This window comes from Mycoplana dimorpha, assembly GCF_003046475.1.
Taxonomy (GTDB): domain Bacteria; phylum Pseudomonadota; class Alphaproteobacteria; order Rhizobiales; family Rhizobiaceae; genus Mycoplana; species Mycoplana dimorpha.
Genome location: NZ_PZZZ01000005.1, coordinates 224,344 through 282,014 on the forward strand (window position 1 = coordinate 224,344; position 57,671 = coordinate 282,014).

Here is a 57,671-nt window from a genome sequence, read left to right on the forward strand (position 1 = left end):
TTGAAGAGCTCGGGATTGCACTGCATCAACCAGCGGCGCGGGGTGATCCCGTTGGTCTTGTTGTTGATGCGCTGCGGGTAGAGGCGGTGAAGATCGGCAAACACCGTCTCCTTCATCAGTTCGGTGTGCAGGGCCGAGACGCCGTTGACCGAATGCGAACCGACAAAGGCGAGATTGCCCATGCGCACCCGACGCTCGCCGCTTTCCTCGATCAGCGAGATGTTGCGGATCTTCTGGTCGTCATAGCCGTGGTCGTTGCGGGCCTCGAGCAGGATCTTGGCGTTGATGGCGTAGACGATTTGCATGTGGCGCGGCAGGAGCCGCTCGAACAGCGGCACCGCCCAGCTTTCCAGCGCCTCCGGCAGGAGCGTGTGGTTGGTGTAGGCGAAGGTCTTGCGGGCGAGGTCCCAGGCGGCGTCGAAGTCGATGCCGTGCACGTCGGTCAGAAGGCGCACCAGCTCGGCGACGGAAACGGCTGGGTGGGTATCGTTCAGCTGTATGGCGACGGCGTCCGGCAGCGAGGTGAAATCCGGATACTGCTGCAGATGGCGGCGCAGGATATCCTGCAGCGAGGCGGAGGAGAAGAAGAACTCCTGACGCAGCCGCAGCTCCTGGCCGGCGGCCGTCGCATCGGCCGGATAGAGGACGCGGGTGAGGCTTTCGGCCTTGTTGCTCTCGCGCAGCGCGCCGATATGGTCGCCGGCATTGAAGGCGGCGAGCAGGATCGGATCGATCGGATAGGCCGACCAGAGACGCAGGGTGTTGACCCGCCTGGCCCGCCAGCCGACCACCGGCGTGTCGAAGGCGGTGGCGATGACGCGTTCGGCCGGCTTCCAGATGAAGCGCTGCCGCCCGCCGCCGAGGTCGACCGTCTCGACCGCGCCGCCGAAGCCGATCTCATAGGAGCTCTCGCGCCGTTCGAACTCCCAGGGATTGCCGTGGGCGAGCCAGGTTTCCGGCAGTTCGACCTGCCAGCCATCGGCCAGTTCCTGGCGGAACAGGCCATGGACGTAGCGGATGCCGTAGCCGTAGGCCGGCACGTCGGTGGTCGCCATCGATTCGATGAAGCAGGCGGCCAGCCGGCCGAGACCGCCATTGCCGAGTGCGGCATCCGGCTCGAGCTCGGCAATCACGTCGATATCGACGCCCAGCGAGGCGAGCGCCTCGCGCATCTCGTCCATCAGGCCGATATTCGTCATGGCGTCGCGCATCAGCCGCCCGATCAGGAATTCCAGCGACAGGTAATAGACGCGCTTGGCGCCGATCGCATAGGTGCGCCGCGTCGAATCCATCCACTTGTCGGTGATGCGGTCGCGCGCCACGAGAATGGCCGCGGTCAGCCAGTCGTGCGGCTTGGCCACCTTCGGGTCCTTGCCGATGCGGTATTTCAGGCGTTCCACAAGTTCGGTTGCAAGCTGCGTCGGCTCCGTGGAGCGCAGCGCGGGGGTGGGGATCTCGCTGGCGGTGACCCTGTTCATCATGGGCGGTAACGACCCCCTTCACTTCAGTCGGCAACCATCGCAATCCAGCCCTTGCCACAATTTTGCATCTATCCGGAACGCATGCAATACGGCGCCGCCAGAAAGCCGGCCGGCCCAAAAACGCGAGGACCCGCCGGCCTGAGGCGCGGCGGGTCCTGTCCGGTCGTCGGCCGCGAACGTTGCGCGGCGCAAGCTTATCGGTCGGGGTATGCTGTGGCCGTCCCGAAACCGCCGGCCTCCGGGACGACTTGCATCAGTGCGTGAGGCGGGCGATCACCGCCGTGGCCCGCTCGCCGATCGCCTTGAACGCGGAAACCAGCTGCCCCATGTCGTCGGCCTCGAAATAGTTGGCTTCCGTCGTAGCGCAATATTTCAGCAGGCTCTGGCCACGCGCTGGCGCCATGAAGGCCACCGTGTAGACTTCAACCTTGGCGGCCCGCGCCTTGTCGCAATATTGTCTGGTCTCGGTGTCGGACTTCTTGCCGTTCGAGCTCGACGAGCTGCCGTTGTAGGCGGTGTTGTCGCCATCGGTCATGAACACGATGTATTTCGTCGGCACCTGGCCGTTTTTCTGCCGGTGAGCCGGAATCTCCGTCTCCTTGTTGCTGTCGGACGGGACGAGCTTGTCGAAGGCCTTGGCGAACGCAGCGTGCGAATCCGTGCCGCCGGTCGGGATCGAGGGCAGGGCATTGACATAGGCCAGCGCACCGTCGGAACCCCAGGCGAACTGGGTTTCGGTCTGCATATTGTCATTGTAGGAGACGGCGGCGGTGCGAACGAGTTCCTTCTTGGGGTCGGCCGTGTTCAACTGCGTGGCCAGGCTGGCGACGGCGAGTTTCAGCGCGCCGATCTTCTTCGTGTAGCACGGTTTTGTGCTCTTGAGGTTCGGATACTGGCCCCAATTGTCTTCGGTGTAGTTCTGGCAGGCCTCGGTCTTGCTGGCGATCTCGTCGGTTCTGAACGACATCGAACCCGAGCGGTCGACCACCAGGAACATCGAAAGGGCGTTCTTCGATTCCGTCGCGCTCTCCGCCGAGGTGCTGGCCGTCAGCGTCGCCTTGTCGTTGACGAGAAGACGCGTCAGCGGGTTCAGGTCCATGCTGTAGCGTGCCGTCATGTTGATGACGAACGTCTTGCCGGTGCCGACGGTGGCGACCTCCCGGATGTCGATGCTGGTGCCGGAGGTAATCTCCTCATCCTTGGCCTTTGCCACCTCGTCGCCGAGATCGCTGCCTTCGCGCATCTGGGCCGCCAGGAACTGGATCGCCAGCAGCTTGGCCTTCTCGACCGTATAGCCCTTGTTGGCGAGGGCGGAGGCTGCGGCGAGTGCTGCCGAATCGGCGGCGTCCTGCAGCCGCGTCTTCGTCATGATCATCTTGGTGACATCGATCGAGATGCCGCCGGCGCCGAGAAGCACCGGCAGCAAGATTGCCGTCATCGCGGCGAAGTTGCCGCGCCGGTCCCGCGCCAGACGGGAAAGCTGTTCCGTCGTCGTTTTCATCTTTGGAATGCCCCATCGTCATAATGTTGGCCCGACGATAGCGCGCAGAAATTATTCTACGGTTTCAGCAACCGCTAAAATTCGATCGAAAACCGTGCCGATATTGGAAACCCGGGCGTTTGGGGCAATTCTCCCTGTGCCTAATCGGGACGGCCCCGAAAACGGCGGCGTCGCTGCGGTTCGATGAAACGGCAGATCGGCCGGGGATGGCGTTGCGCCATCGGCCATCTCCCGCGACGATGTACTGCAATCGCTGCGGGAGATGTCCGGGCACAGAAGCAGGCAGTGCACGGGTTTGTCAGCGCTTCGGCGCGACCAGCGCGAAATGGGCGCCCTGCGGATCAACGCCATTGATGATCCACGCGCCGCCGGGCACCTCCATCGGTCCCATGACGACCTTGCCGCCGCCGGCGTTGACGCGCTCGACGGCCGCGTCGATGCCCTCGACGTTGAAGTAATAGGCCCAGTATGGCGGTGCGGGCATGTCCTTCGGCTTGGTCATCATTCCGCCGCACGTCTGGCCGTCGATCTTGAAGAGCTGGTAGATGCCCATTTCGCCCATGTCGAGGGCCTGATCCTTTTCCCAGCCGAAGAGGGAGGAATAGAAGCTCCAGGCGCTGTCGAGATCGCCCGCCATCAGCTCGTGCCAGCCGATCCGGCCGGGCGCCATCTGGTCGCCATCCGGCTGGCCCTCGCCGCTGGAGTTGAACAGGCAGAAGGCCGCACCATGCGGGTCCGCCACCACGGCAAAACGGCCGATGCCGGGGATGTCGTCGGGCTGGCGATAGACCCTGCCGCCCTTCGTCGCGACGTCCCTGGCGGTCGCGTCGACGTCGTCGGCATAGATGTAGCCGATCCAGGCCGGCGGCATGCCCGACGCCTCCTCCGGCGTGGTCATCAGGCCTGCGACCATCTTCTCGCCCATCGAGAAGATCGTGTATGTCATGTCCGGCATGCCGGCATCCTTGGCGGTCCAGCCGACGACGGACTTGTAGAACCGCTCGGCAGCGGCAATGTCGCTGGTCATCAGCTCGTACCAGACGAATTTTCCTTGGTTCTGGGACATGGTTCCTCCGATCCTGTTTTTCTCAGATGCGAGCAATAGGGGCGCCGCGCGCTCAACCCTGCGGGCGGCAACGCTCGACGTCCGCGGTCGTCAGGCCGCGCCGGTCCAAGCCTCAGGGCTTCGGCGCGTCCTCATATTCATCGTGCCGTTTGACGAAGCTCAGCGTTCCGGTCTCGTTGCGGCCCTTCGGCGCGCGGTCGAGCACCATCAGCGTGCCGAGGATCTCCTCGCCGCCGCGGGCATATCCGGAATAGGTATGATAGACGGTTCCCGCCTCATCCTTGAAGAAGGCGCTCATGCCCGGCAGTTCGTCGTGGGCCTGTTCCGACGGCGTCTCGCGATAGTTGTAGTCGACCGTGCCGCGCGCCAGCTCCTCCCTGGTGAAGGAGACGTGATAGTCGAAGTTGAAATCGCTGCCATATGAGGACACCCAGGGGAAGTGCCACCCCATGCGCTTCTTGTAGGCCTCGATTCTGTCGAGGGGCGCGCGCGACACGCAGACGAAAGTGACGTCGTGATGGTTGAGGTGCGGCAGCATGCCATCGATGTGGTCGGCGACGAACGAGCAGCCGGGGCAGCCGGCCTGCCAGTCCGGGCCGAACATGAAATGATAGACCATCAGCTGGCTGCGGCCCTCGAAGAGGTCGGCCAGCGTCTTCTTCCCGTCCGGCGTGTCGAACGTGTATGCCTTGTCGACCTTGACCCAGGGCAGGGCGAGGCGTTCGGCCCGCACCTTGTCGCGCAGGCGGGTCTCCTCCTTCTCAAGCGCCAGGAGCGCCGTGCGCGCCTTCAGCCAGGCTTCACGGGAGACGATTTCGTGGTCCGGTCTCATGTTCGCCATCCTCCTCAACGGGACATTCGACGCAAAGGCGTGGGCGGCTGCGCTTCATCCAGCGCCGGCCTCACCGCCCCGAGCCTGACTATAGACGCAGCATGCGGCGGCTTTCCGACAACGGCCTCGTAAAAATACCAGTCGCCTGCGCAAATGTGGATGAGGAAAGAGCTCGCGGATCCGATACTCATCTGGAAGCCGCGGCGCAAATGCAAAAAAGGGCCGCTCAGGCGGCCCTCTCGATCAGCTCTGAATTCGCAACAGCCCTTATTCGGGCAGGATGCGCACCGCGCCGAGATCGGCGGAGCTGGCAAAGGCAGCATAGGCCTTCAGCGCCGTCGTGACGTTGCGCTTGCGCGGCTGCGCCGGCTTCCAGCCGAGCTTGTCCTGCTCTGCGCGGCGGGTGGCGAGTTCGGCCTCCGGGACCGCCAGGTTGATGGTGCGGTTCGGAATGTCGATCTCGATGATGTCGCCCTGGCGCACCAGGCCGATCGCGCCGCCCTGTGCGGCTTCCGGCGAGGCGTGGCCGATCGAAAGGCCCGAGGTGCCGCCGGAGAAGCGGCCGTCGGTGACCAGCGCGCAGGCCTTGCCGAGGCCCTTCGACTTCAGGTAGCTCGTCGGATAGAGCATCTCCTGCATGCCGGGGCCGCCCTTCGGGCCCTCGTAGCGGATGACGACGACATCGCCGGCCTTGACCTCGCCGCCGAGGATGCCCTTGACCGCCGCGTCCTGGCTTTCGAAGACGACCGCCGGGCCGGTGAACTTCAGGATCGATTCATCGACGCCGGCCGTCTTCACGATGCAGCCGTCGAGCGCGATGTTGCCCTTCAGCACCGCCAGCCCGCCGTCTTTGGAGAACGGGTGCTCGACCGAGCGGATGACGCCGTTTTCGCCGTCGGTATCGAGTTCGTCCCAGCGGGCTTCCTGGCTGAACGCCACCTGGGTCGGGATGCCGCCCGGGGCCGCCCGGAAGAAGGTGCGAACCGTCTCGCTGTTCGTGCGGGAAATGTCCCAGCGGTCGATGGCGTCGCCGAGCGTGGCGGCATGCACGGTCGGGGTATCGCGGTGGATCAGGCCGCCGCGGTCGAGTTCGCCCAGGATGCGCATGATGCCGCCGGCGCGGTGGACGTCTTCCATGTGCACGTCGGCCTTGGCCGGGGCGACCTTCGACAGGCACGGCACCTTGCGCGACAGCCGGTCGATGTCGTCGAGCGTGAATTCGATGCCGCCCTCGTAAGCCGCCGCCAGAATGTGCAGCACGGTGTTGGTCGAGCCGCCCATGGCGATGTCGAGCGACATGGCGTTCTCGAAGGCCTTTTTGTTGGCGACGTTGCGCGGCAGCACGGTCTCGTCGTCCTGTTCGTAATAGCGGCGGGCGAGATCGACGATCAGGTGGCCGGCCTCGACGAACAGGCGCTTGCGGTCGCCGTGGGTGGCGAGCGTCGAGCCGTTGCCGGGCAGCGACAGGCCGAGCGCCTCGGTCAGACAGTTCATCGAGTTGGCGGTGAACATGCCCGAGCACGAGCCGCAGGTCGGGCAGGCGGAGCGCTCGATGGTCTTGACGTCCTCGTCGGAGATGCTGTCGTCGGCGGCGGCAACCATGGCGTCGACGAGGTCGAGCGCCTGGGTCTTGCCGTGCAGCACGACCTTGCCGGCCTCCATCGGCCCGCCGGAAACGAACACGGCCGGGATGTTCAGCCGCATCGCCGCGTTCAGCATGCCCGGGGTGATCTTGTCGCAGTTGGAGATGCAGACCATGGCGTCGGCGCAATGGGCGTTGACCATGTACTCGACGCTGTCGGCGATGATTTCGCGCGACGGCAGCGAATAGAGCATGCCGTCATGGCCCATGGCGATGCCGTCGTCGACGGCGATCGTGTTGAATTCCTTGGCGACGCCGCCGGCCGCCTCGATCTCGCGGGCAACCAGCTGGCCGAGGTCCTTCAGGTGCACGTGGCCAGGCACGAACTGGGTGAACGAATTCACCACCGCGATGATCGGCTTGCCGAAATCCCCGTCCTTCATGCCGGTGGCGCGCCACAGGCCGCGGGCGCCGGCCATGTTGCGGCCGTGGGTGGTGGTTCGGGAACGATAAGCTGGCATCTGCAAAGTCCTCACATCCGGTCAATCATGGCATATGGGGACGGACAAGCCGCTGCACCAGCCATTGTCTGGGGGTTCCCTAGCGCATATCCCCGCCCGCGTCACGAAAGGAATGTCAACTTTTGACGCACCGGCGTGGAATTTCCTGTCGCAGCCGGCCTGCGGATGACCGCCTTGGTGCAGCAACTCGTGGGGCTCCTCGATCGGCAGCGCGGCACGGTCACAGGCGGCCGGGGTACTCGGTGCGCATTCATCATACATATTGTTGTCAAGGTATGATGAATGGGTTAGTACGACACGGCAGCGAAGAGCGGAGGTCTGCAGCATGACGGAGGTCGCAATCGCGGCGGCGGAGGTGGCGCAGCCGAGGCGCCCGCGCGTGCAGAAGTCGGTGATCGCGGCGATCGGCCTAGACATCTGCTCGGAGCGCTATCCGGCGGGCACCGCCCTGCCCAGGGAAAATGATCTTTGCGGGCTTTATGGCGTCAGCCGCACGGTGATCCGCGAAACGCTGAAGGTGCTCGCCGCCAAGGGGCTCGTCAGCAGCCGGCCGCGCGTGGGCACGGTGGTCTGCGCTGAGGCGGACTGGAACATTCTCGACCCGCAGGTCCTCGAATGGATGGGGCCGCGCATCGAGGACCTCGACCTTCTCGGCTGCATCCTCGAGACCCGCCGCACCGTCGAGCCGGTTGCCGCCGAATTCGCCGCCGAGCGCGCCACGGTACAGGAAATCGCCGATCTGGAAGGCGCCTGGATGCGGATGCGTGACGCCGATGCCGATGGCGACACCGAGGCCTTCACCCGCGCCGACGTGCAGTTCCACGAAATCCTGCTGAAGGCCAGCCACAACCTGGTGTTCCGTCAGCTCTCCGCCATCATCCATGCGGCGCTGATCTACTCGCTGCATCGCTCCAACGAGGTCGTCGATCGCCGGGACGAGGCGCTCGAAGTGCATCGCCAGCTGGTCGAGGCGCTGCGCCTGCGCGACAGGGCGGCCGCCCGCGCCTGCTCGCACCGCATGCTCGACCTTGCCGCCCGCGACCTCGCCACACGCGACGCGGCGCCGGCGATACGGCTGCGCGCCGAGCTGGCCGAAACTGGTTGAAAAAACGGCCAGGGCCCCGACCACTCAAATCCTCGTTCGAACGGACATCACCACCATGAAGATCACCAAGCTCACCACCTATATCGTCCCGCCGCGCTGGCTGTTTCTGAAGATCGAGACCGACGCGGGCGTCACCGGCTGGGGCGAGCCGGTCGTGGAGGGGCGGGCGCTGACGGTCGAGGCGGCCGTGCACGAGCTTGCCGACTATCTGGTCGGCAAGGACCCGATGCTGATCGAGGATCACTGGCAGGTGATGTATCGCGGCGGCTTCTATCGCGGCGGCGCCGTGCACATGTCGGCACTTGCCGGCATCGACCAGGCGCTGTGGGACATCAAGGGCAAGGCCTATGGCCAGCCGGTCCACGCGCTGCTCGGCGGCCAGTGCCGCGACCGCATCAAGGTCTATTCCTGGATCGGCGGCGACCGCCCCTCCGACGTCGCCAACAACGCGCGCGAGGTGGTCGCCCGCGGCTTCAAGGCGATCAAGCTCAACGGCTGTGAGGAGATGCAGATCGTCGACACCTGGGACAAGGTGGAGAAGGCGGTCGAGACGATCGCCACCATCCGCGAGGCGATCGGGCCGCATATCGGCATCGGCGTCGATTTCCACGGCCGCGTCCACAAGCCGATGGCCAAGGTGCTGGCGAAGGAACTCGAGCCCTACAAGCTGATGTTCATCGAGGAGCCGGTGCTCTCCGAAAATAGGGAGACGCTGAAGGAGATCGCCAACCACTGCTCGACGCCGATCGCGCTCGGCGAGCGCCTCTATTCGCGCTGGGACTTCAAGTCGGTGCTTTCGGACGGCTATGTCGACATCATCCAGCCGGACCTTTCCCATGCCGGCGGGATCACCGAGTGCCGCAAGATCGCCGCGATGGCCGAGGCCTACGACGTGGCTCTGGCGCCGCATTGCCCGCTCGGGCCGATCGCGCTCGCCGCCTGCCTGCAGGTCGACGCCGTCTCCTACAACGCGTTCATCCAGGAACAGAGCCTCGGCATCCACTACAACCAGGGCAACGACATCCTGGACTACATCTCCAACAAAGAGGTGTTCCACTATGCCGACGGCTTCGTCTCGATCCCGCAGGGGCCCGGCCTCGGCATCGAGGTGGACGAGGCCTATGTGATCGAGCGCGCCAAGGAAGGCCATCATTGGCGCAACCCGGTCTGGCGGCATGCGGACGGCAGCGTCGCCGAGTGGTGAGGGAGACACGGAGGCATCCGAAGGGATGAAGGGCTTTGGCCGGCGTTACGCCTGAGGCTGAAGGCGCAGGCGGTGTTCAGGCTATCCTGCACTGCCGTTGCCCCCCTTATCTGATTGCCTGCAAAAGCAACGCCGGTTAAATCTGTGCAGAAGGAGCGGGGGCATCCGCCGGCGGCGTGGCTGGCGGGGGAGGTTGCCATCGTGCGGCATCGTCAGGGGGAGTGCCGGAATGGGTTGTGCGTGGCGTGTGGCAGTCGTCCTGCTCGTTTCGGTGGCCCTTGCCGCCTGCGGCGGCCATAAGGGGTTCATGGCGCCGATCGCGGAGACCACCGCCGTACCGGGTACCTCGACCGTCGACATGCTGGTTGCCACCACGCGGCTGCCGTCCGGCGATCCGAACACGCTCTTTTCCGGCGAACGCAGCGCCCAGCCCTTCCTGACCGCCATCGCCGTCTCGATCCCGCCTGCCAGCAAGCGCAAGGTCGGTCAGGTGCAGTGGCCGAAGAAAATACCGCCCAATCCGGAAACGGATTTCGCCGTCCTCAAGGTGGCGCCGCTGCCCTCGGTCGAAAGCGGCCAGGGATGGTTGCGCACGCACAACAAGAATGGCCACGTGATGGTCTTCGTGCATGGGTTCAACAACCGCTACGAGGATGCCGTCTTCCGCTTTGCCCAGATCGTGCACGATTCGAATGCAAACGTGGCGCCGGTCCTGTTCACCTGGCCCTCCCGCGCCAGGGTGCTCGATTACAATTATGACAAGGAGAGCACCAACTACTCGCGCACCGGCCTGGAGCGGCTGCTGCAAGCGCTGCAGGCCGACAAGGACGTCAAGGACATCACCATCCTCGCCCATTCGATGGGCACGTGGCTTGCGATGGAATCGCTGCGGCAGATGTCGATCCGCGACGGCAAGGTCGCGCCGAAGATCGAGAACGTCATCCTCGCCTCGCCCGACATCGACATCGATGTCTTTGCACGGCAATGGTCGGAACTCGGCGGCAAGAAACCGAAATTCACCATTTTCGTCTCGCAGGACGACAGGGCGCTGGCCCTGTCCCGCTTCATCTCGGGCGACATACAGCGGCTCGGCCAGATCAATCCGGCCGACGAGCCGTATCGCGCCCGCTTCGAAAATGCCGGCATCACCGTCGTCGACCTGACCAAGGTGAGATCGGGCGATCGTCTCGCCCACGGAAAGTTCGCCGAGAGCCCGGAGATCGTCCAGTTGATCGGCGACCGGCTCGTCAACGGCCAGACGCTGACGGATTCGAACATCTCGCTCGGCGAGGGCATCACCGCCGTGGTCGCCGGCACCACGGGCGGGATCGGCCGGGTCGCGGCGACGACCGTGGCAACGCCCATCGACCTGCTGACGCTGACGCCGCAGCAGCAACGCATCGGAGTCGGTCCCGATCCGGGCCTCGTCTTCGACAAGGCGGAACAGCCGGCCGCACCGCCGCGGTAAGGCGGCATCGTTGCAGGCACCCACCGTGCCGCCCCGTCCCGCCCCTACGTTGCCGCAATCCTGCTTCTATGCTGCGCCAAGCTTGGTATCGGCCTGGGGCCTGGCAAGTTCCCACATTCCTGTGGAATTGTGTGAGAACTCGTGTATATGATAAATAAAAGATGCATGCCGCCTTGTAAGTGACGCGCAAAGGGGATCTCCATGGCCCGAACGCCGGAGGAATGGGGAGCGCTGCTTGGCAGTACTCTGGCAAAGATGCAGGCTTCCGACCCGACTTTCCTGTCGCCGGCCATGTCGCCGGACTGCTGCCGCATCATCACCGACACGATCGCCGTCATCGTCGACGAGGCCCGTGCGCAGGGGCGCGACGATGCGCTCTGCGGTCCGTCCCGCTCGCTTGCCGCAAACGACCGTCCAGACGATCGCCTCTGCGCCTGACCTGCGGTCGCCAGGCGCGTGGCCATGTCACTGGAGGGTTGGGCTCCCGTCCAGGTTTCACGAGATCGGCCCAAGGCGCCCGACGTGTGGGAATGAGTCCCGCGTTACCCCGTCGGCGCCTTGGCGCCGAGCCCAGGTGGCCGGGCCATCCTTGAAGGAGCGCCGTTCCTTACTTCTTTTGTGGTCCGCTCGGTTGCGCGTCGAGCCGGCCGCGCGAGCGGGAGCGCCCGGCAGTCGCCAGCCGCTCCCGGGCCTGCCTCAGTTCTTCGGCCGAAAACAGCGCCTGGAAATCCGGCTGCAGCATCGTCGCCTCCATCGAAAGCTCCGGCTTGCCGAGAACGACCAATCGTTCGAGCCCCGTCGTGCCCGGCTGGAAGACCAGTTCCCTGGCGGCGGCAACGCCGCCGTTCAGGACCACGTAGCGCCGGAACAGCGCGGGCCGGAAGCCGAGGGCGGCGCAGGCGTCATAGAGCGCCAGCATTGCCTGGTGGAAGCGCTGTTCGGGTCGGTTGCCGGCCGGGCCCGGCCTGACGGGTCTCATGGTAGGCGCCTCGGATTCGTGAATAAAAACAAAGGGCTCAGCGGTCGCCCGCTAAGCCCGTGGAATTCGAATGGTGGGCGTGACAAGGATCGAACTTGTGACCCCTACGATGTCAACGTAGTGCTCTCCCGCTGAGCTACACGCCCATCCGATGTGGGCGCATAGACCAAAAAAGCGGCGCGGCGTCAATAGGCTTCATGCAGCTTTTTTTGCCTTCTTCCCGGCCTGCCGCGCAAGGCTCGGTTTTGCGCCGGTTCGAAGCGCATACGCCCGCGTGGATAAAATGGGGATCGCACTCGCTGCGAGAAAATGGCACCCTGTCGGAATTCTGGCGCTTGTGGAGGAGCGCCATCGGGCAGGACGGCACTGGGGCGCGCGAATTCGCGAGCCGGCCGGGCGCCGCAGCATTTGCAATTCGGGCAGTTCTCTCGCCCCGGGGGCGAAGGCTGCCGCCGCGGGAGGACCTGACCATGTATACAGCCGGAATGAGCTTCGGGCTCGGCGAGGACATCGAGGCGCTGCGGGAGACCGTGCGCCGCTTTGCGACGGAACGAATCGCGCCGATCGCCGCCGACATCGACCGCAGCAACGCCTTCCCGCCGTCGCTGTGGCGGCAGATGGGTGAACTCGGCCTGCTCGGCATCACCGCCGCCGAGGACTATGGCGGCGCGGGCATGGGCTATGTTGCCCATTGCGTGGCGATGGAGGAGATCAGCCGCGCCTCTGCCTCGGTCGGCTTGAGCTACGGCGCCCACTCCAACCTCTGCGTCGACCAGATCATGCGCAACGGCTCGCCCGCGCAACGGGCGAACTATCTGCCGAAGCTGATTGGCGGTGAGCATGTCGGTGCGCTCGCCATGTCCGAGCCGGGGGCCGGGTCCGACGTCGTGTCGATGAAGCTGCGCGCCGAGAAGAAGGGCGACCGCTACGTTCTGAACGGCAACAAGATGTGGATCACCAATGGTCCCGACGCCGACGTGCTGGTCGTCTATGCAAAGACCGATCCGAACGCCGGCCCGCGCGGCATCACCGCGTTTCTGGTCGAGAAGGGCTTTGCCGGCTTCTCCACCGCGCAAAAACTCGACAAGCTCGGCATGCGCGGCTCCAACACCTGCGAGCTGGTGTTTGCCGACTGCGAGGTGCCCGCCGAGAACGTGCTGGGCGGGGAGGGGCGCGGCGTCAACGTGCTGATGTCCGGCCTCGACTACGAGCGTGTGGTGCTGTCCGGCGGCCCGCTCGGCATCATGGCCGCCTGCCTCGACGTCGTCGTTCCCTATGTGCACGAGCGCCGCCAGTTCGAGCGGCCGATCGGCGAGTTCCAGTTCCTGCAGGGCAAGGTGGCCGACATGTATGTGGCGCTGAACTCCGCCCGCGCTTACGTCTATGCCGTCGCGGCCGCCTGCGACCGCGGCGAGACCACCCGCAAGGATGCGGCCGGCTGCATCCTCTATGCCGCCGAACAGGCGACGCAGCAGGCGCTGCAGGCGATCCAGGCGCTCGGCGGCAACGGCTACATCAACGACTATCCGACCGGGCGGCTGCTGCGCGATGCCAAGCTCTACGAGATCGGCGCCGGCACCTCCGAGATCCGCCGCATGTTGATCGGCCGCGAGATCGTCCAGGAGACCGCGTGATGGCGGTGCTGAAGTCGAACATCGTCCCGCGCGGCGAGACCTTTGCGGCCAACCGCGAGGCGATGCTTTCGGCGATCGCCACCGCGGAAGCCGCGGCGGAGGTCGCCTTCGAGGGCGGCGGGGAGAAGGCACGCGAGCGCCATCTCGGGCGCGGCAAGCTGCTTCCCCGCGACCGGGTCGCGCAACTCATCGATCCCGGTTCGCCGTTCCTCGAGATCGGCATCGCCGCCGGGCACGGCCTCTATGACGGCGCCTCGCCGGGCGGCGGCCTGATCGCCGGCATCGGCCGGGTGTCGGGCCAGGAATGCATGATCGTCTGCAACGACGCGACGGTGAAGGGCGGCACCTATTATCCGGTCACCGTGAAGAAGCACCTGCGCGCCCAGGAGATCGCGGAAGCGAACCTGCTGCCCTGCATCTATCTCGTCGATTCGGGCGGCGCCAACCTGCCGAACCAGGACGAGGTGTTCCCCGACCGCGACCACTTCGGCCGGATCTTCTACAATCAGGCGCAGATGTCGGCGAAGGGCATTGCCCAGATCGCCGTCGTCATGGGCAGTTGCACCGCCGGCGGCGCCTATGTGCCGGCGATGAGCGACGAGACGGTTATCGTCCAAAACCAGGGCACGATCTTCCTCGCCGGCCCGCCGCTGGTGAAGGCGGCGACCGGCGAGGTGGTGACGGCCGAGGACCTCGGCGGCGGCGACGTGCACACACGGCTATCCGGCGTCGCCGACCATCTGGCCCGCGACGACCGGCAGGCGCTCTCGATCGCCAGGCGGATCGCCGCCAATCTCAACGCCCGCAAGCCGCCGCTGCCGCAAAAGGGCGCCGGCGAGCCGCCGCTCTACGACCCCGAGGAGATTTTGGGCATCGTGCCGGCCGACACGAAGATCCCCTATGACGTGCGCGAGGTGATTGCCCGCATCGTCGACGGCTCGCGCTTCGACGAGTTCAAGGCGCGTTTCGGCACCACGCTGGTCTGCGGCTTTGCCGCCATCCACGGGATGCCGGTCGGCATCCTCGCCAACAACGGCGTGCTGTTCTCGGAAGCCGCGCTGAAGGGCGCGCACTTCATCGAATTGTGCACGCAGCGTTCGGTGCCGCTTCTCTTCCTGCAGAACATCACCGGCTTCATGGTCGGGCGCAGATACGAGGCCGAAGGCATCGCCAAGCACGGCGCCAAGCTGGTGACGGCGGTGGCGACGACGAACGTGCCGAAGATCACCATGCTGATCGGCGGCTCCTACGGCGCCGGCAATTACGGCATGTGCGGGCGGGCCTACTCGCCGCGCTTTCTCTGGGCCTGGCCGAACAGCCGCATCGCCGTGATGGGCGGCGAGCAGGCCGCCGGCGTGCTGGCGACGGTGCGGCGCGAGAGCATCGAGCGCAGCGGCAAGAGCTGGTCGGCGGAAGACGAGGCGGAGTTCAAGCGGCCGACGATCGAGATGTTCGAGCGCCAGAGCCACCCGCTCTACGCCTCGGCGCGGCTCTGGGACGACGGCATCGTCGATCCGCGCAAGAGCCGCGACGTGCTCGGCCTGTCGCTCTCGGCCGCCCTCAACGCCCCGATCGAGCCGACCCGGTTCGGGGTGTTCCGCATGTAGCTCCTGATCCTAGATCCAACGCCTGGAGGACGATCATGAAACGGGAGAATTTCAACGCCAAGAGCGCACCCGATCCGCACGGCGGCTATTCGCAGGCGGTCGTGCTGGAAGGGGTCAAGCGGCTGGTGCTGGTGAGCGGCCAGATCCCGATGGATTCGGACGACAAGGTGCCCGAAGGGTTTGAGGCGCAGGCGCGGCAGGTGTGGCGCAATGTCGATGCGCAGCTCAAGGCGGCCGGAATGGACAAGTCCAACCTTGTCAAGGTGACCATGTACCTGGCTGACCGGCAGTATGCGACGCAGAACCGGGAAATCCGCAGCGACTATCTCGGCGCCGTTGCCCCGGCGCTGACCGTGGTGATCTGCGGCATCTTCGACGACCGCTGGCTGCTCGAGGTCGAGGCGGTCGCGGCGCAGTAGCCGGGAGAGACGATGTTCAAGAAGATCCTGATCGCCAATCGCGGCGAAATCGCCTGCCGGGTCATCCGCACCGCGCGCAGGCTCGGCGTGGCGACCGTCGCCGTCTATTCGGATGCGGACCGGCGCGCCCTGCACGTCGAACTGGCGGACGAGGCGTTCCGGATCGGCCCCACGGAGGCGGCGCGGAGCTATCTCGACATCGAGGCGATCGTCGCCGCCTGCCGGGCGAGCGGCGCCGAGGCGGTGCATCCGGGCTACGGGTTTCTGTCCGAGAACCCCGCCTTCGTCGAAGCGGTCGAGGCTGCCGGACTGGTCTTCATCGGTCCCTCGGCCAAGGCGATCCGCGCCATGGGGCTGAAGGACGCGGCGAAGGCGCTGATGGAGGAAGCCGGCGTTCCCGTCGTGCCGGGCTATCACGGCGAGGAGCAGGACCCGGCGTTTCTTGCCGGCCGGGCCGAGGCGATCGGCTATCCGGTGCTGATCAAGGCGCGCGCCGGCGGCGGCGGCAAGGGCATGCGCAAGGTCGAGCGGCCCCGGGACTTTGCCACCGCCCTTGCCAGCGCGCAGCGCGAGGCCGAGGCGGCGTTCGGCGACGGGCGGGTGCTGGTGGAAAAATACATGGCCAAGCCGCGGCACATCGAGGTGCAGGTGTTCGGCGACAGCCACGGCAATGTCGTCCACCTGTTCGAGCGCGACTGCTCGGCGCAGCGCCGCCACCAGAAGGTGATCGAGGAGGCGCCGGCGCCCGGCATGAGCGCCGAGATGCGCGAAGCGATGGGGTCGGCGGCGGTGCGCGCCGCCCAAGCGATCGGCTACAGCGGCGCCGGCACCGTCGAGTTCATCGCCGACGTCTCGGAGGGTTTGCAGGCCGACCGGTTCTTCTTCATGGAGATGAACACCCGCCTGCAGGTCGAGCACCCGGTGACCGAGGCGATCACCGGCCTCGACCTGGTCGAGTGGCAGTTGCGCGTCGCCGCGGGCGAGCCGCTGCCGAAGCGACAGGAGGACCTCGCCATCGACGGCTGGGCCTTCGAGGCGCGGATCTACGCCGAAAACCCGGCGCGCGACTTCCTGCCTGCCACCGGCCGGCTCGTGCGCTTCGACACGCCCGACGGCGTTCGCGTCGATTCCGGCGTGCGCGCCGGCGACGAGATCACCGCCTTCTACGATCCGATGATCGCCAAGGTGATCGCCCGTGGCCCGGACCGCGCTGCTGCCCTCGGCCGGATTGCGGCGGCGCTGGACGAGTGCCGGATCGCCGGCGTCACCACCAATACCGGCTTCCTCGGCCGCCTGTGCCGTGAGCCGCATTTTGCGGCCGGCGACGTCGATACCGGCCTGATCGCCCGCGAAGCCGCGGCACTCCTGCCGAACCCGCCGCCCGGTCCGCGCGTGCTGGCGCTTGCGGCAATCGCCGCTCTCGACCTGCTGGAGCCGGCCACCGACCCCGACCCCTGGAGCCGTCTCGGCGGCTTCCGCCTGTGGGGACCGGGCTGGCAATCGGTGTTCCTCGAACACGAGGGCGAAACGCTGGAAATCCGGATTGCGCCATCGGACGGGCGCCGCTTCGAAGTCGAAAGCAGCGGAGAGCGGCTGAGGATGACGATCCTCCGCTCCGATGGCGACGGCACGGTGCTGGCGGATTTCGGTGACCGGATCGTGGAGGCCGTCGTGGTCCGGGATGGACGTGCGATCACGCTGTTTGCGGAGGGGGCGAGCCATCTGTTCCACACCGAGGAGGCGGCGGGCCTGCATGGCGAGGAGGAGGCCGGCGGCGACGTGCTGGCCGCGCCGATGCCCGGCCTCGTGCGCCTTGTCGCGGTCGCGCCCGGCGCGACGGTGACGAAGGGCGACCCGCTCGTGACCATGGAGGCCATGAAGATGGAACTGGTGCTGAACGCCCCGCGCGACGGCGTCGTCGAGGCCGTGCCGGTCGCACCGGGGGATCAAGTCAGCGAGGGCGCGGTGTTGTTGCGGCTGGCGGCGGAGCAGCCGGAGTAGGGGCGTGGGAGAATTGACCCTTGCTGGATCTTTGGATCGTCCGCGCTCCGCTCGTCCTCCTCGAACGGAGGGGTGGCCGTTCGTCCGCCGCCTTCCGCTGCGAGTGGGGGAGAAGGCGGCCGGTCGCGTGGGCGGCGGATCTACGCGGTCGGACTCCGAAGCATCGCGTGTGCGATCGGAGCGGTGTATAGTTGACTGGTCGCGACCTTTGCCATGATGGCAGGAAGCACCCCATTGGGAGCTGAACCAATGGCAGGTTTCGAATATCCACATCGACAAGGCTTCCCGCTTCCGAGTGCCGATCCGTTATCTGGCCCGGCACCGATGGAGGCTCGGGCGGTCGTGGGCTACCTTGCTTCGTTTGCGATGACCGCCGTTGCAACAGTTGTGGCGGTCGGTATCGACATTGGGGTGATGGTCCCGAACGTCTCTCTCGTGTTTGTCGTGCCGGTGATCATCGCAAGCGTTGCCTTCGGATTGGGCCCCGCGCTGTTTTCGGCCGTGCTTGGGGCTCTCGCCTACAACTTCTTCCTGACGGAGCCTCGCTACACGCTGCTGGTCAATGATCCGGCGGATGTCTGGGCGATCGGGCTCCTTTTTCTCATAGGCCTTATTGTGAGCAGCATTGGCTTCACCTCCAGAAGGAGGGCAGCGAATGCGGCGCTCCTGAACAGGCAGGTCACCGTGCTCCAGGGATACGGCCGCGATGCTGAGGCAGCCGACAATGCTGAGGCGATCGCCTCGAGCACCGCTCGAGCGCTTGCAGCACTCTTCCAGGTGCCGGTGGTGGTGATGCTGCTTGCCGATGGGCATGTGGTTTCCACCAAGAAAATCGGCGATGTCGATCCCCAGGAGGCCGAATTCGAGGCGGCGCGATTGGCGTTGGAGACAGGCCTGGTCGCGCGCGCCGGATTATATCCGACCCCGGCGTCGCGTTTTGACTTTTGGCCTGTCGGCGAGGCGGTGGGCCAGAGCGCCGTCATTGGACTGGTGCTGGACCCGGACGAACGTCCCTCGGCGCCGGATACTCTGGTCGACATCGTCCGAAGTATCTTGCGACTTGCATTGTATCATCACCACGTTGGGGGCGAAGCTGGCTCTGCACGTTGACGTCGAAGCATCCAGCGGCGTTTCTGTCGCGGTCCGTCAGCCTCATCGGAGGTGCACTTGGATCGGTCAACGTTTCTCGCAAGGCTTCTGGGACCGACATTCTTTACGGTCGGGCTCGGTATGCTGGTCAATCTTGACGGGTACCGAAACGTGATTGCAGAGGGGCTCCATTTTGGCGTCCTCTTCTACCTGTCGGGATTGCTGTCGATGATCGCTGGCCTCGCAATCATCAACCTGCACAACAAATGGCAGGCGGACTGGCGGGTGGTAATCACGGTTCTGGGCTGGCTGATGACGATCGGTGGCTTCTTCCGCATGGTCTTGCCGAAGGTAGCTATTGCGACGGGGTCGATCATCTATGCTGGCCGAGCCTCCATCGTCGTGGCGGCACTGATGGTCGGTACGCTGGGTGCCTTCCTGAGCTTCAAGGGTTACATGCGCCGTGCTTGAGGTCGAAAGTTCCGGCGAAGGTGAATCCGGCTGCCGGCGGCGGCTGGCGGCGGAGCAGCCGGTAGAGGGAAATTGACCCTGCTGGGTCGCAGCCCGTCACCTCGACGGGTCATCCTTGACAACCGGACGCGATGCACGTCTGAATGTACCCAAGGGGCTCTGTTAGATTGGGTCATTGTCTCCGACGCGAAAGGGATAGCATGGCGCCTGTTTCGCAAGCCGAGGGGAAACGCTTCCAGCTCATCCTGATCAAGCCCTCGCACTATGACGACGATGGCTACGTGATCCGCTGGTGGCGGCCGATGATCCCCTCGAATTCGCTGGCCGCCCTCTATGGGCTGGCCGCCGACTGCGCGGAGCGCAATGTGCTCGGCCCGGACGTTGCCATCGACATCACGGCGATCGACGAGACGAATACCAGGATCGATTTCCCGGCCCTTCTGCGCCGGCTTGGCCAGCACGCCAATTTCGGCCTGGTGGCGCTTGTGGGCGTCCAATCCAACCAGTATCCGCGTGCCCTCGATATCGCGCGGCCGTTCCGTGAGGCCGGCCTTCCGGTTGCAATCGGCGGCTTCCACGTGTCGGGCTGCATTGCCATGCTCGAGGGCACGGCGGTGGACCTCGACGCCTGCCGCAAGATGGGCGTTGCCATGTTCGCGGGCGAGGCGGAAGGCCGTCTCGACACGGTGCTGCGCGATGCGGCTGGCGGCAAGCTGGAGCCGATCTACAACTTCATGGACGATCTGCCCGGCATCGGCGACATGCCCGTCCCGTTCCTGCCGAAGGAGAATGTCGCCCGCACGCTCGGCCTGAGCACGAGCTTCGATGCCGGGCGCGGCTGTCCCTATCAATGCTCCTTCTGCACGATCATCAACGTGCAGGGGCGCAAGTCGCGCTTCCGCTCGGCCGATGACGTCGAGAAGCTCGTGCGGATGAACTGGGCTCAGGGCGTGCACAAATTCTTCATCACCGACGACAATTTCGCCCGCAACAAGGAATGGGAGACGATCTTCGACCGGCTGATCGAACTGCGGGAGAAGGATGGCATTCCGCTCGGCCTCTTGATCCAGGTCGATACGCTCTGCCACAAGATCCCGAACTTCATCGAAAAGGCAAAGCGTGCCGGCGTTACCCGCGTTTTCATCGGCCTTGAGAACGTCAACCCCGACAACCTCACCTCGGCGAAGAAGAACCAGAACAAGATCACCGAATACCGGAAAATGCTGCTGGCCTGGAAGGCGCAGGGCATCATCACGCTCGCAGGCTATATCCTCGGCTTTCCGGCCGATACGCCCGAGAGCATCCGGCGCGACATCGCCATCATTCAGCACGAACTGCCGATCGACATCGTCGAGTTTTTCACCCTCACACCGTTGCCGGGTTCGGAGGATCACCAGAAGCTCTGGAAGAACAACGTGGAGATGCGGGGCGATCTCAACGTGTATGATCTCGAGCACGTGTGCACCGCGCATCCGAAGATGAGCCGGGAAGCGTGGGAGGGCATATACCGCGAGGCATGGCAGCTCTATTACTCGCCCGAGCACATGAAGACGCTGCTGCGCCGCGCGGCGGCGACCGGGGTGCCGCTCGGAAGCCTGGTCAAGCTGCTCGTCTCCTTCGCAACGATGCTGCCGCTTGAAAACGTGCATCCCCTGCAGAGCGGACTTCTGCGCCTGAAGCACCCCTCCGAGCGGCGCCCGGGGCTGGAGCAGGCACACCCGCTGATCTTCTGGCCGCAGTTTGCATGGGAGACGCTGCGCAAGCATGTGGCCCTCGCGGGCACCATCGTCCGGCTGACGGCTGCCGCTTACCGGATCTCCCGCGATCCGGCTTCAAAGGCCTACATGGATCAGGCGCTGACACCCGTCGGAGCCGACGACGAGGAAACGCGCGATCTGTTCACCAAGACGGCCGGCGGTGCGGCGGCGGTGGCTCACGCAAGGAAGGTCGCAGCACTCACCCAAGCAAGTTCGGGCGGCAGTGCCGATCGCCATTCCTGATCAAGGACGTTTCCCGCACAGCGTATCCACACCGACCGGGAGCTCACGCGCCCGGCTTACTCCACGAACACCCGCACGCTTGCCGCCCGGCCAACTGCGTCGATCACCGTCAGCGTGGAATAGCCTGCGCCGTCGGGCACCCATTCGGCGGTGCGCCGGCGGAAACTTTCCGGCAGCATCCTGCCGTTGGCGAGCCAGCGGAACGGGGCGCGGCCGCCCTGCAGCTTCAGCGCCAGCGGTGCGATCGCGCTGCCGGATCTGGCGCCGAGCTCCACATGCGCCCCTTCCGGCGGATAGACGATCTGCGGTGCCGGCTCGCGGGCCGTAGCCGAAACGAGGCCGCCGTCGGTGCGGGCGAAACGGCGAAGGCCTATCGGCAGCTCGGACTGGGCGATCCGGACCGCGCCCGGCGGCGCCTTCGGCAGCGGCGTGATCGCCACGCCGGATTTGGAGAAGGCCTCGAACAGGATCGGCGCGGCCGCCCCGTAGCCGGTCAGGCCGGGCACCGCGGCATTGTCGGCGCGGCCGACCCAGACGCCGAGCACGTGGCGGCCGTCATAGCCGACCGACCAGGCATCGCGGTAGCCATAGCTGGTGCCGGTCTTGTAGGCGATGCCAAGCCTTCGGCTGCCGCGTGGCGGCAGCACGGCGGAAAGCACGTCGGAAACGTTCCAGGCCGCCACCGGATCGAGCAGGGGATCGCCGACCACAACCTCCGGCGCCGCTTCGACCCCGTCGCCGAGCCGCACGATGCTGCCCTGATTGGCAAGCGCGGCATAGAGCTGGACGAGGTCGCGCAGCCTGATGCCGGCGCCGCCAAGGCCGATCGCCAGCCCCGGCGCCTCGCCGGCGGGCAGCGCCAGCCGGACGTCGGCGCGACGCAGCCGCACCATCAGCCGCGTCGGTCCGACGGCGTCGAGCAGCCGCACCGCCGGAACGTTGAGGGAGAGCTGCAGCGCTTCGCGCACGCTGACGTCGCCCTGGTAGCTCATGTCGAAATTGCGCGGCCGGTAGCCGAAGAAATCGGCCGGCCGATCCTCGACGATCGTCTCCTGCGCGACCAGCCCCTCTTCGAAGGCGAGCCCGTAGATGAAGGGTTTCAGCGCCGAGCCGGGCGAGCGGACCTGGCGCGTCATGTCGATCCAGCCTGCGCGGGTGGCGTCGAAATAGTCGGCCGAGCCGACCTCGCCGACGATCGCGCCGGTCCTGGCATCGGCCATCACCATGGCGACGGAAAGCTTTTCGCCGAGCCGAGCGGCGGCGTCGCGGGCGACCGTCTCCAGCGCCTGCTGTATGTCGCGCTTGATCGTCGTCTCGTGGCGCGGGCGCCCGGGATCCTTGCGCAGCGCGAGTTCGGAGAGGTGCGGCGCCAGCGCCGGAAGCTGCAGGCGGCGGCCGGGAACGCCTTCCGCCGAGGCGCGCTCCGCCTCGCCCTCGCCGATGACGGTGGAGACGGCCAGCCGCGCCAGCACGCGCGCGCGCGCCGCTTCGGCTTCCTTCGGGAAGCGATCGGGGCGCCGGCGTTCGGGCAGTTGCGGCAGGGCGACCAGAAGCGCTGATTCGGCGATCGAAAGCCGTCGCGGCTCCTTGCCGAAATAGGCAAGGCTCGCCGCCCGCACGCCTTCGAGATTGCCGCCATAGGGGGCGTGGGTGAGGTAGAGATCGAGGATCTCCGCCTTGGTGAGCCGTCGCTCGATCTGGAGGGCGCGGGCTATCTGCCTGATCTTGGCCAGCACCGAGCGGTTTTCCCGTGGCTCGATCAGTCGCGCCACCTGCATCGACAGCGTCGAGGCGCCGGAGACGATGCGGCCGTTGCCGACGAACTGGCCGGCGGCGCGCAACAGAGCGAACGGATCGACGCCCTTGTGCTCGTAGAAACGCTGGTCCTCGTAGGCGATCAGCATGCGGACGAACTGCGGGTCGACGTCACTTGCCGTCGTCTGCAGCCGCCAGAGCCCTTCGGAGGTCGCAAAGGGGCGCAGCAGCCGCCCGTCCGCGTCGACCACCTCGCGGGACACCTCCTTCGCCTGCTCGAGCGGCGGCGGATAGGCCCGGTTGGCCCAGTCAAGGCCGTGCAGCAGGGCGGTGCAGAGAGCCGCACCACCCACCAGGGCAAACAGGCCGTTGCGCAGCCGGGACACAGGTCGTCTCCCTATTCGGCCAGCACCTGCATCCGCCCCGTCGCCGTGCGGGCGGAGAACTGCGGCCGGTACATGTCCTCGACCGTTGCCGCCGGGTGGTCATAGGTGCCGGGCGTCACCGCGCGCACTACATAGGCAAGGGTAATGCCGTTGTTGTTGCCCGCGGAACGGTCGAAGGCGGCGACGAAACGGTCGCTGCGGAACTCGGTGTGCGCCGCCTCGACCTCGCCGATCCATTCGAAGTTGGAAAGGTCGGCGCTGCTGACGAGGCTCGGATTGTCGATCTCGAAGCCGGCCGGCAAGAGATCGGTGATCAGCACCCGCGCCTGCCAGGGATTGTTCTCAGTCACCTTCAGCACGACGACATACCGCTCGTTCTGGCGGGCCTGGGAGACGTTCGCCGGTTCGCCGTCCAACGTGTAGTAGCTGCGCTCGATGGCAAAACCGTCGCCGCCGGCCGGCAGCGGCTGGGCGGGCGCCGCGACCGTCGTCAGCACGGTCGAGACAGGCTCCTTGCCGCGGTTGACGATGGTGACCGGCCGGTGCTGCAGATCCTCGCCGCTCATGCGGGCGGCATAGCGGCCGTCGTGCGCCGCACCGTTGACCTCGAGGCGGAGCGAATCGTCCTCGTTCAGGATCGCGCGGGCGGCAAGCAGCATCCAGGCCTGCTCCTGGGTGCTGGTGTAGGCCTTCCGGTCCCACTCGCCGGCGACGAACGCCGCAAGCTGCGGGATTATCGCCGGAGCGGGCCGGCTCTCGGCGGCGAGCGCCAGCACGGCCGCGCCGTCGCGCAAGGCCGAGCCGTAGTCGGATCGTGCGAGGCTGACATTGGTGATGTCGGTCGACACGCGCAGCGCCTCCCGGAAGATCCGGTCGGCGCGCTGTGCATCGCCGTAGAGCCCGAGGGCGGCGGCGATGTGAGCCTTGGCGAGCGGGGTCGGGAATTCGGAAAGGCGCGTGTCGGCATAGTAGCGCAGGTCGCTGATCGCGGCCTTGCGATTGCGGGCCAGCACGTAGAGCGCATAGGCGATCTCGTTGCCGCGCTCCTGAACGTTGTTGTCGTAGGACAGCGCGTTCTGCAGATTGTCGAGCGCCTGCGCCATCGCCTGCTCGGGAACCTCGAAGCCCTGCTCGCGGGCCCGCGTCAGGAAATCGCTGATGTAGGCGTCGAGCCAGAGGTCGCCGTAGCCCGGCCCCCACAGCCCGAAGCTGCCGGAGGAGGACTGGTCGGAGAGCACGCGGAAGATCGCCTCCTGCACCCGCTTCTTCGTATCGGCGTCGTCGGCAAGCCCTGTGTTCTTCGAGAGTTCGCTGAGATAGAGCAGCGGCAGCGCGCGGCTGGTCGTCTGCTCGGCGCAGCCATAGGGGTACCGGTCGAGCGTCATCAGCAGGGCGGGAATGTCGAAGGCGGCGGAGCGCGAGACGTTGACCGCCACCGAAGCGCCGCCGAGGATGCTATCTGCCAAGAGCTGGTCGTCGATCGTCAGGCTGCCGCCGGCGGCAAGTTGCAGAACGCGCCGCGTGGTGACCGGAAGGGTCGCAGGCCGCACGGGAATGTCGAGCGCCTGCTCCCAGCTGTGGCCGGTGCCATCGGACAGCGCCACCGTGATGGCGCCGTTGCCGACCTCGCCGCCTATGAGCGGCATGGTCAGGTCGGCCTTGCCGCCCGCCTCCAGTCGGACGGTCTGCGCTGCCACGGTCTGCTCGACCAGCACCGCCGCGTTGTGGGTGATCGCCAACTGGTAATCGCCCGTCGGCGCATCCGTATTGGCGATGTCGAGCCGAAGCGCCGCCCGGTCCCCGGGCGCCAGGAATTTTGGCAGGCTGGCGGTGACGACCACCGGATCGCGGATGATGACGTCGGCCATGCCGTGGCCGATGCCGTCCTTCGACCAGGCGACGGCCATGATGCGGGCGGTGCCGTTGAACTGCGGAATCTCGAAGGAGACCTTCGCCTTGCCCTCGGCGTCGAGGTTTACGGGGCCGGAGAAGAAGGCGACGAGTTTTTGGGTCGGCGGGCTGCCCTCCAGGGCCATCTGGCCGCCGTCGCCGCCGGTGCGAAGCCGCCCCGTCGCCCCGAGCGAGCCGTCGATCAGCCGCCCGTACAGATCGCGGATCTCGAGACCGAGGCGGCGCTGGCCAAAGTACCAGCCGTCCGGATCGGGCGCCTCGTAGCGGGTGAGGTTGAGGATGCCGACGTCGACGGCGGCCACCGTCACGTAAGCGTCCTCGTTGGCGCCGGCGCCTTCGACCGACACTGCGATCTCGAGCGGCTGGCGCGGCAGCGTCTTCTCCGGAACGTCGAGGTTTACGGCGAGCTTGCGCCCGGCCGGATCGACCTTCAGCCATTTGATGCCGATGGCGCGCATCGGCATGCGGCTTTCGCGGGCGTCGCCGGGGCGATAGAGCGTGGCGGTGACGTAGGCGCCGGCACCCCAGTCGGCGGTGACGGGGATCTCGACCTCGCCGCCGGTCCCGCTGAGCGAGGCGGTGCTGACGGAGATCAGGCTTTCGGTGCCGTTCGTGACGAGTAGCTCGCCGGCATAGCGGGTGGAGACCTTCAGCTTCGCGGTGTCGCCGACAGCGTAGCTCTCCTTGTCGAGGGCGATCTCCAGCGCGTCCGGCGTCTCCGTCGAGGTCGTCTCGACATACCAGCCGGCATTGAATTCGATGCTCGTCGCCGGGCCGTCGGCGGATGCTGTCTCCACCTCGAGCCGGTAGCGGCCCCAGGTGACGGGAACCGCTATATCCGCGCCGTCGGCGCCGACGTCGATCACGCCGGCCTCGACCTGCTTGGTCGAAAGGATCGGCTCGTAGCGCCACGAGCTGCCGTCACGATACCACTGGTAGTCGCGCTGGACGCTGAGCAGCTTCCACGGCAGGCCGTCCATCGCCTGCTTCTGTCCGTCCGGACCGGCGACGATCACGTGGAACCGGGCGACGGAGTTTTCCGGCACGTCGCCGGAGGCGGCCGGCCGGATGCCGATCATCGACCCCTCGGAGCGGACGGGCAGCGTCAGCGAACGCTCGACGGCGCGGCCGCCGGCCTCGCTCATGCGGAGCGTGATGCGGGCGTTGAGCAGCTGTGTCGTGGCGGGGCGTTCGCCGACATCCACCTCGAAGGTCGCCTTGCCGTCGTCATCGAGCGGTTGAAGCCCCTCGATCGGCACGCGGTTTTCCTCCATCGCCTCCTCGTCGGCAAGGCCGAAGACGTAGCCCTTGAAGCGGTCGCTGTCGCGGGTGGGCTTCAGCGCAATGTCGCCCTCGATGGAAAGGCCGGCGGCGGGGGCGCCATAGAGATAGCGGCCTGCAACCTCGATTTCGACCGGCGTGCCGGCGACGATTTCCTTCGCCGCACTGGTCAGCTCGAATTCCGTGCGGTCGGGCACGAAATCGTCGACGAGGAATGTCCTCTCGCCAAGCGCGGGCGCCTTCGGATCGGCGAAGACCTGCATCGTCCAGGTGCCGCGAATGGCGTTCGGCTGGATCGCATACTCCACGGCATATCCGCCGAGCTTGCTCTCGGTGCTGACGATGCGGCGGTCCTCGACTCCGTCGGGGCGGGTAAAGACGAAGGTCAGCGGCAGCTTCTCGATCGCCCTTGCCTCGATGTCGCGGGCAAGGGCTGCGGCATGCACGGTCTCGCCGGCGCGGTAGATGCCGCGCTCGGTCCAGGCGAACAGGTCGATCGCCCCCGGTGCGGGCCGCCCGGTGACGCCGCGGTCGGAGAGGTCGAACCCGGCGCGCGTCATGTCGAGGAAGACATAGTCGGACGTGCCGTCCCGCGCCGTCAGCACGGCCGGCATCATCGCGGCCGTGCCGCGGATCAGCCCGGCGGTGAAGGTCGCCCGGCCGTCGGCGTCGGTCATCGCGGTGCCGAGGATTTCGTTGTTCCTGGCGAGCAGCTGCAGCTCGACGCCGGCCAGCGGCCTGGCGCTGCCGAGCGCGCGGGCGAAGACGTGCAGGCCGTCGGTGCCGGCAAAGGTCGACAGCCCGATATCGGAGACGAGGAACCATTGGGTCGCCTTCGTTTCCCAGTCGCGCTTCGGTCCGTTCGTAGCGGTCGCCGTCAGCACGTAGATGCCGGGCTGGCGCTGCGGCAGCGCCTCGTCGACCGGAAACGAGGTGACGATGTCCTTGTTCAGGTCGCGCTGCATCTCGATCTGGCCCTGCCAGACGAGCTCGCCGAACTCGCCCTCGATGCGGCCGGCGCCGTAGCCGTCGAGCTGGGTCAGGAACTGCGAGCCGGCGAGCAGCGAGGCGATGTTGCGGTCGCCGATGCGGTAGAGCTTCAGGTCGGCGCTGTCGGTGTTGACCGAAACCAGCGGAATGCCGCGGCGCGCGGTGCTCGGCAGCACGAAGCTGTCGCCGGTGAAGCGCACGCTCGGGCTGCGGTCCTGCACGTAGATGTCGAGCTCGACCGGCGCCTCGAGGCTCTCGTCGACGGAGGACGGCAGGCCCTGACGGAGGGCGAGCTTGTAGCGCTGGCCATGTTCGAGGCCTTCGACGCAGATCTGGTTGTCCTTCGCCTCGATGCCCTGCGGCGTCTTGCCGTCGAGCGTCACGAAGCCGGCATAGTCGGCGCCGAACCGGACGAGCGGCTCGGAGAATTGCACGCAGGCGCGCGGGGTGACGTTGTCGGAGTCGATCGTGTGCTGGACGACGCGAAAGCCTTGCCGCGCCCTGAGATCGAGATAGGCGGCGCGCACGGCCGGGTCCCCGACGAGCGCAAGACTTGCCTTGTAGGCGTTCAGCCCGGCGCGGTAGCTGCCCGTCTTGTCGAGCGCGTCGGCGAGCACGGCGAGCGCGGCCGCCCGGCCGTTTGCGGTGCGGGTCAGCCAGTAGGCATTCAGCGCCGCAAGCGGTCCCTGGCCGGCGAGGGCGGGATTGTCGCCGGCGCGGGCCGCGGCCTGCGCCATCTCGATCCACAGGAAGCGGTCGTCGGGCGCTAGCGACAGCGCGCCCTTGTAGGCCTCAAGCGCCTCGGCGATCCGACCGGACTCGACCTCGATGCGGCCCAGGGCGGCAAGGCTCTCCACGCCCTGTCCTTCCTGCCCGGCAAGCAGCGTCAGGGAAGATTTCAGGGCGCGCGCTTCATGGACCATGTCCGCGGCGATGAAATCGAGCGGCGGAGCCGCGCCGATCTCAGGCGCGCCGTCGGAGAGGGCGATCTTGCCGGCAATCGTGCCGGGCGAGCCCGTCAGCCGGTCGAAGTCGCTCTTGATGAAGCACCATTTCACCTTCGGATTATAGGTGAAGGCGCGGCAGGACAGGTCACCGACGCATTGCGCCTTGCACTCATCCAGCGTGACGTTCTGCACGGTCCGCAGGTCGAAGCCGAAATAGTCGGCGTCCTCGGTGATCACGATCGACCGCTTTGTGTCCTCGGCCCGGCCGGGGTGGGCCCAGGCTGCGATGGCAAGGATGAATGCGCAGAAACCGATGAACGCACGCATAGGCAAGAATCCTCCAACGCTGCCGGCCGGCTGCTGCCCAGTTTTGAGGCTTCAAGCAGGGGTGTCAACCAAGGGTCGAAATTTACGAACGGACAAGATGACGAGCAGCAGAGCCGGGGCGCTTTGCGGGTGGCCCGACGCGCGGGTCCGGTCGGCTGCCCGGGTGTGCGGAGTTGTCGTAAAAAAGCGCGAAAGCACGACCGCGCCGATCAGAAGCGGCCCGCCGCGGTCAGTTCCGGCACCATCGGCGCGGCAATGCTGGGGGCGCGGCCCGCATTACTGGTTCGCCACCGTCGGCGGGGGTGCAGGCGCCGGCGCCGGTAAGGTCAGGCCGCGAGCATCTTGTTGACCTCGTCGACGAGGTCGCGGAGGTGGAAGGGCTTGGACAGCACCTTGGCGTCCTTGGGGGCCTTGGAGTCCGGGTTCAGCGCCACGGCGGCGAAACCGGTGATGAACATCACCTTCAGGTCGGGATCGAGCTCGGTGGCCCGTCGCGCCAGTTCGATGCCGTCCATCTCCGGCATGACGATGTCGGTGAGAAGCAGCGAGAACGGCTCCTCGCGCAGCCGGTCATAGGCGCTGGCGCCGTTGTCGTAGGACGTGACCTTGTAACCGGCCTTCTCCAACGCTTTCACGAGGAAGCGGCGCATGTCGTTGTCGTCTTCGGCGAGGAGAATCTTGGAACTCATGTACTTCTACTTCGGGTGTTGTCGTGGCCTGCAGGGCGGTTCTGAAACGAAAAGACGATTCCGGTAAACATCCGGTGAATGGACGAATCCCCGGCGCTTCCGCTTGTTGGCGCGACTATGGACACGCGCGGCCGCCGCTGGCAACATATACAAAGTCGCGATTTTGTCACATGGTAAAGGACCGCAATGGCCCCGGAATTCAGCAAAAAAGGCCTCTACGAGGTTCTGGAGCCGGTTTCGCAGACCCTTCCGCTGGTTTTCAACTCGCCGCACAGCGGCCGCGCCTATCCACAGGGATTTGTGCGTGATTCGCGACTGGACGCGCATTCGCTGCGCCGTTCCGAGGATCATTATGTCGATGAGCTGTTCGGCGCCGCACCGGGGCTCGGCGCGCCGATGCTGCTTGCGCATTTTCCGCGCGCCTTCCTCGACGTGAACCGCGAGCCCTACGAGCTCGACCCGCGCATGTTCGACGGCTCTCTGCCGCCCTATGCCAATGTCAGCTCGATGCGGGTGGCCGGGGGGCTCGGCACGGTGCCGCGCATCGTGGCCGAGAATATGGAGATCTACCAGCGGCGCCTGCCGGTCAGCGAGGCGCTGGAGCGGATCGAAACCATCTACAAACCCTATCACACCTGCCTTCGCAGCCTGATCGTGCGCACGCATCTGCAATTCGGCTTCGCGGTGCTGGTCGATTGTCATTCCATGCCGGGCAACGTCCGGGTGCCGGGCGGGGCGCGGCCGGACTTCATCATCGGCGATCGCTACGGCACCAGCGCCGCCGGCGACCTGACGCGGACCCTGGTCCGCCTCTTCGAGGACATGGGCTTCGTCGTGGCGCGCAACAAGCCCTATGCCGGCGGCTTCATCACCGAGCATTACGGCCGCCCCGCCAAGGGCCTGCATGCGCTGCAGATCGAGGTCAACCGCGCCCTCTACATCGACGAGACGACGCTTGCCAAGAAGCCGGAATTCGAGGCCGTTCGACACGGCATCTCGCAGGCGCTGGCGGGCTTGGCGGGTTACGTCGAAACCTACGCCGCCGACAGCGCGCTGGCGGCGGAGTAACCCTCCGCCGCGGCGTCCGGCAGGAACCGCCGCGGCAACTCGGTCCATTCCGTTTTCCGCTCCCTTGCGCTATGGACAGGCGCCCTTCTGTTTCGTGAGATATCCGATGCTTCCCGACCGTGCCTTTTTCGACCTGCTCGCCGATGCCGCCAAGGCGGAGACCCTGCCGCGCTTCCGCGTCGGCGCCGACGTGGTGAACAAGGAGGCGAGCGGCTTCGATCCGGTCACCGAAGGCGATCGTGCCGCCGAAGCGGCGATCCGGGCGCTGATCAGCGAGCGCTTTCCCGAGCATGGAATCCTGGGCGAGGAGCACGGCTCGGTCGGTCTCGACCGCGAATTTGTCTGGGTGATCGACCCGATCGACGGCACGCGCGCCTTCATTTCCGGCGTGCCGGTATGGGGGACGCTGATCGGGCTGTACCGCAACGGCGACGCGGTGATGGGCATGGTCGACCAGCCCTTCACCGGCGAGCGTTACTTCGCCGACGGCCGCCGCTCGCACTACGCCGGCCCGGAGGGCAGCCGTGTGCTCGCGACGCGCGCCTGCGAAGCCCTCTCGGACGCGATCATGTTCACCACCTCTCCGCACATGTTCACGGGCAGCGCCAGGGAGCGCTACGAGAGCGTGCAGGACAAGGTGCGGTTGTTCCGCTACGGCGTCGATTGCTACGCCTATGCGCTGCTTGCCGCCGGCCACGTCGACCTGGTGATTGAGAGTGGCCTGAAGCCCTATGACGTCGGCGGGCTCATTCCGGTCATCGAGCAGGCGGGCGGCATCATCACCGACTGGGAGGGCGGCCCGGCCGAAAACGGCGGCAATATCATCGCCGCCGGCAGCCGCGCGGTCTACGAGCAGGCGATGGCGATCCTAAAAGGGTGACGCAGGCGATCCTTCCCTGGCTCAGGCCCCGAGGCTGGCGTGTTCTGCCTGGCTGCCGGGGATGAAGGCGTCGATTGCCGCCATCGCCTGGGCACGGTAGCGGTCGGCCTCGCTGAACAGTTCGTGGCGGGCCCCGTCGATCTCGATCAGCCGCCCCGCCCGGAATTTCCGCGCCAGCGCGTTCAGGACCGTTCGCGGCACGATCGGGTCGAGGGTCGGGCAGAGCACGAGCGTCGGGATGTGGATGCGCGTCAGGTGCTCCTGGCGCGAGACACGGGCGATCGCGGCCAGCATTTCCTTCAGCCACCGTGCCGTCGGCGGGCCGATCGCCAGCTGCGGATGCTTTTCGCAGATCGCCCGGTTGCGGTCGAAGCGGCGCCGGTCGCTGCTCAGGACGTTGCCCTCGAAGGGCAGGCCCGGCGCGTCCTTGGTAAAGGTCCGGCTGCCGAGCTGGAAGAGGGTGGCGGCATTGGCGATCAGCGAGATCGATCGCTGGCTCATGACCTGTCCGGCCAGCGCCACGAACGGCGCGGCCAGCACCATGCGGTCGATGCGGCTTTCGAGCTCGGGCGCCTGCGAAAGCGCCACCAGCGCCCCCATCGAATGGGCGACGAGGAAGAAGGGCAGCCGGGTGTCGGGCAGCACCACCTGCTCCAGGAACTGCTTCAGGTCCGCCTCGTAGTCGGAGAACCGTGCGACGTGCCCGCGGCGGTGATCGCGCAGCACGCGCTCCGATCCGCCCTGGCCGCGCCAGTCGAAGGTGGCGACCCACAGCCCGCGCGCGGTGAGGTCGGCGATCGTTTCGAAGTATTTCTCGATCGATTCGCTGCGCCCCTGCAGCAGCACCACCGTGCCCTTCGCCTCTCGCGCGGCCGAGCGAAAGACCGCATAGCGGATCTTCACGCCGCCCCGGCCCTCGAAGTAGCCGGCGAAATGGTTGTCGGGCACCGGATTGTCAGGGGTGGCAAGGAGAATGTCGTCCATGTCCGGCGCCGGTTTGCGAGATATTGAAGCCGGAAGGTAGGGGCTTGCCCCGGAGGCGTCAAAGGAAAAAGCCGGCTGCGCGGGACGCGGGGAACGTCGGCGCGCATGCCGGCCAGCTTGGCCGGAGCGGAAGGGACATTGCGCTGCGGCCGCGGAAGATCGCCTTCCGATGAACCCGTCATAGTTGAAACTGGCTGAACGCGAGCCGAAGACGTCGTTCATGTGAGGTTCATCGGAGTTGGGCCCGAGGGGGCTTGAAGTCCGAAAGTTGCATTCCCATCTCGGTGGTGCGGGCGCCGAAAGGGTCCGCAATTGGGTGTTCCGCCGCCATTCCGGGGCGGGAGCCTGTAACAAATCGGGCCGGCGCCGTTCATCGGGGTCTGGCTCACCTGATCGCAATCCGTCGCTCACAGGAGGACATTATGCGTCACTTTGATTTCTCCCCTCTCTATCGTTCCACCGTCGGCTTCGACCGCCTGTTCACCATGCTGGACAGCCTCGGCCAGCCGGACCAGAGCCCGACCTACCCGCCCTACAACATCGAGCGCACCGGCGAGAACGCCTACCGCATCACCATGGCGGTGGCCGGTTTCGACGAGACCGAGCTTTCCATCGAGGCCCGCGAGCACACCCTTACCATCAAGGGCGAGAAGGCCGACGAAGCCGAAGACCAGTCGCAGTTCCTGCATCGCGGCATCGCCAAGCGCGCCTTCGAGCGCCGCTTCCAGCTGGCCGACCATGTGGAGATACGCGGCGCGCAGCTGAAGAACGGCCTGCTGCACATCGATCTCTTCCGCGAGCTTCCGGAAGCCGCAAAGCCGCGCAAGATCGAGATCGCCTCTGTCGGTCGCGAGACCAAGCAGATCGAGGCGCAGACCGCCTGACGATCCCGGTGTCAATCAAATGCGAACGGCGCCCTTGGGGCGCCGTTTTGCGTTTGTTGCTCTGATCCTTCGTTCTCACGAGCAGCATCAAAATGGTCCGTCATGCCGGACTTGATCCGGCATCCAGCGCGGTCAAGTTCTTGAGCGCATGACTCATTTCGCGCCGCAGACGCGGCGCTGCGGCTCAAGGCCGGGATGACGGAAGGGGGGATACTCCGCCTGACGATCACCGCCTGAATGGAATGCGAACGGCGCGCTGGGGCGCCGTTTTCGTTGGACCGCTCAGTCGCAGAGCGAGAGAAAGCGCTCCACGTCGTCGGGCTTGGTGGCGAAGGAGGTGACGAGCCGGATCATCGTTTCGTCCTCCGCCATGGTCTCCTTCAATCCAGCCGGGGCGGGCCAGTCGTAGAACGCAGCTCCCTTGTCGCGCAGCGCCTTGAGCGTCGCGTTCCTCAGGATCGCGAAGACCTCGTTCGAGCCCGTCGGCCAGGCGAGGCGGCCGGACCTGGCGGCGGAAAGGCCGGCGGCGAGCCGCGTCGCCATTGCGTTGGAGTGGCGGGCCAACTCCAGCCACAACCCGTCGCGGAAATAGCCATCGAACTGGGCGGCGATGAACCGCGACTTGGAGAACAGCTGGGCCGAGCGCTTGCGAAGATATTGCATCTCGCGGGCGCCTGCCGGGTCGAACAGCACCAGCGCCTCGGCGCACCAGCAGCCGTTCTTGGTGCCGCCGAACGACAGGATGTCGACGCCGCGCTTCCAGGTCATCTCCGCCGGCGTCGCACCGAGCGTCACCAGCGCATTGGCAAAGCGCGCACCGTCCATATGGAGCGGCAGCTTCCTCTGGCGGGCGACATCCGCGATCGCGGCGATCTCGTCCAGTTCATAGACCGTGCCGGCCTCCGTCGCCTGGGTGATGGTGACGGCGACCGGCTGTCCGCCATGAACGTTGTCCGGCGAGAAGCGGGCGATGGCCGCCGACAACGCCTCGGCCTCAATTTTTCCGTGCGCCCCTTCGATCGGCACGAGCTTGGAGCCTGTGGCAAAAAACTCCGGCGCGTTGCACTCGTCGACGTTCACATGCGCTTCGGCATGGCAGAACACCTGGCCGCCCGGCCGGTTGTAGCTGGCCAGCGCCAGCGAATTGGCCGCCGTGCCGGTGCCGACGAAGAAGACGGCCACCTCGCGCTCGAAGATTTCGCTGAAGGTGAGCTCGACCTTTTTGTCGAGGTCACTGGTGCCGTAGGCCTTGGCGTAGCCGTCGGCGGCCTCGGTGAGGCTGCGGGCGATGTCGGGGTGGGCGCCTGCCCAGTTGTCAGAGGCAAAAAACATCCGAAATTTCCGCTTTCGCGGGCTCCATTGCGCGATCGAGTCGGACGATAGTCGAGCGCGGGCGCTGATCAAGGCCCTGACGACAAATCGATGATTTTGAAATTAAATGTGACTTCCGGTTGCTGCGCCGTAATTAAATTACAAGGAACGGTATTCGGTGGCAACTTTTCGTCCCGCCGTGTTATTATTTTAGCAACATGATCTTGCGGTCCAAAACCGTTTCTGTCATAGATCCACCGAAATAGGACAGTCATGCTGTCCTATTTCGGTCAGAGGACCGAAACAACGCCCACACGCTCCCTTCGGAGGTGTCTGGCTGATGGCGCAAGTATCGCCGTTCACCGAATGAACGGACGCGCTTTGCACTTCGCAACGGTCGCTGACGCTTGCCTGGTCGGCCGGACCTTCTATTTGCCGCCCGATCCGGACCATGCAACGATAACGCCCGTGGGGCCGGGATGCGAGGACGCTTTCGGCTGGCGCGCGGGTGAACCCTGCCCGCGCAACTCGGGCCACAGGAGGGATGACGATGAGGGATTTCGCGTCGAACAGTTTTGGTATGAACCGGGCGCAGACGACTGCGACGGACGCCAAAACGACGACGACGCGACGAGCCGGTCATCCGATAAAACAGGGCCTCTACGATCCGAAGAACGAGCATGACGCCTGCGGCGTCGGCTTCGTCGCGCACCTGAAGGGCAGGAAGTCGCACCAGATCGTCAAGGACGGTCTGTTCATGCTGGAAAACCTGACGCACCGTGGTGCGGTCGGCGCCGATCCGCTGATGGGCGACGGCGCCGGCATCCTCGTGCAGATTCCCGACCGCTTCTTCCGCGAGGAGATGGCCAGGCAGGGCATCACCCTGCCGAAGGCCGGCGAATATGCCGTCGGCCACATCTTCATGCCGCAGGACGAGGCGCTGATCGCGCACTTCAAGAATGTCATCAAGCAGGTCGTCGCCGAAGAAGGCCAGCACCTGCTCGGCTACCGCGACGTGCCCGTCGACAACTCCTCGCTGTCCAAGGCGCCGGACATCGTCGCCACCGAGCCGCGCCACGTGCAGGTGTTCATCGGGGCAGGGCGGAACGCTGCGACGACGCCCGAGTTCGAGCGTCGCCTCTTCACCCTGCGCAAGGTGATCTCCAACCGCATCTATGATGAATACAAGGGCGAAGAGAGCGGTTTCTATCCCGTGTCGCTGTCGTCCTCGACGATCGTCTACAAGGGCATGTTCCTGGCCTACCAGGTCGGCGCCTACTACAAGGACCTGTCGGACCCGCGCTTCGAGACCGCCGTTGCCCTGGTGCACCAGCGCTTCTCGACCAACACCTTCCCGTCGTGGAAGCTGGCCCATCCCTACCGCATGGTCGCCCATAACGGCGAGATCAACACGCTGCGCGGCAACGTCAACTGGATGGCGGCCCGCCAGGCCTCGGTCTCCTCGCCGCTGTTCGGCGACGATATCGGCAAGCTCTGGCCGATCTCCTATGAGGGCCAGTCGGACACCGCCTGCTTCGACAACGCACTCGAATTCCTCGTGCGCGGCGGCTATTCGCTGGCCCATGCGATGATGATGCTCATCCCGGAAGCGTGGGCCGGCAACCAGCTGATGGCGCCGGAGCGCAAGGCCTTCTACGAGTACCACGCCGCCCTGATGGAGCCGTGGGACGGCCCGGCCGCCGTTGCCTTCACCGATGGCAAGCAGGTCGGCGCGACGCTCGACCGCAACGGCCTGCGTCCTGCCCGCTACATCGTCACCGACGATGACCGCGTCATCCTCGCCTCCGAAGCCGGTACGCTGCCGGTGAAGGAGGAAAGCATCGTCCGGAAATGGCGTTTGCAGCCGGGCAAGATGCTTCTGATCGACATGGAGAAGGGCCGCATCATCTCCGACGAGGAGGTGAAGCACGAACTGTCCTCCAAACATCCCTATCGCGAGTGGCTGGATCACACCCAGCTGATCCTCGAGGACCTGCGCCCGGTCGAGCCGCGGGCGCTGCGCCGCGACGTCTCGCTGCTCGATCGCCAGCAGGCCTTCGGCTACACGCTGGAGGACACGAAGCTCCTGATGTCGCCGATGGCGACCACCGGGCAGGAGGCGATCGGCTCGATGGGCACCGACACGCCGATCTCGGCGATGTCGGACAAGACGAAGCTGCTCTACACCTATTTCAAGCAGAACTTCGCCCAGGTCACCAACCCGCCGATCGACCCGATCCGCGAGGAGCTGGTGATGAGCCTCGTCTCCTTCATCGGCCCGCGTCCGAACATCCTCGATCACCTCGGGGCGGCGCATGCCAAGCGCATGGAGGTCCGCCAGCCGATCCTGACCAACGGCGACCTGGAGAAGATCCGTTCGATCGGCCATACCGAGGACCGCTTCGACACCAAGACGCTCGACTTCACCTATGACGTGACGCGCGGCGCCGAGGCGATGCCGGAAATGCTCGACCGGCTGTGCGAGCGGGCGGAAGCGGCGGTCAAGGGCGGCTACAACATCATCGTGCTCTCCGACCGCCAGATCGGCCCGGACCGCGTGGCGATCCCGGCGCTCTTGGCGACGGCCGCCGTGCACCATCACCTGATCCGCAAGGGGCTGCGCACCTCGGTCGGTCTGGTGCTGGAATCGGGCGAGCCGCGCGAGGTGCACCACTTCTGCCTGCTCGCCGGCTACGGCGCCGAGGCGATCAATCCGTACCTTGCCTTCGACACGCTCACCGACATGCACAAGCGCGGCGAGTTCCCGAAGGAAGTCGACGAGAACGAGGTCGTCTACCGCTACATCAAGGCGGTGGGCAAGGGCATCCTAAAGGTCATGTCCAAGATGGGCATCTCGACCTACCAGTCCTATTGCGGCGCGCAGATCTTCGATGCGATCGGCCTGTCCTCGGAACTGGTCGACAAGTACTTCTTCGGCACCGCGACGACGATCGAGGGCATCGGGCTGGAGGAGATCGCAAAGGAAACCGTTGCCCGCCACAAGGCCGCCTTCGGCCGCGATCCGGTGCTGGCCAACACGCTCGACATTGGCGGCGAGTATGCCTTCCGCATGCGCGGCGAGGACCATGCCTGGACCCCGGACGTCGTCGCCTCGCTCCAGCACGCCGTGCGCGGCAATGCGCTGGACCGCTACCGGGAATTCTCCCAGTTGGTGAACGCCTCGTCGCTGCGCATGAACACGATCCGCGGGCTGTTTTCGGTCAAGGACGCGAGCGCCTGGGGCAGGAAGCCGATCTCGGTCGACGAGGTCGAGCCCGCCGCCGAGATCGTCAAGCGCTTCTCCACCGGCGCCATGTCCTTCGGCTCGATCTCCAGGGAGGCGCACACGACGCTGGCGGTCGCCATGAACCGGATCGGCGGCAAGTCGAACACCGGCGAGGGCGGCGAGGAAGCCGATCGCTACCTGCCGCTGGCCGACGGTTCTGCCAATCCGGAACGCTCGGCGATCAAGCAGGTGGCCTCCGGCCGCTTCGGCGTCACTACCGAGTACCTGGTCAATGCCGACGTGCTGCAGATCAAGGTCGCGCAGGGCGCCAAGCCCGGTGAGGGCGGCCAGCTGCCCGGTCACAAGGTCGATGCGACGATCGCCAAGACCCGCCACTCCACCCCGGGCGTCGGCCTGATCTCGCCGCCGCCGCACCATGACATCTACTCGATCGAGGATCTGGCGCAGCTGATCTACGACCTGAAGAACGTCAACCCGGCAGCCGACATCTCGGTCAAGCTCGTCTCCGAAGTCGGTGTCGGCACGGTTGCGGCGGGCGTCACCAAGGCGCGCGCCGACCACATCACCGTCGCCGGCTTCGACGGCGGCACCGGCGCCTCGCCGCTGACCTCGCTCAAGCACGCCGGTTCCCCATGGGAAATCGGCCTTGCCGAGACGCACCAGACGCTGGTGCTGAACGGCCTGCGCTCGCGCGTCGCGCTGCAGGTCGATGGCGGCCTGAAGACCGGCCGCGACGTCATCATCGGCGCGCTGCTTGGGGCCGACGAGTTCGGCTTTGCCACCGCCCCGCTGATCGCGGCCGGCTGCATCATGATGCGCAAGTGCCACCTCAACACCTGTCCGGTCGGCGTCGCCACCCAGGATCCGGTGCTGCGCAAGCGCTTCAAGGGCACGCCGGAGCACGTGGTCAACTACTTCTTCTTCGTCGCCGAGGAGGTGCGCGAGATCCTCGCCTCGCTCGGCGTGCGCAAGCTCGACGAGATCATCGGCGCGTCGGAACTCCTCGAGAAGGAGAGGATGATCACGCACTGGAAGTCGCAGGGCCTCGACTTCAGCCGCATCTTCCACAAGGTCGATGCGCCGAAGGCGGCGACCTACTGGACCGAGCGGCAGAACCACCCGATCGACGACGTCCTCGATCGCGCGCTGATCGAGAAGGCAAGGCCGGCCCTGGAGGAAAAGACGCCGACGTCTATCGAGGTCGACATCAGGAACGTCGACCGTTCGACCGGCGCTATGCTCTCCGGCGAGGTCGCCCGGCGCTACGGCCACAAGGGCCTGAAGGACGACACGATCACCGTGCGCCTGAACGGCACCGCCGGCCAGTCGTTCGCGGCCTTCCTCGCCCGCGGCATCGCCTTTGATCTCGTCGGCGCCGGCAACGACTATGTCGCCAAGGGCCTGTCCGGCGGCCGCGTCATCGTCCGTCCGCCGGAGACCTCGAGGACCGTGGCGCATGACTCGATCATCGTCGGCAACACCGTGCTCTACGGCGCGATCGCCGGAGAATGCTACTTCAACGGGGTGGCCGGCGAGCGCTTCGCGGTGCGCAACTCCGGGGCGGTCGCGGTCGTCGAGGGCGTGGGCGACCACGGCTGCGAGTACATGACCGGCGGCGTCGTCGTCGTCATCGGCCAGACCGGCCGCAACTTCGCGGCCGGCATGTCGGGCGGCGTCGCCTACGTGCTGGACGAGGAGGGCGATTTCGCCCGCCGCTGCAACATGGCGATGGTCGAGCTGCAGCCGGTGCCGGAAGAGGACGACATGCTCGAGAAGCTGCACCATCACGGCGGCGACATTGCGCACAAGGGCATGGTGGACGTCTCCGGCGACATGACGCGGCACGACGAGGAGCGCCTGTACCAGCTCATTTCCAACCACCTGCACTACACGGGCTCGAAACGCGCCAAGGACATTCTGGACCATTGGGCGGACTACCGTCCGAAGTTCCGCAAGGTCATGCCGGTCGAGTACCGGCGCGCCCTCGAGGAGATGGAGCGCATGAATATGGCGGAAGCGGCCGAGTAACCCGGCCCCCGCATGCGTGCCCCTGATCGACACGGTCGGGGGCCATTCCACGCGCCGCGACGGCGCCTGTCGAGACACGCTTAAGTCAGGAAATTGAAAATGGGTAAGGTTACAGGGTTCATGGAAATCGATCGGCAGGTCGCGAAGTACCAGCCGGCCTCGGATCGCATTCGCCACTTCCGCGAATTCACGATTCCCATGTCGGACCAGGAAGTCCAGAAGCAGGCGGCGCGCTGCATGGATTGCGGCATCCCCTATTGCCACGGTCCGACCGGATGTCCGGTGCACAACCAGATCCCGGACTGGAACGACCTCGTCTACACCGGCAACTGGGAGCTGGCGATCCGCAACCTGCATTCGACCAACAACTTCCCGGAGTTCACCGGCCGCGTCTGCCCCGCACCCTGCGAGGAGGCCTGCACGCTGAACCTCGAGGATACCCCGGTCGCCATCAAGACGGTCGAGCAGGCGATCGCCGACAAGGCCTACGAGATGGGCTACATCGTGCCGCAGCCGGCAACGGTCCACACCGGCAAGAAGGTCGCGGTCATCGGCTCCGGCCCTGCCGGCATGGCGGCGGCGCAGCAGCTCGCCCGCGCCGGCCACGAGGTGCACGTCTTCGAGCGTGAGTCCAAGCCGGGTGGCCTGCTGCGCTACGGCATCCCGGACTTCAAGATGGAGAAGAACTTCATCGACCGCCGCGTTGAGCAGATGCGCGGCGAGGGCGTCTCGTTCCACTGCGGCGTCAATGTCGGCGTCGACAAGACGATGGACGAGCTTTTTGCCGCCTTCGACGCCGTCCTCTACGCCGGCGGCTCCGAGACTCCCCGCGCTGCCGGCATCCCCGGCGTCGATCTTGCCGGCGTGCACGATGCGATGCCCTATCTGGTCCAGCAGAACCGCCGCATCGGCCGGGAGAACATGGACAGCGTCGGCTGGCCGTCCGACCCGATTCTTGCCGGCGGCAAGCACATCGTCGTCGTCGGCGGCGGCGACACCGCGTCCGACTGCGTGGGTACCGCCTTCCGCCAGGGCGCGGTGAAGGTCACCCAGCTCGACATCCGCCCGCAGCCGCCGGAGAAGGAAGACAAGCTCGCCGTCTGGCCGTTCTGGGCGACGAAGATGCGCACCTCGTCCTCGCAGGCCGAAGGCGCCATTCGCGAGTTCCAGGTCGGCACGCTCGAATTCGTCGGCGAGGACGGCGTGCTGACGGGCGTGAAGTGCTGCCAGGTCGACGAGCGCCGCAAGCCGGTCGCCGGCACCGAGTTCATCATCAAGGCCGACCTCGCCTTCATCGCCATCGGCTTCCGCGGCCCGTTCACCGACGGCGTGCTGAAGGACCTCGGCGAGAAGCTTGCCATCAACACCGACCGGCGCGGCTCGTCCAACGTCGTCGCCAACGACCGCGACTACAAGACCTCGGTCGACAAGCTCTGGACGGCAGGCGACGTGCGCCGCGGCCAGTCGCTGGTCGTCTGGGCGATCCGCGAGGGCCGGCAGGCGGCGCGCGCCATCGACGAGGCGCTGATGGGCTCGACGACGCTGCCGCGCTGATCGCTCACGGGTGCTCTGACCTCCTCTGGCACGCGGCCTCCTCGGGCGTGCTGGCCGTTATCCTTCCGTCATCCCGGCCTTGAGCCGGGATCCAGCAGCGCTGCGTCTGCAGCGCGAAAAGTATCTCGCGCGCAAGGATTTGCGCGCGCTGGATGCCGGATCAGGTCCGGCATGACGGAGCAGTTTTGGGGAGCCGCCTAGGAGATGAAGGTGAAATAGGTGTTTCCAGCAGCCTGAATGGTGGCCTCGTCCGGTAGCGCTGCACGCCTACCAGGCCGCGTGGTCTCCTTGCCCTGCGATCGTGGCTGCGGCCCTCAGCCGGCAAAAGCGATGAGATTTCCGTCCGGATCGCTGACGATGATGGTGCTGGTGCCCCATTCCTCGGTGCGAAGCTGCTGGTGGAACGTGGCGCCCGAGGCTTGGTACTCGGCGGCAAGTGCTGCGACGTCCTCGACGAGGATGGTCGCGGAAAGCGCGTCCTCTTCCACGGACCGGAACGCCGGGTCGAGGGGCAGCCTGTCCACCTGCCGGAGGTTCAACTGCACGCCGTCCCGGTAGACCTGGCCGTAATAGGGCGGATCGCCGTAGAGGAAGGCGACGCTGAAGCCGAGCTTGTCGGCATAGTAGTCGCAGGACGCCTCGATATTGGAGACGAAGAGCTGCGGCTCGACCGCCATGAAAGTTGGCCGGCCCTCGCTCGCGGGCCCGTTATCTTCGTTCGACATGTGAAATTCCTGTCCTCGTCAGTTTTCGGCCTTCTGCGGGGCTGTTGCCGGCGGCCCCTTGTCCAGCCGGAAGTCGTCGACGCGTCCCTCGGGAGCGGCGGCGAATTCGCCCTTCTCGATCATCAGTTCGCGCGGGCTGCGGCCGCTGCCCTTGGCGGGTGCCACACCGCCGAGCAGCACGGTGCCGCCGTCGAGCGCCGGGTCGGTCAGGCTGATTGGCTGCGTGCGCACGATGTCGGCCGGATCGGCCGGCGCCATGACGGCGAAGCTGGTGACCGCTTCACCGCCGGGCTCCTGGCCGTCGGTCGCCATGGCGTCACCGAGAATCCGGCGGATTTCCTTTTCGACATAAAAGGCCATCTTGCGTTTGCCGGCCTTCGTCATCGACACGCCGTCGGAGCCGCGCAGGCGGACCTGCTGGCCGTTGATGTCGGAGCCGGTGACGACGAACTTGCCGTTCTCGTCGACGAAGCCGTCCCAGATGTCGACGAAGGTGCCGCGGGCCTTTTCGGCTGCGCTGCGATAGATGGTATTGAAGGCCGAGATGTCGGCGGTCATCGAGGCGGTCTGGAAGGCGGGCATGCCGACCCAGAGAAGCGGCACCTTCTTTTCCTGCACGCTCGTCAGGAGTGCTGCGACGCGCCGTTCATATTCCTCGCTCCAGGCTTCGCTGGGGAACGTCTCCTTGCTGCCGCCGATCGTCATCGCCTGCCGGTCGTTGGCGCCGACGCTGAGCACCACCGCGGCCGGCTTGATCTCGTCGATCAGTGCCGGAAGCTCGGTTTCCCAATTGTGATAGTCTTGCCGCACCAGCCCGGACGAGCCATTGGTGCGCGCCTCGATGGCGACCCCCGGCATCCCCGCAAAGGCTTCGGTCAGGCCGTCAGCGATGCCGCTGGCGATGAAGTCGCCGACGACCAGAACCTTGCGCGCGTCGGGCAGTTTCGCGACGACGGCCGGCTCTGGCGCCGCAATCACCTTCGGCGCGGTGTTTTTCGGTTTTTCGGTTTTAGCCTGGGAGCGGCGGGGTTTTGGCGCTTGCTGCTGCGCCGGCGGCTGCGCCCGACGCCCAAACCCGAAGCCGCCGAACAAAAGGTCCAGCAAGTTGCGACGCTGGACCCGCTCCTGCGCGACCGCATCGGAAAAGATGGCCGCCGGCGGGGTGGCGATCGCCAGGCAGGCCAGAAGCAGCATCAGGCGGCGTAGTCGTCCCATGCGCGATCGGTTCCTCTTCGTGTCGGCGCCATGCTCCGGCGGCGGCTTGGCGTGATGATGGCAAATCGTGCCCGGCCGCGAAAGCCCCAATGCGCAACGAAAAGGGCGCCGCAAGGGCGCCCTCGTACCAACGACAGTTACCCTCAGCTATTTGCGCAGGGCGTGAAGCAGGGCGGTGTTGGGCTCTCCGTCGGCCGTCAGTCCGAGCCGGCTCTGCACCGCCTGGATCGCCGCCTTGGAGCCGGAACCGAGATTGCCGTCGACCTCGCCCTCGTAGTAGCCGAGTTCCTTCAGCCGCGACTGCAGTTCGAACTTCTCGGCAATGTCCAGCGTGCCCTCGGGGCGCGGCCAGCGCTGCTTCACCCCGCCATAGCCGGCGAGCTGGTCGGCCAGCATGCCGACGCCCATGGCGTAGGAGTTGGAGGCGTTGTAGCGCTTGATGACGAAGAAGTTCCGCGTCATCAGGAAGGCCGGGCCGCCGGCGCCGGCCGGCATCAGCAGTTCCGCTCGGTCGTCGCCGTTCTTGAAGCCCTTGCCGCCGGGGCGGGCAAAGCCAAGCTTCTGCCATTGGGCCAGCGTCTTGGTCTGGCCTTCGTAGGCGCTGCCGCCCTTCGGCACGACGATCTCGTAGCCCCAGGTCTTGCCCGGCTGCCAGCCGTTCTTGTGCAAAAGGTTCGCCGCCGTCGCCAGCGCGTCGGGCACCGAGTTCCAGATGTCGCGATGGCCGTCGCCGTCGGCGTCGACGGCATAGAGCAGGTAGCTCGACGGAATGAACTGGGTATGGCCCATCGCGCCGGCCCAGGAGCCGGTCATTTCCTTTGCCGGGATGTCGCCGTTCTGGACGATCTTCAGCGCGGCGATCAGCTGGTTGCGGGCAAACTTCGATCGCTTCGGGTCGGCATAGGCGAGCGTCGCCAGCGCCCGCGGCACGTAGTGAAGCTTGTCGTCCTTGGCGAGCACCGCACCGTAGTTCGATTCCATCGACCAGATGGCGAGCAGCACGTTGCGGTCGACGCCGTAGCGCCGTTCGACCGCGGCGAGCGTCCGGGCATGCTTCCTGGCCATCTCCTGGCCGATCCGCACGGTGTAGGGGTTTACACGGGAATCGAGATAATCCCAGATCTTGTGCGTGAATTCGGGCTGGTAGGCCGCCTTCTGCAGCACGTCCGGGTCCGGTGTCTTCACGCCGGAGAACACCTTCTGGTAGGTTGCCTTGCTTATGCCGCTCTTTGCCGCTGTAGCGTAGAAATTGGCGATCCACTGCTGGAAGCCCGAATCGGCCCAGGCCGCGGTCGGGGCCAGGAGGGTCGCTGAAACGAAGAGGGCGAGAGTGGAGCGAAGGAGCCTGGACTTGCTAAGCTGATACATCGGTCGTTGGTTCCGTCTTACGAAATTTCGATCGGGCGGAGCGAAAGCTGCCGGTGGAGAGCAAAGCCTACAGACATCGAGTCAACAAATTCTTTACCATGGAAATCTGCCCGCGTCGCTCTTGGTAGAATGGTAGCAAATCGACCCTAATGCGGGGCAACGCCCTCCGGCCGACGGAGGGCCATCTGAAAGAGGTGTATGAATGGCCGACAAACGAAAGGTACGTAAAGCCGTGTTCCCGGTCGCCGGACTCGGGACCCGGTTCCTTCCGGCAACCAAGGCGGTGCCGAAGGAGATGCTGACGGTCGTCGACAAGCCGGTGATCCAGTATGTCGTCGACGAGGCGCTGGAAGCGGGGATCGAGCACCTGATCTTCGTCACCGGGCGCAGCAAGGCCGTCATCGAGGATTATTTCGACATCCAGGTCGAGCTGGAGCAGACGCTGCGCCAGCGCAACAAGACCGCCGAACTGACGCTGCTGGAAAGCATCCTGCCGGTGGCTGGCTCGACCAGCTTCACCCGTCAGCAGGAGCCGCTCGGGCTGGGCCATGCGGTCTGGTGCGCGCGCGACCTCGTCGGCAACGAGCCGTTTGCGCTGCTTCTGCCCGACATGATCATGAAGGCGCCGAAGGCTTGCCTGGCGGGCATGGTCGAACTCTACGAGCATGATGGCGGCAACGTCGTCGCGGTAGAGGAGTGCGCGCCCGACCAGGCCCACAAGTACGGCATCGTCGGCGTCGGCCGTGAGGTCGGCAATGGGCACCGGATCACGCAGATGGTGGAAAAGCCGGCGCCCGGAACCGCGCCCTCCAACTTCTTCATCAACGGCCGCTACATCCTGCAGCCGGAGATCTTCTCGATCCTCGCCACCCAGGAACGCGGCGCCGGCAACGAGATCCAGCTGACGGATGCGATGCTGAAGCTTCTGCAGGAACAGCCGTTCGCCGCCTACCATTTCCGCGGCGAGACCTATGACTGCGGCTCCAAGGACGGGTTCATCCTGGCCAATGTCGCCTTCGCGCTCGCCCGCGCCGACATCCGCCCCACCGTCGAGGGGCCGCTGCAGAAGATCCTGGACGGCCTGAAGGAAAAGTAGCCGCCGCGCGGCCGCGCCCGCTTCATCTCAGGCGCGCTTGCGATCCGCTCCCGTCGGGAGCGGATCAGCGGCGCAGCACCAGGCCGAGGCCGGCGCGGGTGACGCCGGTGTCGGCAACGTTCTTCTGCGTCGTCAGCTCGTAGGAAATGTCGCCGCTCAGACCCACGTAGCGGTTCAGGTTCCAGCTCAGGCCGGTGCCGATGATGTAGACGTTCTGGTTCGATGCCGAGGACGTCGGAAAGTCACGCCACTCGTAGGAGCCGGCCAGCCGCGCCACGAGATTGCTGCGCAGTTCGTGGGTGATTTCGGTGGCGGCGAGATAGGAGATATAGCCGCTCTCGCCGGGCGTCGTGGACGGCTCGATCGCCGTCCTCAGGGCGAGATTGACATTGGTGCCGCGCTGCGGCGACCAGTCGACGGCACCGTCGAGCGCAAGCGCGTCGATTGCCTTCAGCCGGTCGTCGTCGAAGGTCCGGCGATCGAAGCCGATGCCGAATTCGCCCCTGAGCTTCTCGCCGAGATCGAGTTCCACACCGGTTCGGGCGTTGTAGAGATTGCCGGAGCGCGCGTAGCCGGCGAAATCCCGCGTCTCGTCGTAGAAGACGCGCCCGCCGGACGCCTCGATGAAGGGGATCAGGGCCGGCGAAACCTCGTAGCCGATCCGGCCGCTCAGCACGCCCGTGGTGTTGTTGCGGTCCTTCTGCGACAGCTCCGAACCGACCGACAGTTCGACGTCGCCATAGGTCTCGCGGTCGACCGCCGCCCCGAGCGTGCCGCGGATCAGCCCGAAGTCGCGGCGGATGCTGGCGCCGCCGCTGTAATTCTGGACGGCCGACTGAACCTTGGCACCGGAAATCGCGTTCGGATCGGCCGAGTCCTCGCGCTCCAGGCTGTAGCCCGCCGTCAGGTTGGCGATCGTGTCGTCGGAAAGATCGAGCCGCAGATCGGCTGCGACGTTGGCCTCCGGCTCGGTGTTGGCGCTGTCGGAGAGGTTCTTTTCGTAGGTCCCGGCGCCGACGACGCTGAGCTGGTGGCGCGACCAGTCGGAGGTCAGCACGCCGCGAAGCGTCGTCGTCGAGAAGGTGCGGCTGGTCGTGTCGTCGCCCGTCTTGGTGCGCTCATACCCGAGACCCTGCGCCACGGAGGGGCGAAGGATGAAGGTGCCGATACGCACGCCCGGCGGTTCCTCCGAGTACGGGGCGGCGGCCGGCCGGAGACCGTCGACGGACGCGGCAGGCAGGTTCAGGCGGCCGGTATCGGGGATGACGCCCGGGCTGTCGTCGCCGATCGCGGCTATTGCGGCTGTTGGCGGCAGGCTGCCCGTCTCGGCGTTTGCGGTGGCCATGGCCGCTGGCGTCGCGTCGTAACCGGCAACCGTCTCTTCGGCAATCGCCGTCAGCCCGCCTGTCTCCGCAGCCGGCGGTTGGGGCTCCTGCGCCTGCGCGGGCGAGACAGCCAGGATCGTTCCGGCAAGCAGCAAGCCGGCCGCGCGGCGCGGCGACGGGGCTGATCGCGCCCGGATAGGTTTGCTGTATCGTGTCGGCATGGCTTATGCGGAATTCCCGGAAGTCCTAATCAACCGTAAAACCATGTGGTTAACGTTTGGTTGCCGGCGCGAATGCAATGTTACCGCGCAGGCCGTCCGGGCGCATGGACATCGCAACGCAAAAACGCTAACGACGCGTCATGATCAAAAGATTGGCTCTCGTGGAGAGCAGTGGCGCCATCGCTTCTGCACTCCGCACCGTTGAAACCGAACGTGCCGGCCTCGACGCGCTGGCCCGTACCCTTTCGGGGCCGCTCCACGATGCCTTCTGCGATGCCGTGCGGATGATCGCCGACATCAAGGGACGCGTGATCGTCACCGGCATCGGCAAATCGGGCCATATCGGCGCCAAGATCGCCGCCACCTTTGCCTCCACCGGGACGCCGGCCTTCTTCGTCCATCCGGTCGAGGCCAATCACGGCGACCTCGGCATGATTGCTGCCGACGACATCGTCCTGGCCATGTCCTGGAGCGGTGAAAGCTCCGAACTTCAGGGGATCGTCTCCTATTCCCGCCGCTTTTCGATCCCGCTGATCGCCATCACCTCCGGCGAGCGCTCTGCGCTGGCACGCGAGGCGGACGTCGTACTGCTGCTGCCGAAGGAACAGGAGGCCTGCCCGCACGGGCTGGCGCCGACCACCTCGACGCTGATGCAACTGGCGCTCGGTGACGCGCTTGCGGTCGCGCTCCTCGAGGCGCGGGGCTTCACCGCCGTCGATTTCAAGACCTTCCATCCCGGCGGCAAGCTGGGTGCCAGCCTCAGCTATGTCGGCGACATCATGCACAGCGGCGAGAACATGCCGCTCGTGCCGCTCGGCACCTCGATGCCTGAAGCGGTGCTGCTGCTTTCGCAGAAGCACTATGGCTGCGTCGGCGTCGTCGACGGCATGGGCAAGCTGGTCGGCATCGTCACCGACGGGGACATCGCCCGCAACCTGTCGCGCAATCTCGGCGAACTGAACGTCGACGACATCATGACGACCACGCCGAAAACGGTGCGGCCGACGACGCTCGCCACGGCCGCCCTCGGCATCCTGAACCAGCACAATATCTCGGCCCTGATCGTTACCGACGACACCGCCACGCCGGTCGGCATCGTGCATTTCCACGACCTGCTGCGCATCGGCGTCGCCTGACGGGCGGCTCTGCCATACGCGTGACCTGATCCCGTTCCGGCACCGTCGGGGCGGGATTTTCGTCTGATGCAACGGTTCGTAGTTGTCGGTGAATTTCCGGAACTATGGTGCAAATGCCACCTCAAGTCCCCGCTGGAGCCATTCAGCGGGGCGATGTTTTGTGGGAAAATGTTGCGACCACATGACAGCAGCGGTCGATAGCGGTATCCCCGGATCGGGTAAGCCGGTACAAGAAGACCAAGCTTGGCGACGGTCGAGTATCGGGTGACCGATAACTCTATTTTTCAGGGATTTCGCGCCGTCGACCCGCTCGACAGGATTCGGCTGGGTCGCTTGGCGAAATCGAACGCAGTGGGGGGAGCGATGGGCGACACAGGTGGCTATTTTCCGCGTTGGCGGCTGAAGACGGAAGGACGCATCCTGCCGGACGAACGGCTGCCTGCGGGGCAGACGATGGTGCTGGGGCTTCAGCATGTCGTGGCAATGTTCGGCTCCACCGTGCTGGCTCCGATCATCATGGGGTTCGACCCCAACGTCTCGATCCTGTTTTCCGGCCTTTCGACGCTGATTTTCTTTATCGCCGTGGGCGGCCGCGTGCCGAGCTATCTTGGTTCCTCCTTCGCCTTCATCGGCCCCGTTCTTGCCGCGACAGGGGCCGCAGCCGGCGCACCCAACCCGAACATCGCATTGGCACTCGGCGGGATCATCGCGGCCGGTGCGATCTATGCGTTGATTGGCTTTGCCGTCACGCTCGCCGGCCATCGCTGGATCGAACGGCTGATGCCGCCGGTGCTGACTGGCGCAATCGTCGCCGCGATCGGGCTTGTGCTCGCGCCGATCGCGATATCCAGCGCCTCGGGGATCGGCCCGGCTAACCCGGACGGCGACCAGCTCTCGCGCTGGATCGCAATCCTGACATTTGCCGCCGTCGGCATGGTCGCAATCTATGCGCCCGGCATAGCCCGCCGCCTGCCGATCCTTATCGGCGGCGCGCTTGCCTACCTCGCCTATCTTTTTATCGCGAATGGCCTGGGCTACGGCGCACCGATCGATTTTTCCGGCGTCGCGGCGGCCCCCTGGTTCGGTTGGCCCCACTTCACTGCGCCGGTCTTTTCCGCGTCCGCGATCACGCTGATCGCCCCGGTCGTCGTTATCCTCATTGCGGAAAATCTCGGCCACATCAAAGCAATCGGGGCGATGACGGGACGCAACCTCGACCCCTATCTCGGCCGCGCCTTCATCGGTGATGGTATCGCGACCATGATTTCGGGTGGATTCGGCGGTACCGGCATGACGACCTATGCGGAAAACATGGGGGTGATGGCGGTGACGCGCATCTTCTCCACGCTCATCTTCCTGGTTGCGGCCGCCGTCGCGATCGTTCTCGGATTCTCGCCGAAATTCGGCGCACTGATCCAGACGATACCCGGGCCTGTTCTCGGCGGGCTTTCGATCGTCGTCTTCGGTCTCATCGCGGCGACCGCAGGCCGCATATGGGTCGAGAACAAGGTCGACTTCGCCGAGCCGCGCAACCTCATCACCGTCGGCGTTGCGCTTGTGCTGGGTGCCGGCAACTTCAAGCTCGCCGTCGCCGGATTTACGCTCGACGGCATTGGGACCGCGACGATCGGAGCGATTATCCTCTACCACGCGCTCGGGTGGGCGACCCCCCCGAAAGGGCCGAAGCAGGCCGCTTAGCGCCCGTCGCAGCCCTGGCCCGGCCAGCATCCAAGGACGTCTGCTTGGGCAGCAAAGTCATGGTTCCCGTACGGCGAGAGCCCCGAACGGGAACCCGCTCGTCCGCCAACAGCGGACATCATTTCGGCTTGAATGCCTGAAGGATGCGGCTCGTAAGCCCAGTTAGCGGCGGGCTTTCGCTACATAGTTCCGCGAATTGCTGGCGCGGCTGGAAGAGATCGGTCGCGCGCGGGCGCGTTCAGCCGGCGCACTTCAAACCGGCTCCACCGTCAGGTCCCGCCCTGAGCTCGCCACCACCCTCACGCGCGTGCCGACCGGCAGGTCCGGTCCCTGCACGCTCCACACCGTGTCGTCGAGGCGGATGCGGCCACGACCCTCCGTAATCGGCTGGTCGAGGGTTGCGGTGCGGCCGACGAGGCTGCGGGCCCGCTGGTTCAGGAAGGGCTCGTCGGTCTTGCGCGCGCTCGATAGGACGACGCGCCGCCCGACCAGCACCGCTGCGATCGACAGCATGGCAAAGACGATCCACTGCACCTGCGAGGCCCACCAGGCCGCTCCCCAGAAAAGCATGGTCAGCGCGCCGGTGACGATCGCGGCAACGCCGATCCAGACGAGGAACACGCCCGGCATCAGCACTTCGAGGATCAGCAGCACGATGCCGAGCACCCACCAGGCCCAGGGCCCCAGTTCCGCGACGATGCGGGTGATCATGGCTCAGCTTTCCCTCGTGGTATCGAACGGATTCCGCGCGGTGCCGCCCGCAGCCGGGGTCGATTGGCGCGGACGGGCCGGGGCAGGCGGCGCACCGTCGCCGAAGACCTCCCTGGCGATCGCGCCGATGCCGCCGAGCGAACCGATCAGCGACGATGCTTCCATCGGCATCAGCACGATCTTGGAATTGGGGGCCGTGCCGACGCTCGCCAGCGCTTCGGTGTATTTCTGCGCTACGAAGTAGTTGACCGCCTGCACATTGCCGGCGGCGATCGCCTCGGAGACCATCTTCGTCGCCTTGGCCTCGGCTTCGGCCAGCCGCTCCCGGGCCTCGGCGTTGCGGAAGGCGGCCTCGCGCTGGCCTTCCGCCTGCAGGATCGCCGACTGCTTGGCGCCCTCGGCCCTGAGGATCTGCGCGTTGCGCGACCCTTCGGCTTCAAGCACCTGGGCCCGCTTGTCGCGCTCCGCCTTCATCTGCCGCGCCATCGCGTCGACGAGGTCCTTCGGCGGCGCGATGTCCTTGATCTCGACGCGCGTGATCTTCACGCCCCACGGCTTGGCCGCCTCGTCGACGACGTGCAGCAGCCGGTCGTTGATCTTGTCGCGATTGGAGAGCAGCTCGTCGAGATCCATCGAGCCCATGACGGAGCGGATGTTGGTCATCGTCAGGTTCAGGATCGCGTTCTCGAGATGGGCGACCTGATAGGCGGCCTCGGCGGCGTTCAGCACCTGGTAGAAGGCGATCGCATCGGAGGAAACGCTGGCGTTGTCGCGGGTGATGACCTCCTGGGTCGGTACCTCCAGCACCTGCTCCATCACGTTCATCCTGGCGCCGATCTTGTCGAAGAACGGGATGATGATGTTGAGGCCGGGCTCGAGCGTGCGCGTGTAGCGGCCGAACCGCTCCACCGTGTATTGAAAGCCCTGCGGCACCGTCTTGATCCCGGCAAACAGCAGCCAGAGGACCAGAACCACCAGTGCAATGACGAAAATATCCAGCCCGTCCAACGGCATGCGAAGCCCTCTGCTCGATTTTGCGTCACTCTACGCAATCCGCGCGACAAGGCCAGTGCATTTTGCGGGCGCGTGCCGAACAGCGGCGCCGAGACGGCTTCGCGCCGGATCCAGCTGTCAGGTCCCGCGTCAGATCCAGCCGGCGAGCTCCCGGCGCACGACGGACTCCAGCACCGCCATTCCTTCGGGGCTGTCGTTGAGGCAGGGGATGTGGCTGAACTTCTCGCCGCCGTTGTGCAGGAAACTCTCGCCCGCCTCGCCGGCAATTTCCTCGAGCGTCTCCAGGCAGTCCGATACGAAACCCGGATTGAAGACGGCGATGCGCTTGACGCCCTCTTGGGCCAGCTTCTCGACCGTCTTGTCGGTGTAGGGCTGCAGCCATTCCTCCGGGCCGAAGCGCGACTGGAACGTCACCTGCAGCTTCTCCTTCGACCAGCCAAGCCTGTCGCGCAGCAGCCGCGCCGTCTTCTGGCACTGGCAGTAGTAGGGGTCGCCCTTGTCGAAATAGGACTTCGGAATGCCGTGGAACGAGGCGAGCACCACCTCCGGCTCCCAGTCGAGACCGGCAAGGTGGGTGGTGATCGAGTTTGCCAGCGCCTCGATATAGACCGGATCGTCGTGATAGGGCGGCACGGTGCGCAGCGCCGGCTGCCAGCGCATCTTCAAAAGCGCCTCGAAGGCCTTGTCGTTGACGGTCGCCGTCGTCGCCGCGGCATATTGCGGATAGAGCGGGAAGACGAGGATGCGCTCGCACCCTTGCTTCTGCAGATGTTCCATCCGCGAGGCGATCGAGGGCTGGCCGTAGCGCATTGCCCAGTCGACGATCACATCGGGATGCCCGGCAAAGGACGTTGCCATCAGTTCCGCCTGGCTGCGGGTGTAGGTGCGCAGATAGCTCTCGTTCTTTTCCTTGTTCCAGATCACTTCGTAGGCCTTGCCGACCTTCTGCGGGCGCTTGTTCAGGACGATGCCGAACAGGATCGGATACCAGAGGGCCCTCGGCCATTCGATCACGCGCCGGTCGGTCAGGAACTCCTTCAGGTATCGCCGCATGGAGACGTAATCGGTTCCGTCCGGCGTGCCCAGATTGACGAGCAGGACGCCGACCTTGCCGTGCTTGACGGGCGGATGGGAGGCGGGCTTGACGGCGGCGATCGACATTGGCGGTCCCTGTCTACGGCTCTGTTGCGGCGCATTCGATGCGGAGCGCCGATCTTAATCCGTTCTAAAAAGAAACGGCGGCCCGGGAAACCCCGCGCCGCCGAAAAAAGGGGAGACAAATCGTCTCGTACTACTTGGCCGGGACCTGCAGTTCCGAGCCGATCATGAGCGCCCTCGGCTTCGGATTGCCGTTGGCCTCCGAGATGATCTTCCAGAGGTGGCCATGACCATAGGCCGCCCTGGCGATCTCCCAGAGCGTGTCGCCGCGGACGACGACGTGCTTCGTCGCACCGGAGGCTGCGGGCCGGGACGTCGGCGTGGCTGTCGCTGCTCCGTCCGGGGTGGTGCCCCCTGCCGCATCCATCGCCGTTCCGGCCGTTGCGGCGACGATGGCGACGATGCGCCCGTCGGTATAGGGCTTGTAGGGCCGGTTTGCGGCCAGATAGTCCGCCACCACCTGGTCGAGCGTCGGGCCGTAGTCGTAGGCATTTTGCGCGGCTGAGGCGAAGATCTTGTAGCCGTCGCCGCCGGCCCGCATGTAGTTGTTCGAGGCGAGCGTGTAGACCTTGGCCGGATCGAGCGGCATGAAGGTGTCGCCTTCCTTCATCTCGACGGAGACGACGCGGCTGCCGGCCGGCTTCGACCTGTCGAAGGAGAATTTCATGCCGGCGACCTGCGGGAAGCGGCCGGCGCCCTCCTCGATCTCGCTCAGGCCGTTCTCGAGCGCCGTCAGCAGATCCGCACCCTTCAGCTGGAAGGTGGAGACGGTGTTCTGGAACGGCAGCACCGTCACGACCTCTCCCATCGAGACCGGGCCGCCGTCGATCGAGGCGCGCAGGCCGCCGCCATTGGTGATCGCGGCGGTGACGCCCTGTCCCTTCGTGCGGTCGACGAGCGCGTCGGCGACGAGGTTGCCCATCTGGCATTCGCCGGTCCGGCAGCTCTCCCGCGACCCGTCGATCGGGCCGGCAGTCTCGGCGACGATCTTCGCCTTCATATCCTCGATCGGCCCCGCCAGTTCCTTGACACGGGCGACGACCGCTTCGTCCGGCTTGAAGCTGGAATCGATCAGGATCGGATCGCCCTTGGCCTCCTTGACGACGCCATAATCGTCGAACACGACCTTCAGGTTGCCGAGGTACTTCGTGTAGGCGCCGGCCTGCACGACCGGGACCTTGTAGCCGCCCGGATTGTCGACCATGGTCGGGTAGGGGCCCTCGGCCTTCTCGTCTGTGTTGGAGAGCAGGCTGTGCGAATGGCCGCCAACCACCACGTCAACGTCGGGGATCTTGGCGATCGCCGCGAGGTCGCGCGGATAGCCGACATGGGTCAGCGCGATGATCTTGTCGACGCCCTGCTTCTTGACCTCCGCGACCGCCGCGGTGATGTCGGCGACGTCGTTGCCGATCAGCACGTTCGGGCCTGGCGAGGAAATCTCGTCGGTGTCGTTCGCCACCGCCCCGACGATGCCGATCTTCTCGCCGCCGACCTCGAGCACGATGAACGGCTGGATCCGGTCGCCGAGCCTGGAGCTGGCGCCGGCAGCGACGTTCGCCGTCACCACCGGAAACTGCACCTTGTCGAGGAAGGCGGCCAGCCCGTCCTCGCTGTCGTCGAATTCGTGGTTGCCGACGGTCATCGCGTCGAACTTCATGAGGTTCAGGAATTCGGCTTCGGCCGCGCCCTTGTAGGTGGTGTAGAACAGCGAGCCCTGGAAATTGTCGCCGGCGTTCAGCAGCAGCACATTCTTGCCGGACAGCGCCTGGCGCTGCGTGTCGATCGCCGTCTTCAGCCGCGCGACACCGCCAAAACACTCGTTCTTGCCTTCCTCCTCCGCCGAGCAGGTCGAATCGAACTTGTTGATCGGCTCGATGCGCGAATGCAGGTCGTTGATGTGCAGGATGTCGAGTTCGTAGTCTGCGAAGGCCGCGCCCGCGGAAAGAGTGAGCAGCGAGGCGGCCAGCAGGCCGAAGCGGACTGAAATCATGGACGTGTTCTCCCCATCAGGCGGAACGGCGCCTTCACGAGCCCGATGTGGGCGGCCCCGTCGTCCGTGCGTGCGATGCTTCCATTACACGCGAAGAACTGCAAGTGGAAAACCTGAGGCTGCGGAAGGGCCTGCGAAGACGGTTAAGGCGCGCGGCTGATGCGCCGCGGCAAGCGGAATGGACGCACCCGCGCGTTTCTGCTAGTCCCACGGCCTCGCGATCGGCGCCGACAGGAGCGTCGAAGCGCAGGCTGGCCGTAGCTGGAGCGACCCGAATTGTCCGGTAGAATTCCCCGCAGCACCGGAAACGTGACTTTGCCGCGGGCCTTTTCGAAACTCGGCGTCTGCTCGCGCACGCAAGCCGAGGCGTTCATCGCGGCGGGCCGCGTTCGCGTCAACGGGCGCAAGGTCGCCGACGCGGCGATGTGGGTCGATCCGAAGCGCGACCGGATCGAGCTCGACGGCGAGCCGATCGTAGCAAGCGAAAAGGTCTACCTCGCCCTCAACAAGCCGCGCGGGCTGGTCACGACCCGCACCGATCCGGAAGGCCGGCCGACCGTCTTCGAATGCCTCAAGGACCTCGACTTGCCATTCGTCTCGCCCGTCGGCCGACTGGACAAGGCGAGCGAGGGGCTGCTGCTCTTCACCAACGACACGGCGCTGGCGCAGCGGCTGCTCGACCCCGAAACCCATGTCAAAAAGCTCTATCACGTCCAGGTCCGCGGGATTCCGTCCGAGGAAGACCTGCAGCGCATGACCTCCGGCGTGGTGCATGATGGCGAGATGCTGCAGGCGACGGCCGTGCGCCTCTTGCGCGCCGGCGACAAGAACTGCTGGCTGGAGGTCGAACTCGACGAGGGCAAGAACCGCCAGATCCGGCGGATACTGGAAGTCATCGGACTGGAAGTCCTGCGGCTGATCCGGGTGGCAATCGGCGATCTGGTCCTCGGCGACCTGCCGAAGGGGAGCGCCCGGCACCTGACGGCAGCGGAAGTCCGGGCGTTGCAGTCACAAACGGCAATGAAACCCGGCTGACCTTGGGAGGAACCATGACCGTTCTGCTCCGGCCCTATGTCGCCGCTGACTTCGCGGCATTGCGCAACTGGTTTCCCGACGAGGCGTCGGTGGTCCAATGGGCCGGTCCGGACATGCGCTTCCCGCTCGATCCGGCGCAGTTTTCGGAGATGCAGCAGGAGACCGAAGGCGCCGTTCCCGGGCGATGGATGTTTTCGGGGCTGGTCGGAGACACGCTTGCGGCTCACGCGCAAGTGGCGCTCGACTGGCAGCATGGCGTCGCCCGGCTTGCCCGCGTGGCCGTGAGCCCCGAATTTCGCGGCAAGCGGCTGGCGCAACCGTTCCTGCGGCAGGTCGTCGACCGGGTGTTCGCGCAGGAAGCGTTCGTGCGGCTCGAGCTGAACGTCTACACCTTCAATGCCGCTGCGATCGCCACATACATGCGGCTCGGCTTTGTCGAGGAGGGCGTGCGGCGATCGTCGGTCAGGGTCGGCGCGGAGCGATGGGATACCGCGATCCTTGCTCTGCTGCGTCAAGAGTACGACGTCACCCGTGGATCGGCAGCGGATGACGCCGCGGTGCCCTGAGCGGACTGTGAAGCGTTCCTGAAGCTGCTCAGCCCTGGCGGTTGAGCGTGAACTGTGCGCCCGAGCCCGAGGTGCAGTTCAGCTGGCGCGGGGTGACCAGCGAGCAGTTGGCCTTGGAGGCGGATTTCGAGATGTTCGAATAGAGGCTGATTTCGATCAGCCCGCCCGGCTGGGTGATGTAGGTGCCGGTCGCCATGGTGGTGTTGGTGTCGGTCGTCCGCGTCGCGAACTGGCCGGCGGAGAAGGTGGAGACGAGGCCGTTCGCGTCGACCCACGATCCTTCCACGCCCTGCGGTGCCTGAGCGACCGGCCGCACCGGCGCACGGTCGTACGAATTACAGGAGGCGAGCGTCGCAGCGCCCGCCAGCAGGGCAGCAAAGATCAAGGGTTTCATGGGGTTCTCCCTGGGCTTGCCAAAACGATACGGCATCGAAAATCCGCTCGACCATGCCGTGAACGGATGGTGAAAGCAAGAGTCGGGCGGCACGGCAAAAAAGGTTATCCGTCTCAAAATGAAACGCCCGCGACGGGCGGGCGCTTCCGGATTTGACGGGCGTTGCCGCTGGAACTAGCGGAACAAAACGTTGCGGAACTGCCACGGATCCTTGGTGTCGAGGTCTTCCGGGAACAGGCCGGGACGGCCGTCGAGCGGCGTCCAGTCGGTGTAATGGCCTTCGACCGGGCCGAGATAGGGACGCTGCACTTCCAGGCAGCGCCGGTAGTCCATCTCGTCGGCCTCGACGATGCCGGCTTCCGGGTTTTCCAGCGCCCAGACCATCCCGGCAAGCACCGCCGAGGTCACCTGCAGGCCGGTGGCGTTCTGGTAGGGGGCGAGCTCGCGGGCCTCCGCCAGCGACAGGCGCGAGCCGTACCAGTAGGCGTTCTTGTCGTGGCCGTAGAGCAGCACGCCGAGCTCGTCGACGCCGTCGACCAGTTCGTTCTCGTCCAGCACGTGGTGCACCGGCTGCGCATTGCCGCCGTTGCCGAACATCTCGTGCAGCGACAGCACCGCGTCGTTGGCCGGATGGTAGGCGTAGTGGCAGGTCGGCCGGTAGGTCACGTCACCGTCCTTGTCGCGAACGGTGAAGAAGTCGGCGATCGAGATCGATTCGTTGTGGGTGACGAGGAAGCCGTATTGCGGACCCGGCGTCGGGCACCAGCTGCGCACGCGCGTGTTCGCGCCCGGCTGCTCGAGGTAGATCGCCGCCTTG

Annotated in this window: 42 protein-coding genes and 1 tRNA gene (2 of these 43 only partly in view); 21 read left to right on the plus strand and 22 right to left on the minus strand. The window is 66.0% G+C overall.

The window, feature by feature from the left end; genetic code table 11:
- The 5 genes from C7449_RS13960 to ilvD all read right to left on the minus strand — a co-directional run.
- Positions 1-1,478: the 5' portion of a glycogen/starch/alpha-glucan phosphorylase gene (locus tag C7449_RS13960; protein WP_170115901.1), read on the minus strand. It extends 982 nt beyond the left edge of the window; 1,478 of the gene's 2,460 nt are visible here — the first part of the coding sequence; its start codon is at positions 1,476-1,478; its stop codon lies off the left edge, out of view.
- Between the two features lie 256 nt (positions 1,479-1,734).
- Positions 1,735-2,982: a vWA domain-containing protein gene (locus C7449_RS13965; protein ID WP_108003419.1), complete on the minus strand. Its 1,248-nt coding sequence runs from the start codon at positions 2,980-2,982 to the stop codon at positions 1,735-1,737.
- 298 nt (positions 2,983-3,280) lie between these two features.
- Entirely contained in the window at positions 3,281-4,048 is a 768-nt protein-coding gene (locus C7449_RS13970; protein WP_108003420.1) for a VOC family protein, read from the minus strand.
- A gap of 112 nt (positions 4,049-4,160) precedes the next feature.
- On the minus strand, positions 4,161-4,880 hold the full coding sequence (locus C7449_RS13975; RefSeq protein ID WP_210204737.1) for a DUF899 domain-containing protein: 720 nt from the start codon (positions 4,878-4,880) through the stop codon (positions 4,161-4,163).
- 267 nt (positions 4,881-5,147) lie between these two features.
- Positions 5,148-6,983 carry a dihydroxy-acid dehydratase gene (gene ilvD, locus C7449_RS13980; protein ID WP_108003422.1) on the minus strand — a complete coding sequence of 612 codons (1,836 nt, stop codon included), beginning with the start codon at positions 6,981-6,983 and terminating at the stop codon, positions 5,148-5,150.
- Positions 6,984-7,308: 325 nt separating this feature from the next.
- Between ilvD and C7449_RS13985 the strand changes: the two genes are divergently transcribed.
- The 4 genes from C7449_RS13985 (at position 7,309) to C7449_RS14000 (ending at position 11,198) form a co-directional block, all read left to right on the plus strand.
- Complete coding sequence (locus C7449_RS13985; protein WP_108003423.1) at positions 7,309-8,088, plus strand: FadR/GntR family transcriptional regulator; 780 nt, start codon at positions 7,309-7,311, stop codon at positions 8,086-8,088.
- A gap of 55 nt (positions 8,089-8,143) precedes the next feature.
- On the plus strand, positions 8,144-9,292 hold the full coding sequence (dgoD, locus tag C7449_RS13990; protein ID WP_108003424.1) for a galactonate dehydratase: 1,149 nt from the start codon (positions 8,144-8,146) through the stop codon (positions 9,290-9,292).
- A 229-nt stretch (positions 9,293-9,521) separates the two neighbouring features.
- Positions 9,522-10,760, plus strand: coding sequence for an alpha/beta hydrolase (locus C7449_RS13995; RefSeq protein WP_245414388.1), 1,239 nt, complete (start codon positions 9,522-9,524; stop codon positions 10,758-10,760).
- A gap of 201 nt (positions 10,761-10,961) precedes the next feature.
- Positions 10,962-11,198 (plus strand): hypothetical protein, encoded by a 237-nt coding sequence (locus C7449_RS14000; protein WP_146165085.1) that lies wholly within the window; start codon positions 10,962-10,964, stop codon positions 11,196-11,198.
- 169 nt (positions 11,199-11,367) lie between these two features.
- On the opposite strand, the gene C7449_RS14005 is transcribed toward C7449_RS14000, so the two are convergent.
- Together C7449_RS14005 and C7449_RS14010 are read right to left on the minus strand one after the other, a co-directional pair.
- Entirely contained in the window at positions 11,368-11,739 is a 372-nt protein-coding gene (locus C7449_RS14005; protein ID WP_146165086.1) for a hypothetical protein, read from the minus strand.
- A gap of 71 nt (positions 11,740-11,810) precedes the next feature.
- Positions 11,811-11,885, minus strand: a tRNA-Val gene (locus C7449_RS14010).
- Between the two features lie 339 nt (positions 11,886-12,224).
- Here C7449_RS14010 and C7449_RS14015 point away from each other — a divergent pair.
- The 7 genes from C7449_RS14015 (at position 12,225) to C7449_RS14045 (ending at position 20,960) form a co-directional block, all read left to right on the plus strand.
- A complete protein-coding gene (locus tag C7449_RS14015) occupies positions 12,225-13,373 on the plus strand; it encodes an isovaleryl-CoA dehydrogenase (RefSeq protein ID WP_210204739.1) in 1,149 nt (382 codons plus the stop codon).
- Positions 13,373-14,980: a carboxyl transferase domain-containing protein gene (locus C7449_RS14020; RefSeq protein WP_108003428.1), complete on the plus strand. Its 1,608-nt coding sequence runs from the start codon at positions 13,373-13,375 to the stop codon at positions 14,978-14,980. Before C7449_RS14015 ends, C7449_RS14020 begins: the two co-directional genes overlap by 1 nt.
- A 35-nt stretch (positions 14,981-15,015) precedes the next feature.
- On the plus strand, positions 15,016-15,399 hold the full coding sequence (locus tag C7449_RS14025) for a RidA family protein (protein ID WP_108003429.1): 384 nt from the start codon (positions 15,016-15,018) through the stop codon (positions 15,397-15,399).
- Between the two features lie 12 nt (positions 15,400-15,411).
- The gene (locus tag C7449_RS14030; protein WP_108003430.1) at positions 15,412-17,400 is read left to right on the plus strand and encodes an acetyl-CoA carboxylase biotin carboxylase subunit; all 1,989 of its coding nucleotides are present in this window, start codon (positions 15,412-15,414) and stop codon (positions 17,398-17,400) included.
- A gap of 249 nt (positions 17,401-17,649) precedes the next feature.
- A complete protein-coding gene (locus C7449_RS14035) occupies positions 17,650-18,510 on the plus strand; it encodes a DUF4118 domain-containing protein (protein ID WP_108003431.1) in 861 nt (286 codons plus the stop codon).
- Positions 18,511-18,561: 51 nt separating this feature from the next.
- On the plus strand, positions 18,562-18,960 hold the full coding sequence (locus tag C7449_RS14040) for a hypothetical protein (RefSeq protein WP_245414389.1): 399 nt from the start codon (positions 18,562-18,564) through the stop codon (positions 18,958-18,960).
- 200 nt (positions 18,961-19,160) lie between these two features.
- The gene (locus tag C7449_RS14045) at positions 19,161-20,960 is read left to right on the plus strand and encodes a B12-binding domain-containing radical SAM protein (protein ID WP_108003433.1); all 1,800 of its coding nucleotides are present in this window, start codon (positions 19,161-19,163) and stop codon (positions 20,958-20,960) included.
- A gap of 56 nt (positions 20,961-21,016) precedes the next feature.
- Here the strand turns inward: C7449_RS14045 and pbpC are convergent, their stop codons facing one another.
- The 3 genes from pbpC to cpdR1 all read right to left on the minus strand — a co-directional run bounded on the left by pbpC (position 21,017) and on the right by cpdR1 (position 29,246).
- Positions 21,017-23,080: a penicillin-binding protein 1C gene (gene pbpC / locus C7449_RS14050; RefSeq protein ID WP_374828202.1), complete on the minus strand. Its 2,064-nt coding sequence runs from the start codon at positions 23,078-23,080 to the stop codon at positions 21,017-21,019.
- Between the two features lie 32 nt (positions 23,081-23,112).
- Positions 23,113-28,557 (minus strand): alpha-2-macroglobulin family protein, encoded by a 5,445-nt coding sequence (locus C7449_RS14055; protein ID WP_108003435.1) that lies wholly within the window; start codon positions 28,555-28,557, stop codon positions 23,113-23,115.
- Between the two features lie 326 nt (positions 28,558-28,883).
- Complete coding sequence (gene cpdR1 / locus C7449_RS14060) at positions 28,884-29,246, minus strand: response regulator CpdR1 (RefSeq protein WP_108003436.1); 363 nt, start codon at positions 29,244-29,246, stop codon at positions 28,884-28,886.
- Positions 29,247-29,432: 186 nt separating this feature from the next.
- Between cpdR1 and C7449_RS14065 the strand changes: the two genes are divergently transcribed.
- A complete protein-coding gene (locus C7449_RS14065; protein WP_108003437.1) occupies positions 29,433-30,314 on the plus strand; it encodes an N-formylglutamate amidohydrolase in 882 nt (293 codons plus the stop codon).
- Between the two features lie 106 nt (positions 30,315-30,420).
- Complete coding sequence (hisN, locus tag C7449_RS14070) at positions 30,421-31,194, plus strand: histidinol-phosphatase (protein WP_108003438.1); 774 nt, start codon at positions 30,421-30,423, stop codon at positions 31,192-31,194.
- Positions 31,195-31,215: 21 nt separating this feature from the next.
- Here the strand turns inward: hisN and C7449_RS14075 are convergent, their stop codons facing one another.
- Entirely contained in the window at positions 31,216-32,178 is a 963-nt protein-coding gene (locus tag C7449_RS14075) for an alpha/beta fold hydrolase (RefSeq protein WP_108003439.1), read from the minus strand.
- A gap of 422 nt (positions 32,179-32,600) precedes the next feature.
- Here C7449_RS14075 and C7449_RS14080 point away from each other — a divergent pair, with 422 nt between their 5' ends.
- Positions 32,601-33,062 carry an Hsp20 family protein gene (locus C7449_RS14080; RefSeq protein ID WP_108003440.1) on the plus strand — a complete coding sequence of 154 codons (462 nt, stop codon included), beginning with the start codon at positions 32,601-32,603 and terminating at the stop codon, positions 33,060-33,062.
- 282 nt (positions 33,063-33,344) lie between these two features.
- Here the strand turns inward: C7449_RS14080 and C7449_RS14085 are convergent, their stop codons facing one another.
- Positions 33,345-34,394, minus strand: a complete 1,050-nt coding sequence (locus tag C7449_RS14085) for a threonine aldolase family protein (protein WP_108003441.1) — start codon at positions 34,392-34,394, stop codon at positions 33,345-33,347.
- Between the two features lie 529 nt (positions 34,395-34,923).
- Between C7449_RS14085 and gltB the strand changes: the two genes are divergently transcribed.
- Together gltB and C7449_RS14095 are read left to right on the plus strand one after the other, a co-directional pair.
- The gene (gene gltB / locus C7449_RS14090; protein ID WP_108003654.1) at positions 34,924-39,648 is read left to right on the plus strand and encodes a glutamate synthase large subunit; all 4,725 of its coding nucleotides are present in this window, start codon (positions 34,924-34,926) and stop codon (positions 39,646-39,648) included.
- A gap of 99 nt (positions 39,649-39,747) precedes the next feature.
- Positions 39,748-41,202: a glutamate synthase subunit beta gene (locus tag C7449_RS14095; RefSeq protein ID WP_108003442.1), complete on the plus strand. Its 1,455-nt coding sequence runs from the start codon at positions 39,748-39,750 to the stop codon at positions 41,200-41,202.
- Between the two features lie 314 nt (positions 41,203-41,516).
- Here the strand turns inward: C7449_RS14095 and C7449_RS14100 are convergent, their stop codons facing one another.
- From C7449_RS14100 to C7449_RS14110, 3 genes are all read right to left on the minus strand, one after another.
- Positions 41,517-41,927 (minus strand): VOC family protein, encoded by a 411-nt coding sequence (locus C7449_RS14100; RefSeq protein WP_108003443.1) that lies wholly within the window; start codon positions 41,925-41,927, stop codon positions 41,517-41,519.
- 18 nt (positions 41,928-41,945) lie between these two features.
- Positions 41,946-43,142 (minus strand): SGNH/GDSL hydrolase family protein, encoded by a 1,197-nt coding sequence (locus C7449_RS14105; protein WP_108003444.1) that lies wholly within the window; start codon positions 43,140-43,142, stop codon positions 41,946-41,948.
- A gap of 147 nt (positions 43,143-43,289) precedes the next feature.
- Positions 43,290-44,510, minus strand: coding sequence for a lytic murein transglycosylase (locus C7449_RS14110; protein ID WP_108003445.1), 1,221 nt, complete (start codon positions 44,508-44,510; stop codon positions 43,290-43,292).
- 202 nt (positions 44,511-44,712) lie between these two features.
- Between C7449_RS14110 and galU the strand changes: the two genes are divergently transcribed.
- Positions 44,713-45,606: a UTP--glucose-1-phosphate uridylyltransferase GalU gene (gene galU, locus C7449_RS14115; protein WP_108003446.1), complete on the plus strand. Its 894-nt coding sequence runs from the start codon at positions 44,713-44,715 to the stop codon at positions 45,604-45,606.
- Between the two features lie 64 nt (positions 45,607-45,670).
- Here the strand turns inward: galU and C7449_RS14120 are convergent, their stop codons facing one another.
- Positions 45,671-47,152: an outer membrane beta-barrel protein gene (locus C7449_RS14120; protein WP_108003447.1), complete on the minus strand. Its 1,482-nt coding sequence runs from the start codon at positions 47,150-47,152 to the stop codon at positions 45,671-45,673.
- 140 nt (positions 47,153-47,292) lie between these two features.
- Between C7449_RS14120 and C7449_RS14125 the strand changes: the two genes are divergently transcribed.
- Together C7449_RS14125 and C7449_RS14130 are read left to right on the plus strand one after the other, a co-directional pair.
- Positions 47,293-48,288: a KpsF/GutQ family sugar-phosphate isomerase gene (locus C7449_RS14125; RefSeq protein WP_108003448.1), complete on the plus strand. Its 996-nt coding sequence runs from the start codon at positions 47,293-47,295 to the stop codon at positions 48,286-48,288.
- Between the two features lie 363 nt (positions 48,289-48,651).
- Positions 48,652-49,986 carry a solute carrier family 23 protein gene (locus C7449_RS14130; protein WP_108003449.1) on the plus strand — a complete coding sequence of 445 codons (1,335 nt, stop codon included), beginning with the start codon at positions 48,652-48,654 and terminating at the stop codon, positions 49,984-49,986.
- A 252-nt stretch (positions 49,987-50,238) separates the two neighbouring features.
- Here C7449_RS14130 and C7449_RS14135 read toward each other — a convergent pair whose 3' ends face one another.
- The 4 genes from C7449_RS14135 to C7449_RS14150 form a co-directional block, all read right to left on the minus strand.
- Positions 50,239-50,697, minus strand: a complete 459-nt coding sequence (locus tag C7449_RS14135; RefSeq protein WP_108003450.1) for an NfeD family protein — start codon at positions 50,695-50,697, stop codon at positions 50,239-50,241.
- 3 nt (positions 50,698-50,700) lie between these two features.
- Positions 50,701-51,705: an SPFH domain-containing protein gene (locus C7449_RS14140; RefSeq protein WP_108003655.1), complete on the minus strand. Its 1,005-nt coding sequence runs from the start codon at positions 51,703-51,705 to the stop codon at positions 50,701-50,703.
- 135 nt (positions 51,706-51,840) lie between these two features.
- The gene (hemH, locus tag C7449_RS14145) at positions 51,841-52,872 is read right to left on the minus strand and encodes a ferrochelatase (protein WP_108003451.1); all 1,032 of its coding nucleotides are present in this window, start codon (positions 52,870-52,872) and stop codon (positions 51,841-51,843) included.
- 130 nt (positions 52,873-53,002) lie between these two features.
- Positions 53,003-54,859 (minus strand): 5'-nucleotidase C-terminal domain-containing protein, encoded by a 1,857-nt coding sequence (locus C7449_RS14150; protein WP_108003452.1) that lies wholly within the window; start codon positions 54,857-54,859, stop codon positions 53,003-53,005.
- A gap of 261 nt (positions 54,860-55,120) precedes the next feature.
- Here C7449_RS14150 and C7449_RS14155 point away from each other — a divergent pair, with 261 nt between their 5' ends.
- Both C7449_RS14155 and C7449_RS14160 read left to right on the plus strand, forming a co-directional pair.
- Positions 55,121-55,894: a pseudouridine synthase gene (locus C7449_RS14155; RefSeq protein ID WP_108003453.1), complete on the plus strand. Its 774-nt coding sequence runs from the start codon at positions 55,121-55,123 to the stop codon at positions 55,892-55,894.
- 14 nt (positions 55,895-55,908) lie between these two features.
- Positions 55,909-56,460, plus strand: coding sequence for a GNAT family N-acetyltransferase (locus C7449_RS14160; protein WP_108003454.1), 552 nt, complete (start codon positions 55,909-55,911; stop codon positions 56,458-56,460).
- 28 nt (positions 56,461-56,488) lie between these two features.
- On the opposite strand, the gene C7449_RS14165 is transcribed toward C7449_RS14160, so the two are convergent.
- Both C7449_RS14165 and C7449_RS14170 read right to left on the minus strand, forming a co-directional pair.
- The gene (locus C7449_RS14165; protein ID WP_108003455.1) at positions 56,489-56,854 is read right to left on the minus strand and encodes a hypothetical protein; all 366 of its coding nucleotides are present in this window, start codon (positions 56,852-56,854) and stop codon (positions 56,489-56,491) included.
- 174 nt (positions 56,855-57,028) lie between these two features.
- Positions 57,029-57,671, minus strand: partial view of a homospermidine synthase gene (locus tag C7449_RS14170; protein ID WP_108003456.1) — the end only. Its footprint extends 809 nt past the window's final position; the window shows 643 of its 1,452 coding nt (coding positions 810-1,452); its start codon lies off the right edge, out of view — the gene reads right to left on this strand; the stop codon is at positions 57,029-57,031.

Excerpts from the sequence above, each read along its gene's own strand:
- C7449_RS14030 (WP_108003430.1), top strand. The coding sequence starts at position 15,412 with ATGTTCAAGAAGATCCTGATCGCCAATCGCGGCGAAATCGCCTGCCGG.
- C7449_RS14075 (WP_108003439.1), bottom strand. The coding sequence starts at position 32,178 with ATGGACGACATTCTCCTTGCCACCCCTGACAATCCGGTGCCCGACAAC.
- gltB (WP_108003654.1), top strand. The coding sequence starts at position 34,924 with ATGAGGGATTTCGCGTCGAACAGTTTTGGTATGAACCGGGCGCAGACG.
- hemH (WP_108003451.1), bottom strand. The coding sequence starts at position 52,872 with ATGTCGATCGCCGCCGTCAAGCCCGCCTCCCATCCGCCCGTCAAGCAC.
- C7449_RS14000 (WP_146165085.1), top strand. The coding sequence starts at position 10,962 with ATGGCCCGAACGCCGGAGGAATGGGGAGCGCTGCTTGGCAGTACTCTG.
- C7449_RS14020 (WP_108003428.1), top strand. The coding sequence starts at position 13,373 with ATGGCGGTGCTGAAGTCGAACATCGTCCCGCGCGGCGAGACCTTTGCG.
- cpdR1 (WP_108003436.1), bottom strand. The coding sequence starts at position 29,246 with ATGAGTTCCAAGATTCTCCTCGCCGAAGACGACAACGACATGCGCCGC.
- C7449_RS14085 (WP_108003441.1), bottom strand. The coding sequence starts at position 34,394 with ATGTTTTTTGCCTCTGACAACTGGGCAGGCGCCCACCCCGACATCGCC.
- C7449_RS14035 (WP_108003431.1), top strand. The coding sequence starts at position 17,650 with ATGGCAGGTTTCGAATATCCACATCGACAAGGCTTCCCGCTTCCGAGT.
- C7449_RS14025 (WP_108003429.1), top strand. The coding sequence starts at position 15,016 with ATGAAACGGGAGAATTTCAACGCCAAGAGCGCACCCGATCCGCACGGC.
- C7449_RS14120 (WP_108003447.1), bottom strand. The coding sequence starts at position 47,152 with ATGCCGACACGATACAGCAAACCTATCCGGGCGCGATCAGCCCCGTCG.
- C7449_RS14135 (WP_108003450.1), bottom strand. The coding sequence starts at position 50,697 with ATGATCACCCGCATCGTCGCGGAACTGGGGCCCTGGGCCTGGTGGGTG.
- C7449_RS13965 (WP_108003419.1), bottom strand. The coding sequence starts at position 2,982 with ATGAAAACGACGACGGAACAGCTTTCCCGTCTGGCGCGGGACCGGCGC.
- C7449_RS14105 (WP_108003444.1), bottom strand. The coding sequence starts at position 43,142 with ATGGGACGACTACGCCGCCTGATGCTGCTTCTGGCCTGCCTGGCGATC.
- C7449_RS14080 (WP_108003440.1), top strand. The coding sequence starts at position 32,601 with ATGCGTCACTTTGATTTCTCCCCTCTCTATCGTTCCACCGTCGGCTTC.
- galU (WP_108003446.1), top strand. The coding sequence starts at position 44,713 with ATGGCCGACAAACGAAAGGTACGTAAAGCCGTGTTCCCGGTCGCCGGA.
- C7449_RS14055 (WP_108003435.1), bottom strand. The coding sequence starts at position 28,557 with ATGCGTGCGTTCATCGGTTTCTGCGCATTCATCCTTGCCATCGCAGCC.
- C7449_RS13970 (WP_108003420.1), bottom strand. The coding sequence starts at position 4,048 with ATGTCCCAGAACCAAGGAAAATTCGTCTGGTACGAGCTGATGACCAGC.
- C7449_RS14100 (WP_108003443.1), bottom strand. The coding sequence starts at position 41,927 with ATGTCGAACGAAGATAACGGGCCCGCGAGCGAGGGCCGGCCAACTTTC.
- C7449_RS14165 (WP_108003455.1), bottom strand. The coding sequence starts at position 56,854 with ATGAAACCCTTGATCTTTGCTGCCCTGCTGGCGGGCGCTGCGACGCTC.
- C7449_RS14125 (WP_108003448.1), top strand. The coding sequence starts at position 47,293 with ATGATCAAAAGATTGGCTCTCGTGGAGAGCAGTGGCGCCATCGCTTCT.
- ilvD (WP_108003422.1), bottom strand. The coding sequence starts at position 6,983 with ATGCCAGCTTATCGTTCCCGAACCACCACCCACGGCCGCAACATGGCC.
- C7449_RS13985 (WP_108003423.1), top strand. The coding sequence starts at position 7,309 with ATGACGGAGGTCGCAATCGCGGCGGCGGAGGTGGCGCAGCCGAGGCGC.
- C7449_RS14160 (WP_108003454.1), top strand. The coding sequence starts at position 55,909 with ATGACCGTTCTGCTCCGGCCCTATGTCGCCGCTGACTTCGCGGCATTG.
- C7449_RS14015 (WP_210204739.1), top strand. The coding sequence starts at position 12,225 with ATGAGCTTCGGGCTCGGCGAGGACATCGAGGCGCTGCGGGAGACCGTG.
- C7449_RS13995 (WP_245414388.1), top strand. The coding sequence starts at position 9,522 with ATGGGTTGTGCGTGGCGTGTGGCAGTCGTCCTGCTCGTTTCGGTGGCC.
- C7449_RS14005 (WP_146165086.1), bottom strand. The coding sequence starts at position 11,739 with ATGAGACCCGTCAGGCCGGGCCCGGCCGGCAACCGACCCGAACAGCGC.
- C7449_RS14045 (WP_108003433.1), top strand. The coding sequence starts at position 19,161 with ATGGCGCCTGTTTCGCAAGCCGAGGGGAAACGCTTCCAGCTCATCCTG.
- C7449_RS14150 (WP_108003452.1), bottom strand. The coding sequence starts at position 54,859 with ATGATTTCAGTCCGCTTCGGCCTGCTGGCCGCCTCGCTGCTCACTCTT.
- C7449_RS14095 (WP_108003442.1), top strand. The coding sequence starts at position 39,748 with ATGGGTAAGGTTACAGGGTTCATGGAAATCGATCGGCAGGTCGCGAAG.
- C7449_RS13975 (WP_210204737.1), bottom strand. The coding sequence starts at position 4,880 with ATGAGACCGGACCACGAAATCGTCTCCCGTGAAGCCTGGCTGAAGGCG.
- C7449_RS14110 (WP_108003445.1), bottom strand. The coding sequence starts at position 44,510 with ATGTATCAGCTTAGCAAGTCCAGGCTCCTTCGCTCCACTCTCGCCCTC.
- C7449_RS14130 (WP_108003449.1), top strand. The coding sequence starts at position 48,652 with ATGGGCGACACAGGTGGCTATTTTCCGCGTTGGCGGCTGAAGACGGAA.
- hisN (WP_108003438.1), top strand. The coding sequence starts at position 30,421 with ATGCTTCCCGACCGTGCCTTTTTCGACCTGCTCGCCGATGCCGCCAAG.
- C7449_RS14065 (WP_108003437.1), top strand. The coding sequence starts at position 29,433 with ATGGCCCCGGAATTCAGCAAAAAAGGCCTCTACGAGGTTCTGGAGCCG.
- dgoD (WP_108003424.1), top strand. The coding sequence starts at position 8,144 with ATGAAGATCACCAAGCTCACCACCTATATCGTCCCGCCGCGCTGGCTG.